Here is a 56,599-nt window from a genome sequence, read left to right as displayed (position 1 = left end):
GAATCCCGCGAGCCTCGCCCAGAAAGCCCACGACGCGGAAGGCGTGTTCCGCAAGACGGGCATCACGTTCGCCGTCTACGGCGATTCGGAGGCCGCCGAGCGGCTGATTCCGTTCGACATCGTCCCGCGCATCATCTCGGGCGCGGAATGGAGCCGGCTGTCGCTCGGCATCGAGCAGCGCGTGATGGCGCTCAATGCGTTCCTCGACGACATCTATCATCGCCAGGAAATCGTGCGCGCGGGCATCGTGCCGAAGCACCTGATCGCGCACAACGAAGCGTTCATCCCGGAGATGATCGACTTCCGGCCGCCCGGAAACGTTTACACGCACATCATCGGCGTCGACATCGTGCGCACCGGCGAGAACGAGTTCTACGTGCTGGAAGACAACGCACGGACGCCGTCCGGCGTGTCGTACATGCTGGAAAACCGCGAGACGATGATGCAGCTCTTCCCGGAGCTGTTCCAGCAGGTGAAGGTGCGCCCGGTCGAGACCTATCCGCAGATGCTGCGCCAGTCGCTCGCGGCCGTGTGCCCGCCGGGCGGCAATGCGGACAACCCGACCGTCGCCGTGCTGACGCCCGGCATCCACAATTCGGCGTACTACGAGCATTCGTTCCTTGCCGACCAGATGGGCGTGCACCTCGTCGAGGGCAGCGACCTGCAGGTGATCGACGGCCGCGTCGCGATGCGCACGACCGAGGGCTTCCAGCCGATCGACGTGCTGTACCGGCGCGTCGACGACGCGTTCCTCGATCCGCTCACGTTCCGCCCCGATTCGGTGCTCGGCGTCGCGGGGATCATGGACGTCTACCGCGCGGGCAACATCACGATCGCGAACGCGCCCGGCACGGGCATCGCCGACGACAAGGCGATCTACTCGTACATGCCGGAGATCGTCGAGTTCTACACGGGCCGCAAGGCGCTGCTGGAGAACGTGCCGACCTGGCGCTGCGGCGAGGCCGACAGCCTGAAGTACGTGCTCGAGCATCTCGACGAACTGGTCGTGAAGGAAGTGCACGGCTCGGGCGGCTACGGGATGCTGGTCGGGCCGTGCGCGTCGAAGGCCGAGATCGAGGCGTTCTCCGCGAAGCTGCGCGCGCGCCCGGCGAACTACATCGCGCAACCGACGCTCGCGCTGTCCACCACGCCGATCCTGACCGAGGCCGGCCTCGCCCCGCGCCACGTCGACCTGCGGCCGTTCGTGCTGGTGTCGGACCGGATCCGCATCACGCCGGGCGGGCTCACGCGGGTCGCGCTGAAAGAGGGCTCGCTCGTCGTCAACTCGAGCCAGGGCGGCGGCACCAAGGACACCTGGGTGCTGGCCGACTGAGCCGGACGCTATCGCACGCGCCGTATCCGGCGCGCGAACCGAACGAAGACGGAGTGGACACGAGATGCTTCTGGGACGTACTGCAAGCGGTCTCTACTGGATGTACCGCTATATCGAGCGCGCTGAGAATATCGCGCGCATCGTCGATGCCGGGCTGCGGATGGCGCTCACGCGCACGTCCGACGCGCCGGCCGAATGGTCGTCGGTGCTCGTCAGCTCGGGCACCGACGACGGCTATCGGGAGAAATACGACGCATATGCGTCCGATACCGTAACCGACTACCTGCTGCGCGACCGGGACAACCCGTCGAGCGTGCTGGCGTGCATCGAGGCGGCGCGCTCGAACGCGCGGATGGTGCGCACGGCGCTCACGCGCGAGGCCTGGGAAAGCGTGAACGGCGCGTGGCTCGCGCTGCGCCGCGCGCTCGCGCAGCCGGTGCAGGAAAGCGAGCTGCCGGGCGTGCTCGACCAGGTGAAGCGCGAAACCGCGCTGATCCTGGGCAGCTTCTACAGCACGATGCTGCGCAACGAGATCTTCGATTTCGCGCAGATCGGCGCATTCATCGAGCGCGCGGACAACACCGCGCGGATCATCGACGTCAAATACCATCTGCTGCTGCCGTCGGTGTCGCACGTCGGCACGATCCTCGACAGCTACCAGTGGGAGACGATCCTGCGCTGCGTGGCCGCGCATCGTTCGTACCGCTGGGTGTACGACGTGCAGTACAAGCCGCTGAACATCGCCGACTACCTGATCCTGAACGGCCGCATGCCGCGATCGCTGCGCTATTGCTACGGACGCGTCGTGTCGAGCCTGAACCTGCTCGCGAAGGATTATGGCGTGACACATCCGTGTCACGACACGGCCGCGAAGATCCTGCAGATGCTGTCCGACACCTCGGTCGAGCGGATCTTCAAGAGCGGCCTGCACGAGTTCCTGACCGACTTCATCGGCCGCAACAACAGCCTCGGGCTCGAAATCGCCCAGGCTTACAACTTCGACTGAGACTTGCCATGCGACTCGCCATCCGACACATCTCGCGTTATCAGTTCGACGATCAAGCCACCCATGCGCTGCAACGGCTGCGGCTGCGCCCGCAGTCGGGCCCCGGGCAGACGGTGCGCGCGTGGCAGGTGACGATCGACGGCGTCGAGCCGACGCTGTCGTACGCCGACGGGCTCGGCAACCGGATCGACCTGGTGCGGCACGACCGCGGCGCGAAGGCCGAGATCGTCGTCATTGCGGCCGGCGTCGTCGAGACGCAGGACCGCGCGGGCATAGTCGGCAATCCTGAAGGCTATGCGCCGCCGTGGATCTTCGAGCGCGAGACCGCGCTGACGAAAGCGGGCGACATCGTGCGCGCGCTCGCCGAGGCGCTGCCGATCGATCCGCGCGGTCTCGACGCGCTGCACTGGCTGATGACCGAGGTGCACGGCCGCATCGCATACGCGCCGAACCTGGCCGCCGACGCGCCCGTCGACGCCGAAACCGCGCTGGAAAGCGGCGAGGGCACGAGCCGCGACCACGCGCATGCGTTCATCGCGGCGGCACGCGCATTGAAGATTCCCGCGCGCTATATCTCCGGCTACGTGCTCGCCGACAGCGCGATGCAGCGCATCGCCGACGCGAAGCAGAACGCGGGCGACGAAGGCGAGGAGGAGGCGCTCGCGCTGCAGAGCGGCGAGGGGATGCAGCAGGCGCTCGGCGCGTCGCATGCCGCCCAGTCGCAGGGGCAGGCGCAGGCGGCGCTCGGCGGGCAGACGCAAGCCGCCGCGCTGATGCAGCAGCCGGCCGGCCATGCGTGGGCGGAGGCCTATGTCGAAGGGCTCGGCTGGGTCGGGTTCGATCCGTTCATGAACCGCTGCCCGGACGAGCGCTACGTGCGCATCGCGGTCGGCCTCGATTATCGCGACGCGCAGCCGGTGACGGGGCTCGGCGCGACCGCCGTCGGCATCGAGATCAGCGTCGTGCAGTCGCCGGAACTCGTCTGACCCGACGCGCGCTTTCGCCGAATCCGCCATGCCGGGCCGCCGCGTCGCACGCGACGCGGCGTGCGCGGCCGGCTCAACCCGAACCGAGCTCTCATGTCCATCCACGTCGCGCTGCACCACACCACCCGCTATCGCTACGACCAGCTCGTCAACCTCGGCCCGCAGGTCGTACGGCTGCGGCCCGCGCCGCATTGCCGGACGCCGATCCTCGCGTATTCGATGACGGTCGAACCCGCGCTGCACTTCATCAACTGGCAGCAGGACCCGTTCTCGAACTATCTCGCGCGGCTCGTGTTTCCCGAACGCACCGAGCACTTCGAGATCACGATCGACCTCGTCGCCGAGATGTCGGTGTACAACCCGTTCGACTTCTTTCTCGAAGCCAGCGCGGAGCAGTATCCGTTCAGCTATGACGACGCGCTGAAGACCGAGCTTGCGCCGTATCTCGCGCGCGATCCGCAGACGAGCGCGTCGCCGCTGTTCCGGACGTATCTCGACGGCGTCGACCGTACGCCGGCGGCCACGGTGGATTTCCTCGTCGCGCTGAACCAGCAGCTGCAGCGCGACATCGGCTATCTCGTGCGGATGGAGCCGGGCGTGCAGACGCCGGAGCAGACGCTCGAGCTCGCGTCGGGTTCGTGCCGCGACAGCGCGTGGCTGCTCGTGCAGCTGTGCCGCCATCTCGGCATCGCCGCGCGTTTCGTGTCGGGCTACCTGATCCAGCTCACGCCCGACGTGAAGTCGCTCGACGGCCCGAGCGGCACGTCGGTCGACTTCACCGACCTGCACGCGTGGTGCGAGGTCTACCTGCCGGGCGCGGGCTGGATCGGCTTCGATCCGACCTCGGGCCTGCTCGCCGGCGAAGGCCACATTCCGCTCGCCTGCACGCCGCAGCCAACCAGCGCCGCGCCGGTCGAGGGGCTGATCGACGAATGCGAAGTGGCGTTCGAGCACGAGATGTCCGTGACGCGCGTGTACGAATCGCCGCGCGTGACGAAGCCGTATACGGAATCGCAATGGGACGCGGTGCGCGCGCTCGGCACGCAGGTCGACGGCGCGTTGGCGGCCGGCGACGTGCGGCTCACGCAGGGCGGCGAGCCGACCTTCGTGTCGATCGACGATCGCGACGGCGCGGAGTGGAACACCGATGCGCTCGGCCCGACCAAGCGCGGCTACGCGACCGAACTCGTGCAGCGGCTGCGCGCCGAATACGGCGACGGCGGCTTCCTGCATTTCGGGCAGGGCAAGTGGTATCCGGGCGAGCAACTGCCGCGCTGGGCGCTGTCGATCTTCTGGCGCGCGGACGGCCAGCCCGTGTGGCACGACCCGTCGCTGTTCGCCGACGAGCGCGAGCCTTCCGCGTATACGACCGACGACGCGAAGCGCTTCATCGATGCGCTCGCCGCGCGGCTGCACCTGACCGACGAATTCATCCGGCCCGGCTACGAGGATGTCTGGTACTACCTGTGGCGCGAGCGCCGGCTGCCGGTCAACGTCGATCCGTTCGACTCGCGCCTCGACGACGAGCTCGAACGCGCGCGGCTGCGCAAGGTGTTCGAGCAGCACCTCGACAGCGTGGTCGGCTACGTGCTGCCGGTGAAGCGCACGGACGACGCGCCGGGCCTGGACGGGCCGCGCTGGCAGACAGGCCCGTGGTTCTTCCGCGACGAGCGCATGTACCTCGTGCCCGGCGATTCGCCGATGGGCTATCGGCTGCCGCTCGATTCGCTGCCGTGGGCCAGCCGCGCCGACTATCCGTACCTGGCCGAGCGCGACCCGTTCGCGCCGCGCACCGCGCTGCCGGACGCCGCCGCGATCCGCGCGCGCTATGCGGGCCCGGCCGACGCGCCGCGCTACCTGTCCGGCGTGCATCGCGAAGCGGCCGCGCAGACCGTGATGCAATGGCGGGACGACGGCGCGGCCGCGAGCAGGCGGGCCGCCTCGCACGACCCGCGGCGCCAGCCGGAGCGTTTCGAATCGGCCGCATGGATCACCCGCACCGCGCTGTGCGTCGAAGTGCGCAACGGCATCCTGTACCTGTTCATGCCGCCGCTCGCCGCGCTCGAGGATTATCTCGACCTGCTCGGCGCGATCGAGCTGACCGCGCACGCGCTCGGCGTGAAGCTCGTGCTCGAAGGCTATCCGCCGCCGCGCGACGCGCGGCTGAAGGTGCTGCAGGTGACGCCCGATCCGGGCGTGATCGAGGTGAACATCCATCCGGCCACGAACTTCGACGAACTCGTCGATCACACCGAATTCCTGTACGACGCCGCCTGGCAGTCGCGGCTGTGCAGCGAGAAGTTCATGGTCGACGGCCGCCACGTCGGCACGGGCGGCGGCAACCACTTCGTGCTCGGCGGCGCGACGCCGGCCGACAGCCCGTTCCTGCGCCGCCCGGACCTGCTGGCGAGCCTGGTGGCGTACTGGCACAACCATCCGTCGCTGTCCTACCTGTTCTCGGGGCTGTTCATCGGGCCGACGAGCCAGGCGCCGCGCGTCGACGAGGCGCGCAACGACCAGCTCTACGAACTCGACATCGCATTCGCGGAGATCCAGCGCAACAAGCTGCTGTTCGGGCAGGACATGCCGCCATGGCTCGTCGACCGCGTGCTGCGCAACCTGCTGGTCGACGTGACCGGCAACACGCACCGCAGCGAATTCTGCATCGACAAGCTGTATTCGCCCGATTCGTCCACCGGCCGGCTCGGCCTGCTCGAACTGCGCGCGTTCGAGATGCCGCCGCATGCGCGGATGAGCGTCGTGCAGCAACTGCTGCTGCGCGCGCTGGTCGCCCGCTTCTGGGCCGCCCCGTACACGACTCCGCTCACGCGCTGGGGCACCGCGCTGCACGACCGTTTCATGCTGCCCGCGTTTCTCCAGATGGATTTCGACGACGTGCTGGCCGAACTGCGCGATGCCGGGTTCGCGTTCGATCCGGCGTGGTTCGCGCCGCATTTCGAATTCCGCTTCCCGCTGTTCGGCCAGATCGCGGTGAACGGCATGCAGTTGTCGCTGCGCGGCGCGCTGGAGCCGTGGCACGTGATGGGCGAAGAGGGCGCGACCGGCGGCACGGTGCGCTACGTCGATTCGTCGGTCGAACGGCTCGAAGTGCGCGTGACGGGGCTGAACGACAACCGCCACGTGGTGACGGTCAACGGCCGCGCGCTGCCGCTGCAGCCGACCGGCACCGTCGGCGAGTACGTCGCCGGCGTGCGCTACAAGGCATGGTCGCCGCCGTCCGCGCTGCATCCGACCATCGGCGTGCATGCGCCGCTGACGTTCGACATCGTCGATACGTGGCTGCAGCGCTCGCTCGGCGGCTGCCGTTACCACGTCGCGCATCCGGGCGGTCGCAACTACGCGACGTTCCCGGTCAATGCGTACGAGGCCGAGAGCCGGCGGCTCGCGCGCTTCGTCGAGATGGGGCATACGCCGGGGCGGATGACGGTCGCGGCGGCCGCGCCGAGCCGCGAGTTCCCGTTCACGCTCGACCTGCGGCGGCCTTGAGCGGACGATGAAGGGACGAATGACGATGCACGGTGTGCGGTACCCGGGCGCGCCGGCTGCTGGCGGCCCCGCCGGAATGCTAGGATGCGGGCAGATTGCGGCCGCGCGCCGTGCGCCGCGGCTCGCCATCGGCGCGGCGGCGCGCGTGCGCGCCCGCCCCCTGACGACGGAACGACATCGTGCCGCCCATTGACTTAGATCATCTCGCCGCTCCCGACGCGATGCCCACGCTTTTCGATACCGGCACGCAGCCGGACGCCGCTGAACTGGCCGCCGCGCTTGCGGCGCCGGCGGCCGCCGGCCGTTACGACGAACTGCGCGGCAGCGCGGCGGGCCTGAACGCGCCCGCGCTCGCACCCGCGTGGCGCAGCTTTTTCACATCGATCGGCAGCGACGGCGTGGCCGACCTCGATCGCCGCGCCGATTCGCTGCACCGGCGCATGCGCGAGAACGGGCTGTTCTACCAGCTCCACGAGCAGCGCGCCGGCGACGGCGCGGTCGGCCCGTGGTCGCTCGACCTGCTGCCGCTGATCGTCACGCCCGAGGACTGGGTCGCGATCGAGCGCGGCGTGCTGCAGCGCGTGCGGCTGCTCAACGCGACGCTGGCCGACCTGTACGGGCCGCAGACGATCCTCGAACGCGGGCTGTTGCCGCCCGCGCTCGTCACCGGGCATCCCGGCTACCTGCGCGCGATGCGCGGCGCGTGCGTGCCGGGCGATACGTGGCTGCACGTCGTCGCGTTCGATCTCGCGCGCGGCCCGGACGGTCAGTGGCGGATCGTCGCGCAGCACACGCAGGGCGCGGCGGGGCTCGGCTACCTGCTGGAAAACCGGCTGATCGTGTCGCGGCTCTTTCCGCGCGGGTTTCGCGGGCTGCGCGTGCAGCGGCTCGCGTCCGCCTACCGCGCGCTGCTGCAGAGCATGCAGGCGCTCAGCCCGGCCGCGCGGAACTCGCGGATCGTGCTGCTGACGCCGGGGCCGCACAGCGCGACCTATTTCGAGCACGCGTATCTCGCCCGCTACCTCGGCCTCACGCTGGTCGAGGGCGGCGACCTGACCGCGCGCGACAACCGCGTGTTCCTGAAGACGCTGGGCGGGCTCGAACCCGTGCACGGGATCCTGCGGCGCGTCGACGACGCATGGCTCGATCCGCTCGAACTGCGGCCCGATTCGATGCTCGGCGTGCCGGGGCTGCTGCAGGCCGTGCGCGCGGGCAACGTGCTGCTCGCGAATGCGCCGGGCTCGAGCTTCCTCGAATCGCCGGCCATGCTCGGCTTCATGCCGCGCCTGGCGGAAGGGCTGCTCGGCGAAACGCTGACGCTGCCGGCCCTGCATTCGTGGTGGTGCGGCGAGACGGCCGCGTGCGAGGACGCGCTGCCGCAGCTCGCGCGCGGCATCGTGAAACCGACCTATCCGCCCGACGTGCAGGCCGGCGGCTCGTTCGAGCCGGTGATCGGCGCGCGGCTCACGCAGGCGCAGCTCGCCGAGTGGCGCGCGCGGATCCTCGCGAGGCCGGAACACTACACGGTGCAGGCCGATCTGCCGCTGTCGCAGGCGCCGACCTGGCCGCGCCAGGACGCACCCGACGGCAACGGCGTCAACGGCAGCGCGCGCATCGTGCCGAAGCCGCTGCTGCTGCGCGTCTTCGCGCTCGCCGACGGTGAGCAGCGCTGGCGGCTCCTGCCGGGCGGCCTGTCGCGGGTCGGTACGCGCGACACGCTGTTCAACGCGCCGATGCCGCGCGGCGGCAGCACCGTCGATACCTGGGTGATGACCGAAGGCATCGTCGATTCGACGACGCTGCTGCAGACACACCTCGGCCCCGACGATCTCGTCGAGCGGCCGCGCGCGATCGCGAGTCGCGCGGCCGAGAACCTGTTCTGGCTCGGCCGCTACACCGAACGCGCGACCAACCTGATGCGCCTCGCGCGCGCGGCGCTCGAACGGCTGCGCGGCGAGGACGACGTCGACAGCCCCGCGCACCTGGAACTGATCGACACGCTGTGCCGGGACACGGGGCTGGTCGCGGCCGATGCGCCGAATGCCGTCCATGCGCCGCGCGCGTTCCAGCACGCGCTCGCGACGTCGCTGACGCGCGGCGCCGATCGCACGTCGGGCATTGCATCGTGCCTGTTCGGGATGCGCGGCGCGGCAGCCGCGATCCGCGAGCGGCTGTCGAGCGACCAGTGGCGGTTGATCGACGACGCGACGCAACTGTTCGCGGACAGCGCCGACCATCCGGAAGCGGAAGAGCAGCTCGGCAACGAGGCGCTGCAGTTGCTCGGCCGCCTCGGCCTGTTGCTCGGCGCGATCACCGGCGCGCAGACCGACAACATGACGCGCGACGACGGCTGGCGGCTGCTGTCGATCGGCCGGCAGATCGACCGGCTGGATTTCCTCTGCAGCGTGCTGCGGTTCGCGTTCGAGGAGGGCGCCGTGCACCGGCAGGACGGTTTCGAGCTGGTGCTGGAGCTGTTCGACAGCTCGATTACGTTCCGCTCGCGCTTCCAGCGCGGTTTCGACGTCGCGCCGCTGCTGTCGCTCGTCGTGCTCGATACCGACAATCCGCACTCGCTCGGGTGGGTCGTGCAGGCCATGCGCAGCCGCCTGACGAAGGTGGAGCGCAGCGAAGGCTATGCGCTGTCCGAGCTGGCCGAGACGATCCCGGACGTGCCGGCGTGGTCGCTGCACGAGCTGTGCGAGACCGACGAAGGCGGCCGGCACGACCGGCTGCTCGACGCGCTCGATAAGACGACGAGGGCGGTCTGGGAGCTGTCGAACCGGATCGGCGAACGCTATTTCAGCCACGTGCGCGAGGCGGGCAGGACACTATGGTGACGACGAAAGGTGCGGCAAAAATGCCGTCCGGTGCGGCCAACGCGCGACCGGCATCGGCACCGGCACCGGCCGCGGCGGCCGTCGCCGCGCCCGCGCCGGGCCGGTTGCTGCGCGTGACGCACGATACCGAATACCGTTATGCGGCGCGCGTCGAATCGGCGCAGCACCAGGCTCGCCTGCAGCCGCTCGTGACGCCGCGCCAGCAGGTGCTGTCGTTCGCGCTCGACATCGAGCCCGCGCCGGAGTCGGTCTGCACCGAGATCGATGCGTTCGGCAACGCGCGCGCGTCGTTCGCGCTGAACCTGGCGCACGACGCGCTGCTCGTGCGCAGCCGCAGCACGGTGTGCGTGACGCCGCCCGTGTGGTCGCTCGGTGCGCGCGGCGAGCCGCCGCCCGCGATCGCGCGGCCGGACGCGGCGCATGCGACCGCGTGGGAAGCCGTGCGCGACCGCCTGCGGTTCCGCGCGGGGCAGCCTTACGATGCGGCGAGCGAATTCGTGTTCACGTCGCCGCATGTCGCGTGCGATCCCGAGCTCGCCGCGTATGCGGCCGCGAGCTTCACGCCGCAGCGGCCGCTCGTGCAGGCCGCATGGGACCTGATGCGGCGCGTGCACGCCGACTTTGCGTATACGCCGAACAGCACCGACATCACGACGTCGGCGCTCGACGCGCTGCGCTTGCGCAAGGGCGTCTGCCAGGATTTCGCGCACGTGATGATCGGCGCGCTGCGCTCGCTCGGGCTGGCCGCGCGTTACGTGAGCGGTTATCTGCTGACGCAGCCGCCGCCCGGGCAGCCGCGGCTGATCGGTGCGGATGCTTCTCATGCGTGGGTCGCGGTGTACGATCCGGCGTGGCCCGAGGACGACGGCTGGCTGCAGCTCGACCCGACCAACGACCGCGCGCCCGGCGACGACTACGTGATGCTGTCGATCGGCCGCGACTATGCGGACGTGACGCCGTTGCGCGGCGTGATTCGCGGCGGCGGCGCGGATCAGGAGCTGAAGGTCGGCGTGACGGTCGAGCCGCTCGATGCTGATTGAGGTTGCCTGACGCCGCGCGCCGGCGCCGGTTCGTCGACGCCGGATGCGGCATGCACGGTCGCGCTTGCCGCCGTGGCGGCCTCTTTAAGTCTTCGTTAATACTGCGGGCCTAGCATGGTGATGCCGGCGAGCGGATCGGACCCCGGTCCGGCGCCGGCGGCATGCGCGGGTGCGCCGGCGTCACGGCGGCGCGCTGTCGCGCATCGACATTCTCTGGCAACGGCGGCAGACCATGATCAAGCACTTCGACTACCGGCTCGGCAGCGACACGATTGCGCTTTGCGCGAGCTTCGGCGCGGGGCCGGCGCTGCGCCGCGTGCTCGTGAGCCGTGCGGATTCGATGGAGACGCTGGTGGTGCTCGACGCGCGCGGCCTGTCGGGCTTGCTGAAGGTGGCGACCGAAGCGCCGGAAGGGCTGCTCGACGACGCGATCCGCAAGGTCGGCGACGAGCAGCTCGTCGAGCGGGCGATTCGCGGCAGGACGATCGTCGAAGCCGCGTTGTGATGCCCGGCGAGCCGGATCGGGCCGTGCACCCGTGGCGTCGCTCGACCGTACGCCGCACGCGGTGCGGCATCCGGCGATCGCACGGCATCGTCGCGCGGGGGGCGGCACCCGCCGCGCGCGGTCCGTGCCGGGCCGATCACGACGCGAGAAAGTCGAGCAGGACGGCCGCAAGCTGTTCCGGCTGCTCCTCGGCGGGATAGTGGCCGGAATCGCGCAGCACGACCCCGCGCACGTTCGACGCGACCTGCTCCATGGTGGCTTTCGCCCCTTCGCCATAGCCGAATTCGCATCCGACGGCGAGGACGGGCATGTCGAGTTTCCTTTCTCCGAACGTCTTGTTGTCGTCGCGATCGACGAACAGCGTGCGGTAGTAGCTGAAGCTTGCGCGCAGCGCGCCGGGTTGGGCGAGCGCCTTCGCATAGACGTCGATGTCCGCTTCGGAGATGGACTCGGGATCGACGGTGCCTACCGTGTCGCGTCGGACGAAGTGGCGGACGAACAGGGCTTCGCGGCCGCTCACCAGCGCCTCGGAAATATCCCCAGCCATGTTGAAGCCGAAGTGCCAGCTGCCGCCGGTGGCCACGTTCATCGCCTTTTCCTGGCCGAAGCCGGGCAGGCCGCTTTCGATGAAGACGAACCGCTCCGCGAGTCGCGGATACTGTGCCGCGAACGCGTAGCCGACCTGGCCGCCCATGTCGTGTCCGACGATGCAGGCCGTGTCGATCTGCAGCGCATGCAGCAACGCGGCGATGTCGCTGGCGACGGTTTTCTTGTCATAGCCTGCCGCGGGCTTGCCGGAGTGGCCGAATCCGCGCAGATCGGGGGCAATGACGCGGCAGTGCGGCGCCAGCAACGGCATGAGCTTGCGCCACGCGTACGACGTCTGCGGCCAGCCGTGCAGCAGCACGACGGCCCGGCCGGCGCCGGCCACCCTCGCATGAATGCGCACGCCGTTCACGCGGACGGCCAGCGATCTGGCCGCGGCGGGGTCGAGTCTCTCGTCGTGGGGTTCTGTCAGGTTCAACGCCATGAATCCGCCTTCGTAATGGAAAGAGTGTTCGACGTGTGTGCCGTCCGACAAGACGCGGTCCCGCCCGGCGTCCCGCGCGCGGGACATCCGGCTGGCGTGATGGAGTGACGGCGGGAAGGCGCGAGCCGGATCGGCCGGCTCGCGAGCGACGCTGCGTGGCAGCGTGCTCTAGTTCGCGAACCGGTCGGTTGCCGCGACGAGCGCCTCGAGGATGCCCGGCTCGTTGTACGCGTGCCCGGCGCCCGGCACGATCTCGAAGGTCGCGTCCGGCCATGCCTTCGACAGATCCCATGCGGTACGCGCGGGCGTCGCGACGTCGTAGCGGCCCTGCACGATCGCGCCCGGGATGCCGGCGAGGCGATGCGCGTCGCGCAGCAACTGGCCTTCCTCGACGAAGCCGTCGTTCACGAAGTAGTGGTTCTCGATCCGCGCGAACGCCAGCGCGTAGTGGCCGTCCGCGAAGTGCGCGGCGAGCGCCGGATTGGGCAGCAGCGTGATCGTGCGGCCTTCCCAGATGCTCCACGCGCGCGCGGCTTCGAGCTTCGCGGCCTCGTCGTCGCCGGTCAGCCGGCGATGGTAGGCGGCGATCAGGTCGCCGCGCTCGGCTTCCGGAATCGGCGCAAGGAATGCTTCCCACAGATCGGGGAACAGCCACGACGCGCCTTCCTGGTAGTACCACAGCAGCTCCTCGCGGCGCATCGTGAAGATGCCGCGCACGACCAGCGCGCTCACGCGCTCGGGGTGCGTCTCCGCGTACGCGATCGACAGCGCGCTGCCCCACGAGCCGCCGAACACGAGCCATTTTTCCGCGCCGACCATCTCGCGCAGGCGCTCGATATCGGCAACCAGATGCCACGTCGTGTTGTTCTCGAGGCTCGCATGCGGCGTCGAGCGCCCGCAGCCGCGCTGATCGAACAGCAGGATGTCGTAGCGCGCGGGATCGAACAGGCGGCGATGATCGGGGCTGCAGCCGGCGCCGGGGCCGCCATGCAGGAACACGGCGGGCTTGCCGGCCGGATTGCCGCAGCGTTCCCAGTAAATGCGATGGCCGTCGCCGGTGTCGAGGTGGCCGTGGGCGTAAGGTTCGATCGGTGGGTACACAGTCAGGCTCCGGGTGAGGGGGCGACAGGAATAGGACGAAGCGCGGGCCGGTGTGCGGGCGCTTGCTGACGGGACTGCGGCGCCGCAAGAATCGTTGCGCAGGCATCGGACCGGCTGCCGCCGGACAAGGCTTGTCATTATGCCCATTTGCCGCCGCGCACGTCGGCTCGTGATCGCGTGTGCGGCCGGCGGCGTCGCCCCGGCATTTTTGAAGCAATTTCGTTCCGATATTTTTCGTCGAGAATCCCGGCGGCAGACCGGCGTGCCGACGCGGCGGCGCCGGTCTGCCGCCCCTCCACCGTGCCAGCGGAAACCAGCCGATGAACCATCGCGTCACGCAGTTGACCGGGTTGCGCGCCGTCGCGGTGTCGATGGTGGTGGTCGGGCACGCCGAACACGTGCTGCCCGGCGGCTATACGGGCCCGTACGCGCCGTTGCGGCTGATCGCCGACGGGCGGCTCGGCGTGCTGATCTTCTTCGTCCTCAGCGGCTTCCTGATCACCGGCGTGCTGCGCGCCGAGTTCGCGCGCACCGGCGGCATCGCGCTCGGGCCGTTCTACGTGCGCCGCGCGCTGAGGATCTGGCCGGCCTGCTACGTCTACCTCGCGGCGGTCGCGATCGCGGCCTGCGCGGGCGGGTTCGACGTCGACCGCCGGCAGTGGCTGTACGCCGCGCTGCACCTGTGGAATTACTCGGCGTGGTTCGGCCTGAGCGGCGACAACGCACTGCATCCGGACGGCGCGTGGTATCTCGGCCATTTCTGGTCGCTCGCGCTCGAAGAGCAGTTCTACTGGTTCTGGCCGCTGCTGTTCGTGTCCGGCATGCGCCGCGGCGGCACGCGCTGGCTGGCCGCGCTGATCCTGCTCGTGCCGCTGGTGCGCGCCGTCACGTATTTCGCCGCGCCGGCGCTGCGCGGGCAGCTCGGGATGATGCTCCACACGGGCGTCGATCCGATCCTGATCGGCTGTTATGCGTCGCTCAACCGCGAACGGCTCGAAGCGTGGATCGGCTCGTGGCGCGGCGAGGCGCGCATCGTGACGGCGATCGTCCTGCTCGTGCTGTTCGGCATGCCGCTCGCCGAGCATCGGCTCGGCGGTTTCTGGAATGCGACCTACGGCGTGACGCTCGAAGCCGCGCTGATCGCGATCGTGATCGTCGTGCTGAATTTCCGTGACGAATTCTGGTGCGCGCGCTGGCTGCGCGCGCGGCCGGTGGTGTTCGTCGGCACGATCTCGTTCAGCCTGTATCTGTGGCAGCAGCCGTTCGCGAACCCGGGCCTGCCGATCGCGCATGCGTTTCCGCTCGGCATCGTGTGGGCGTTGCTGGCCGCGACGGCCAGCTACTTCTTCGTCGAGAAGCCGTTCCTGCGGCTGAAGGACCGCCATGCGGCACGCGAGGCGCGGCGCGTGCGCGGCGACGCGCCGCGCATGCCGGCGCGGGGCGTCGCGACCGGGCCGAAGGTGTCGGAGCAGGTGGAGCAGGCGGGCGGCGCGGCCTTACTTGAAGCGCTTCAACGCGGCGGGCGAATACCAGAAGTTCCGGAACATATCGATCCCGTATGACTTGCCGTCGTAGCGGACGATCGTGCGCGCGGTGCGCGTGCCCGTATCCGAGTAGTTGCCGTCCTTGCGCTGCGTCTTCGTGACATGCGCCGTGATCGACAGGTCGGCGAAGCCGCGGGTCGAGGTTTTCTCGACGGCGATCGTCATGCGGGCCGCTTCGCTGCTCGCGTCGCCGACGCCCGGGCCGCAGGCTTCGCCCTCCACGCTGACCCACCCGGACAGGTTGGTGCCGAACACCGGACGGATGCGGGCGCCGTCGCGCACCCACAGTGTCAGTTCGTCACTGGCGTCCGCATCGGGGCAGCTCGCGCCGCGCGCGCTGCTCATGAACACCACGCCGAACGCGCGCACGTCGGGCGACAGCCGGTACGGCGCGGTATCGATGCGATAGCTGTGCTCGCCGATTTCCGTCGTCGCATCTTCTTCGATCACCTTCCGCTCGGCCGCCACGACCTTGCCGCCCTCGATCAGTGCGACCACCTGCAGCTTGTCGCTTTCGTCCGGGTTCCTGCCTTTCGGCAGCGAATCGAACGCGACGGCCGCGATCGTCGTTTCAGGCGCGTTCGGCATGACCTTGCATGCCGACGCAACGACGAGCCGGTCCGCATCGCGTGTCGCGATGCGTGCGCTCGCGATGCCGGCCCAGCGGGCGATGGCCGTGACGGTATCGTCGGGGCAAGGCTGGCTGTCGGCGGCATGAACCACAGGGGCGGCGGCGAGTGCCAGCAGCGGGGCAAAGCGAAGGACGTTCATGGTGACGATGGCTGGTTTTTTCTCGGATTGTCGTGGAAGGGGCTTGCGAACACGCGCGGACAACGGCGTACAGCGACCGTTGCCGCGTTCGACGTCGTACGGGCCGCGACCGGTTTCGGGCCCGCTTCACGAGGCTCGCGCGGCTCCCGTTTCGCCGGGCAACCGTGGACGGACGCGCGCGACACCCGCAGGCCAAGTGCAGTCGCGGCTGCGCACACCGGGCCTCACGTTCGCGCCCGCAGCCGGATCATAGCCGACCGAACACCAGGCTGGCATTGACGCCCCCGAAACCGAAGCCGTTGGAGATCGCGTATTCCGTCGAGATGCGGCGGGCCGATCCGCCGACGATGTCGATGCCTGCCGCCGCCGGATCGGGCTGCGTCAGGTTGAGCGTCGGGGGCGCGAGCTGATCGCGCAGCGCCAGGACGGTGAAGATCGCTTCCACGCCGCCGGCCGCGCCGAGCAAGTGCCCGGTCGACCCCTTGGTGGCCGATACGGCGGGGCCGCGGTCCGTGCCGAAAACCGCCTTGATGGCCGCCAGCTCGCTGATGTCGCCGACGGGCGTGGAGGTCGCATGAGCGTTCAGGTGCCCGATCAGCGCGGGGTCGAGATTTGCCTGCCGGATCGCCAGTTCCATCGCGCGTCGTCCGCCGCTTCCATCGTCGGGCGGAGACGTCATGTGGTACGCGTCGGCGCTCGTGCCATAGCCGAGCACTTCCGCAATCGGCGTGGCGCCGCGCTGCAGCGCGTGCTCCAGTGTTTCGATGACGAGCATGCCGGCGCCTTCTCCCATGACGAAGCCGTCGCGCGCGGCGTCGAACGGGCGCGATGCCTGCACGGGGTGCTCGTTGAATCCCGTCGACATGGTTCTTGCCGCGGCGAACGACCCGAGGCTGACCCGGTCGATGCAGGCCTCGGCGCCGCCGCACACGGCAATGTCGGCCTCGCCCGACCGGATCAGGCGCGCCGCGTCGCCAATGGCCTGCGCGCTGGCGGCGCAGGCGGTCACGGGCGCGCCCAGCGGGCCGCGAAAGCCGTGGCGGATGGAGATGTGGCCGGCCGCCATGTTGGCCAGGAAGCTGGGAACGGTAAACGGAGAAAGCCGCCTTGGCCCGCGGTTGTCGGTCACCCTGACCGCTTCCGCGATCGCACCGAACCCGCCGACGCCGGACGCCACGACGGTGGCCGTCCTCTCGCGCGCGCTTTCGGTTCCGGGTTGCCACCCGGCCTGATTCAGCGCCTCCTGCGCGGCGGCCAGCGCGAACAGGCTGAACCGGTCCATCTTCTTCTGGTCCTTCGGTTCCACCGCGACGGCAGGATCGAATCCCCACGGGCTGTCCGGCGTCAGCACGGGCACGGCGCCGCCGACCTTCGCGGCAATCCCTTCGGTGATGTCGTCGGGCAGGCCGATCAGGCCCGAATGGCCGCTCAGCAGGCGGCTCCATGCGGACTCGACGCCGCATCCCAACGGCGAAACCATACCCATGCCTGTCACGACGATGCGTCTCGTGTTCAAACCGTGCTCCTCTTTTGATGGACGAAGACAGGCCGCCGGAGATTGGCACAATGCGCCATCCGGCAACTGTCGGAAAGTTCATGAATCGCGGAATAGTCGAGCCAGTATAGGGATGTTGCCAGCCAGGAATTCGCACATCGCGCCAATCAATATGCAAAATGCGCCATAATGATTGGACCATGAATGCATCCCGGCAACGTCCTCTCACGGTGTCGTCGCACTTCCTGCACGGGATGCTGCGCGCCGTTCGCACCCGTCACGGGGAAGACGCGGCGGCGCACGTCCTCGCCGGCGCGGCCATCCCGCAATCCCTGCTCGATCAGCCCGATGCGCGGATCACGCGCCAGCAATACGTCGCGCTGTACAGGACCGTCGCCGCGACGCTCGATGACGAGATGCTGGGGCTCTGGTCCCGGCCGATCCGGGGCGGCACGTTGAAATACCTGATGCTCAGCCTGCTCGACGCGCCGACGGTACTGGTCGCGTTCAATCGTTTCGTCCGGTTCTGGAATTTGCTGTTGGACGACTACCGGCTGCAGATTTCGACGAAGAACGACCTGGTGCGGCTGATGCTGGCGGAGCGCCAGCCCGGCACGCAGGTCGCGCCGCTCGGGCACGAGTTGATGATGAAGCTCGCGCACGGGATGGCATCCTGGCTGCTGGGCCGGGAACTCGCCGTGCAGCGGGTCGAGTTCGGTTTCGCCAGGCCGAGGCACGTGGAGGACTATGCCTTCCTGTTCCCCGGCACCGTGCACTTCGATGCGGCGGCCACGAGCATCCAGTTCGCGTACCAGGATTGCGCCGAGGCGTTCAAGCGCGAAAAGCACGAACTATGGGCATTCCTGAAAGCGGCGCCCGGCGCCTGGACTTTCAGCGTGTTTCATCACGGTTCGATCGTGGCGCGCACGCGCGAGCATCTCGAACGCAATATTGCGCAGCCGCCGACGATACAGGCGCTCGCGCAGGCATTGCACACGTCGGTGCGCACGCTCAACCGCCGGTTCGCGGAAGAGGGCACGCATTTCCAGCAGGTGAAGGACGGATTGCGAAGGGATATCGCCGTCGATCGGCTGACGAACTCGAACACCAGCGTCGCGGTGCTGGCGTTCGACCTCGGGTTTTCCGACGCAACCGGTTTCTGTCGCGCCTTCAAGCACTGGACCGGCAGCAGTCCTACGGATTATCGCAAGGACATGCGCCGGGACGAGTGACGCGAAAGCGTCGCGCCCGAACATGAAAAAACCCCAAGGGCCGGAACGATGTCCGGCCCTTGGGGTTCATGCGTCGCGGCCCTTGCGTCGCCGAAGCGGCGCGTGCGGCTTACCGCGTCAGCGCCGTAAAGCCTTCCAGCAAACGGTCGACGTCGGCCGCCTGGATCGCGCCCATCGTCGAGATCCGGAACAGCTCCTTCGACAGCCCGCCTTGCCCCGCGTAGATCACGAAGCCGCGCGCCTTCAACCCGTCGTGCAGCGCTTCGTACGTCACGCCCTGCGGCAGCCGGTACGCGCGCAGCACGACCGATGACGCGCCTTCCGGCAGCACGAGCGGCATGCCGCGCGCGGCGAGGCCGGCCTGCGCTTGATCGGCGAGCGCCTTGTAATGCGCATGGCGCGCACGCCAGCCGCCGGCCTCGTCGAACTCGCGCAGCGCCTCGACGAGCGCATAGTACGCGTGCACGGAAGGCGTGAACGGCGTATTGCGCTGGTCCTGCAGCTTCGCGAGGCGGCCGAGGTCGAGGTAGTACGTGCGGCTCGCCGCTTTCGCGAGCGCGCTGCGGCGCACGATCACGAACGCCGCGCCCGGCACGCCGTGCAGGCACTTGTTCGCGGTTGCGGCCACCGCGTCGATGTCGCCGCCGGCGAAGTCGATCGCTTCCGCGCCGAAGCTGCTGACGCCGTCGACGAGCATTTTCACGCCGCGCGAGCGGCACACGTCGGCGATCGCGCCGAGATCGTTCAGGCGGCCGGTGGTCGTTTCGTGATGAATCACGGCGACGTGCGAATAGCCGCCCGCGTCGAGCCGCGCGGCGATCTGCGCGAGATCGGGCGCCTGCATCCATTCATGCTTCAGCACGTCGTGCGCGATGCCGTACTGCGTCGCGATCTGCGTGATCCGCTCGCCGTACACGCCGTTCTCGATCACCAGCAGCTTGCCGTCCTGCGGCACCAGCGCCGCGACCATGCTTTCGACGGCGGCCGTGCCCGAACCCGTCATCAGCACGGCCGTCCATTCGGCCGGATCGAGTTCGTAGGCGGCGACGAGGCGCGCGCGCGCTTCGTCCTGCAGGTCGAAGAATTCGCCTTCGCGATGGCACAGGTCGGGTTGCAGCAGGCTGCGGCGCACGCGTTCGGTCAGCGTTACCGGGCCGGGGTTCAGCAGCAGCATCAATGAGCTCCTTCAACGTGGGCTTCGGTCTGCGCGGCGCCGATGTGCCGCATCAGACGGGTCTTGACCTCGACCGGCGTGACGGTCGGGCGGGGCAGGCCGTCGGGTACGCCGGTGCGGATCGCGAGGCGCACGAACCGTACGCCGTCGTTCGGCCCGGCCAGCGCGGCATCGAGCACGTCGAGCGTGTCGCCTTCGACCGCCGACGCGTAGCCGCACGCGGCCGCGACGCCCGCGAACGACACGTGCTGCGACACCGTTGCCTGGCCGCCCGTCGATTCGTGCGCGCCGTTGTCGAGCAGCACGTGCGTGAGGTTGGCCGGCCCGTAGGCGCCGAGCGTCGCGAACGCGCCCATGCGCATCAGCGCGGCGCCGTCGCCATCGACGGCCACCACGCGCAGGTCGGGGCGCGCGAGCGCGAGGCCGAGCGCGAACGGCGTCACGCAGCCCATCGAGCCGACCATGTACAGCTGGTTCGGGCGGTCGTCGAGCGCGTAGAGTTCGCGGCCGCAGAAGCCGGTCGACGCGAGCACCACGGTCGAATCGACCGGCGTGTGCGCGATCACGCGCTGCAGCGCATCGTGGCGGGTCGGCCATGCATCGGCCGATGCGGCGCGCGACGACGTGTGCGCGGCGAGGTGCGCGCGCGGCGTCGCGGCCGGGTTGGCCTTCAGTTCATACGGTGCGACGCTGCCTTTCTGCATCACGAGCGCGTACGGGCGGCCGGTCGCGTCCATGTGCGCGATCGCGCGGTCGAGTGCCGGGCCGACCTGTTCGGGGTCGGTCGGGAACGTCTCCCACGGGATCTCCATCGTGTCGAGCATCGCGGGCGTGATCGGGCCCATCAGCGCGTGCTGCGGCTCGTCGGCGACACCGGGCTGGCCGCGCCACGTGACGATCAGCAGTTGCGGCAGGCGGAACGTCCAGGTCAGCGACGTGAGCGGGCTCACCGCGTTGCCGAGCCCCGAGTTCTGCATCATCGCGATGCCGCGTTTGCCGCCGAGCGTCGCGCCCGCGATCAGCGCGACCGCGTCGCCTTCGTTCGCGGCCGACACGTAATTCAGCGTCGGGTCCTGCAGCACGTAATTGATGAACGGCGTCAGGTACGAGCAGGGCACGCCCGCGTACCAGTCGAAACCGCGCTCGCGCGCGGCCTCGACGAACTGGGCCGCTTCGATCATTGCGCGCCCCCGTTGCCGGTGCCCGGTTCGGACAGCGGCGTCTGGCCGTGCGCGAAGTCGCCCGCGCGGCGGAAGTCATCGAGATCGTTCACACCGCGCCAGTGGCCGTGCACGTACTGCACCTCGATCTTCTCGCCGGCGGCGATCAGTTCGTTGAGGAGCGCGGGGATGTCGAGCGAGTCGAAATCGTCGCGCGCCTGCAGCGTCGCGAGCATCGCCTTCAGGCGGTCGACGCCCGCGCCGCGCACGTTCAGGAGGCCGATCCAGCGGCCGTGCGGCGTGCCTGCGGCGACGTCGCTCGATACGCGTTGCAGATAGGTCTTCTGGCCGAACAGGCCACGATCGTCCGCCGCCGAGCACAGCGCGAAATCGCGCACGCTCTGGTTGGTCGGCTCGGTCAGCGACGAATCGACCACCACGCTGAACTCGGCCTCGCTCTCCGCGAGGTCGCGCACGATGTAGCTGCGGAACAGCAGGTCGCCGTACGAGATCACGGTGTCGCCGGTCAGGCGTTCGGCCGCGCATGCGAGCGACGCGAGTTCGCCCGTCTGCGCATGGCGTTCGTTGACCACGAGCTTGATGCCCGACGTGTCGATCGCGTCGGCGCGATAGCCGCCGACCACGGTGATGTCGTTCACGCCGTGCGTCTTGAAGCCGTCGACGAGCCAGCGCAGCAGCGGCTTGCCGGCGACCGGCAGCATGACCTTGGGTTTATCCTCGGTTACGGCTTCGAGGCCCTTGCCGCGGCTCGCTGCGAGCACGATCGCGGCGTTCGACGCGCGCGACGACGACGACAGGTAGATGCGCTCGGCCGCCGAGTACTCGTCGGCGTCCTGCAGGCGGAAGATCTCGTTGACCGATGCCACGCGGTCCTCGACGTTGATCAGCGTTTCGCTTTCGTGGATCTCGCGTGCGGTCGCCTGCATCGCGGATGCCGACGCGCGGATCAGGTGGTTCGCCCAGATCACGGTGCTGATGCCGGCCTGGCGGAACACGTCGGTCGGCGTGCTGTAGTACTTGGTCGGCACGATCACGAGCGGCGCCTTGCCGCTCCATTCGCGCGCGAACTGCAGGATCTCGTCGGGGCGCGACAGCTTGCTGTGGATCAGGATCGCGTCGGCGCCGGCTTCCGCATACGCGTTCGCGCGGCGCAGTGCCTCGTCCATCCCCCAGCCTGCGATCAGCGCTTCGACACGCGCGACGATCGAGAAGTCGGGATCGGTCTGCGAATCCTTGCCGGCCTTGATCTTGCCGCAGAACTCGTCGATTTCCGCGAGCGGCTGGCGCTCGCCGCCGATGAAGCTGTTGGTCTTCGGGAACTGCTTGTCTTCGATGCAGACGCCCGCGATGCCGCGCTGCTCGAGCTTCTTCACGAGGCGGCGCACGTTGTTGAAGTTGCCGTAGCCGGTGTCGCCGTCGAGCAGGATCGGCAGGTCGCTCGCGTCCGCCATGAATTCGAGCACGTCGACGACCTGGGTCCAGCTCGCTTCGTTGTTGTCGCGCACGCCGAACTGCGCGGAGATCGCGAGGCCCGACGCCCAGATCCCCTTGAAGCCGGCTTCGCGGACGATGCGCGCGGACAGGCCGTTGTGCGCTTCCATCAGGAATTCGAGGTCGCTGCTGACGAGCATGCGGCGCAGGCGTGCGCTGCGCGATTCGGTGAAGTTGGGTTCGCGGGCGTTCATCGTGCGGCTCCTGCGGTAGTGCGTTGAATCAGGGGAAGGATGTCTTGTGTGGCGCGTGCGACGTCGTTCGGGAAGTCGATCTCGATCCACGGCGAGCCGGTGACGTCGGCGACGTCGAACGAATGGCCGCCTTCGAGCAGCAGGTCGCGCACGGCTTCCTCGTGCGGCATGTTCGCGCGGCCGCTGTCGACGTAGCCCGCGACGATCGTCGCGAGGCGGCGCGCGGTGTGCTCGGTGAAGCGGAAGAAGCCGACCGATTCGCCGATCGTGTCGTACTCGAGGTCGACCGCGAGCTGCTTGCGCAGCTCGACCGGCACGCCGTTCTTCAGGCACAGCTTCACGGGTTCGTCGCCGGCCTCGAAGTCGCGGTCGATCAGCAGGCGGTCGACCGCCCGGTCGGAATCGGCCACCAGCGCGTGCAGGATGTTCTCGTCGTACAGCACGTCCGCGTCCATCAGCAGCACGTCGCCGCCGCGCGTCATCGCGTCGGCGACGGTGTGCACGGTCAGCACGCTGCCGAGGTCGTAGCGTTCGTTGATCACGATCTCGGCCTGGCGGCCGAGGCGCTTCAGTTCCTGCTCGACCTTCTCGGACTGGAAGCCGAGCCCGAGCACGATCTCGTCGACGCCCGCGGCGTCGAGTACGCGCAGATGGCGCTCGAGCAGCGACAGGTCGTCGAAGCGCAGCAGGCACTTCGGGAATTGCGCCTCGGGCGGTTGTTGCAGGCGCAAGCCGAGGCCTGCCGCAAGAATGATGGCTCGCATGGGTTCTCCAACCAAAAAGCCGGCGATCTGAACGATCAGTCGGCGAGCGGCTGCGGCGCACGGCGCCGCTGCCAGTTTCTTTCACTGAAATGCAGATAGAGCAGGCCGGGCAGGCCGAGCGCGAGTTCGCGCGCGCGCTTCGCGAGCGACAGCGCGAGCGCCGCCTCGGGCGGCAGGCCGACCAGCGGGGCGAGCAGCAGATAGCCGCCTTCCTGCGCGCCGAGCGAGCCCGGAATCGCGAAGGCCGCGCCGCGAATGGCCTGGCCGACGCTTTCCAGCAGCAGCGCGTCGAGCCAGCTCACCGGGTGGCCGAGGAAGTGCAGCGCGAGCCACACTTCCGCGGTGCCGACGATCCAGCCGACGAGGCTCAGCGCGAACGTCTTCGCGACTTTCGCGCGGTCGCGGTACAGCATGCCCACCGCGTCGTCGATCGCGTCGGCGCGGGTGGCCAGCGACGACCAGTCGCGCGGGCCGAGGAACTTCGACGCGAGGCGCATGCCGCGGCCGAACAGCCCGCGCCGCTGCGCCGCGTAGAACAGCGCGGCGAGGGCGCCCAGCACGCCGGTGGCGATCAGCGCGGGCGTGCGCAGGTGCGCGACGGACTCGTGCGTGGCGTACAGGCTGAACGCGGCGATGCCGATCAGCGCGAACGCCATCTGCGCGAGCGCCTGCATCGTCGTGCTGACCGTGACGACCGCCGCCGCGTCGGCCATCCGCGTGCCGCGCTGCGCGAGGTGGCGCACCATCAGCACCGGGCCGCCGATCTGCCCGGCGGGCAGCAGGCTGTTCACCGATTCGCCGACCCAGCGCGCGCGCAGCGCGTTGCCGAGCTCGGCGCCCGGCTGGCCGCGGCGGAACATCACGGAGAGTGCGGTGGCGTCGATCACGAGCGGCACGACGTGGAACGCCGCGACGAGCGCGAGCCCCCAGCCGGCCGCGAGGAACGTGGACGCGACCGCGCCGACGCCCTGCCAGGCGAGGAGCGCGACGAAGAGTGCTGTTCCGAGGGACAGCAGGATCAGCCCGGCGCGTGTCATGACCCTGTCGTGCGTCGTGTGGCCAGTTGCTTGAACACCTGGCGGAAACCGAAATACGCGATCGCGTCCTTCATGTTCGAGATGAAGCGCTTCCACGGCCGCATGCCGGGGTTCGTCACGTATTCGAACGTCAGCGACACGCGCATCTCGTTCTGGCCGAGCGGCGTGATGCGGTGGCGCAGCTTGTCGCCGTCGAACAGCACGATGCCGCCGTCGGCGATCTGCACGGAGCCGGGTTCGTCGGCCACGTCCGGATTGCGCGTGTGCAGCTCGTAGTCGAGCCGGCACGACGATTCGTCGATCACGCCGATCAGCAGCGTGTAGCGGCGGCCGTCGTAGTACGACGTGTCGTAGTGCCAGCCGATGTGGTCGCCGGGTTTCGTGTAGTAATACAGCGCGTACGCGTGCGGATCGTCGTCCGGCGACAGCATCAGCTTGTCGCCCGTGATTTTCTCGAGGAACGCGATCAGCGCCTTCGACCGGTACAGCTCGGCGATATAGGGCGCCTGCTCGTCGATCGTATGGCGGCTCACGCTGCCGCCCTGCTTGTGGCCGGGCAGGTAATTGCGGTTCAGGCCGGCCTGCATCGCGCGGGCGGCCTGCGCGAGCTTCGCGTGGGCGTCGGCCGGCAGGAACGCGTCGAGGTACAGGAACGATCCCTGGCGCGTGTAGTCGCCGCGCAGGCGGTCGAGGTCGAGCGGGCCGACGCAGTCGGCCACCGTGCGATCGGGATCGGCCACGGCCGCGCGCGCAGGCGCGGGGCGTGCCGGGCTCAGCACGGAGTCGTCGCGCGTGCTAGGAGTCATTTGGAAGCCTGGATTTCGGTTGGATTTTGCGTCACGTTGCCGCGTCGGACGACGCGCCACCAGTCGATCACGACCCAGGCGGCGAACAGCGGGGCGCCGATCGACGCCGCGAGCAGGAACGGCTCGACGCCGTCGAACAGCGTGACGAGCGGCAGCAGGTACAGCACGTCTTCGGTCTCGAAGCCGCCGGCGAACGCCTGCTTGGTGCCGGCCTTGCCGGCGACCGATTCGATCCGCATGCGCAGGAAGAAGATCAGCGCGACGGCCGCGCCGGCCACCGCGCCGAGCAGCACCGGCGAGGCGGCCATCTGGCCGCCCTGGGCGACGATGCCGACGCCCATGCTGACGAACAGCGCGATCGTCACGAGCGCATCGGCCGCGAGGTCGTAAAAATGACCGATCTTGCTCGATTTGCCGCTGATGCGCGCAAGCTCGCCGTCGGTGTGGTCGACGAAGTTCGACAGGACGATCAGGAATGCGCCCGCGTTGCTCCAGCCGAAGCCGCCGTGCGCGAGGCACCAGGCGCCGGCGAGGCCGATCAGCAGACGGAGGGTGGTGAGGTGATTCGGGGTGACCGGCGTATCGACGAGCGGTCGGACAAGCGAGCGCGCGAGCCGCGCATCCCAGGTGCGTGGCAGGGGCGGCTCGGAGCGTGCGGCGGTTTTTCTTTGGTCCATCGGCGAAATATATACGGAATTGTAATTTGTTGCTTTTTATTCGATCAATGTCCTGACATGCGCGAGTGTTACCGCGTCTTGCGGTGGCTGGCCGGTCGACGGGCGTGCACACGGAAAGGGCACGCGGGCGGGGCGGCCGGCCCCTCATTCCAGTGTGGTTCGGGGCGCGCGTCCGTCAAGGGCGGACGGGCCGCGAGGGCCGGTGCGGCGGGGCTTTCCGGGGCGGCCGGCCGGCGGCGCGCGGCGCATGCGACCTTGATGCGCGTCAGGTCCGGGAAAAGCGCATCGGGCGACAATTGGCCGCGCCGGACGGGTATCGGCCATTGCCGGTCGTTCGTCGTGAAATCCGGTCGTGAATTCTTCGATTGATGCCATGGGGTTGTCAATAGCCGACCGGTCATCCGATGCATGCGTCGTCGTGCACTTTACCGGTGCATCCGGCGAGTGTGGCGCGCTTCTCACAGAACGACCGTTCGATACGCGGCAAATTCGGCAAGGATCTTTTTCATACAGCGGACATTTCGCGGCGATTGCCTCTGCGATACTCCGACCGTGCCTGTGGTGCCGGCCGCCTCTCGCGGCCCCAAGGGCTTCATGTCGCTCAGGAGACACCCCCCGCGACGTTAACGACAGACCAAAGCGTCAGAAACCAGCCATGTCTTCATCACGCATCCTCGCTCCCGCCCTGCGTTCGCTCGTCCGCACCGCCGACGAAGCCGCCGCGCTGATCCGTCCCGGCATGACCGTCGCCATGAGCGGCTTTACCGGGTCCGGCTATCCGAAGGCCGTGCCGGCCGCGCTGGCCGCCCATATCGACGCGGCGCATGCGCGCGGCGAGGACTTCCGCATCAACGTGCTGACCGGCGCCTCGACCGCGCCTGAGCTCGACGGCGCGCTTGCCCGCACCAACGGCATCTCGATGCGGCTGCCGTACCAGTCCGACCCGACGCTGCGCGACAAGATCAACAACGGCGAAGTCGATTACCAGGACGTCCACCTGAGCCACGTCGCGCAATATGCGTGGTTCGGGCTGTACGGCGACCTCGACGTCGCGATCGTCGAAGTCGCGGGCATCCGCGAGGACGGATTGCTGATTCCGTCGGCATCGATCGGCAACAACAAGACCTGGCTCGAACGCGCGAAGCACGTGATCCTCGAGGTCAACTCGCGCCAGCCGATCGGCCTCGACGGGATGCACGACGTCTACTACGGCACCGCGCTGCCGCCGCACCGCAAGCCGATCCCGCTGACGAAGAGCGACGACCGCATCGGCGAGCCTTACCTGCGCTGCCCGGCCGACAAGATCGTCGCGATCGTCGAGACCGATGCGCCGGATCGCAGCAATGCGTTCTCCGCGCCGGATGCGACGTCCAAGCAGATCGCGCATCAACTGATCGATTTCCTGCGCCACGAAGTGAAGCGCGGCCGCCTGCCTGAAAACCTGCTGCCGCTGCAGTCGGGCGTCGGCAACATCACGAACGCGGTGCTCGCGGAACTGAGCTCGGCCGGCTTCGCGAACCTGACCGCGTACACCGAGGTGATCCAGGACGGCATGCTCGACCTGCTCCAGGACGGCACGCTGAGCTTCGCGTCGGCCACCGCGCTGTCGCTGAGCCCGACCGCCGTGCAGCGCTTCGCCGACGAGATCGCGACGTTCCGCGAGAAGATCGTGCTGCGCCCGCAGGAGATCAGCAACCATCCCGAACTCGTGCGCCGCCTCGGCTGCATCGCGATGAACGGGATGATCGAGGCCGACATCTACGGCAACGTGAACTCGACCCACGTGATGGGCACGAAAATCCAGAACGGCATCGGCGGCTCGGGCGACTTCGCGCGCAACGGCTATCTGTCGTGCTTCATGTCGGCCAGCACCGCGAAGGGCGGGGCGATCTCGCGCATCGTGCCGATGGCGAGCCACGTCGACCATACCGAGCACGACGTCGGGGTGATCGTGACCGAGCAGGGCCTCGCGGACCTGCGCGGCCTGTCGCCGAAGCAGCGCGCGCGCAAGGTCATCGCGACCTGCGCGCATCCCGACTACCGGCCGATGCTCGAGGACTACTTCGAGCGCGCGTCGCACGAGAGCTTCGGCAAGCACACGCCGCACCTGCTCGCCGAGGCGCTGTCGTGGCACGAGCGCTACGTGCGCACCGGGACGATGAAGGCCTGACGAGGCGCAGCGCGCGCGGCGGGGGCGGGCGTCAGTCTATCGCCGCGTGCGCGACCTCGACGCTCGCCGCCTGTCGCGGCGGGCGGATCAGCAGCAACAGCGGGATCATCAGCAGCGTCGCGACGAACATCAGCTTGAAGTCGTTCAGGTACGCGATCATCGACGCCTGCTGGTTGATCGTGCGGTCGAGCAGCGCGATGTCGAGGCGGCTGCCGGCCATGGCCTGCACGGCCGGATCGAACGGCGTGACGTGGGCCGCGAGATCGGCGTGCGCGACCTGCGTGTTGCGCGTCATCAGCGTCTGCACGATCGAGATGCCGATGCTGCTGCCGATGTTGCGCATCAGGCTGTAGGTGGCCGTGCCGTCCGCGCGCAGCTCGGGCGGCAGCGTCGAGAACGACAGCGCGCTCAGCGGCACGAACACGAGCCCCAGCCCGAAACCCTGCACCACGCCGGGCCACACGATGTCCGCTTCGGACAGCACGACCGTGTACTGCATCATCTGCCAGAGCGCGAGCGCGGAAATCGACAGCCCCGCGAGCAGCAGCATCCGCGCATCCACGTATTTCAGCAGCCTGCCGACGAACAGCATCGCGATCATCGTGCCGGCGCCGCTCGGCGCGGTGACGAGGCCCGTCGTCGCGACCGGGTAGCCCATCAGGTTCTGCAGCATCGGCGGCAGCAGCGCGCGCGTCGCGTACAGCACCGCGCCGACCACGAAGATGAACAGCGTGCCCGTCGCGAAGTTCGGATCGCGCAGCAGTTCCGACTTGAAGAACGACGCCTTGCCGACGGTCGCCGTGTGCGCGAGGAAAAACGCGAAGCCGAGCGCCGCGAGGAGCGCCTCGATGCGGATCTCGTACGAGCCGAACCAGTCGAGCTGTTCGCCGCGGTCGAGCATCGCCTGGAAGGCGCCGATCGCGAGCGCGAGCGTCGCGAAGCCGAACGCGTCGAACTTCACGTGCGGGCGCGGCGCGCGTGCCGGCAGGAAGGTCATCACCCCGGCGAGCGCGAACGCGCCGATCGGCACGTTGATGAAGAACACCCAGCGCCAGTTGTAGCTGTCGGTGAGCCAGCCGCCGAGCGTCGGGCCGAGGATCGGGCCGACCATCACGCCCATCCCCCAGATCGCCATCGCCTGGCCTTGCTTTTCGCGCGGGTTGATGTCGAGCAGGATCGACTGCGACAGCGGCACCAGCGCCGCGCCGAATATGCCCTGCAGCAGACGCGCGCCGACGATCTGCACGAGTGTCTCGGACAGCCCGCATAGCGCCGAAGCGACGGTGAAGCCGGCGATCGACGCGATCAGCAGCCGCTTGACGCTGAGCCGGTCCGACAGCCAGCCGGTGAGCGGCGTCGCGATCGCCGCGGCGACGATATAGGAGGTCAGCACCCAGGTGATCTCGTCCTGCGACGCGGACAGCGTGCCCTGCATGTGCGGCAGCGCGACGTTCGCGATCGTGCTGTCGAGGGTCTGGATCAGCGTGGCGAGCATGATCGACAGGGTCAGCATCGGCCGGTTCAGGGCGGGCGAGGCGGGGGCGTCGGCGGCGGCGGCGGGATTCAAGCGGGTGTCTCCGTGGGGCGGTCGCCGTGGGCGGCGATCCGGTATGGCTCGAATGATAAGCACGCTTATTATATCTTCGCTTATCGACGGGTCGCGAGCCGAGGGCCGTTTCCGGCTTGACCCTATAATCGCCGCATGGACAAGACCTACGAGAACCGGATCGGCTACCTGATTTCCGACGTGGCCCGCCTGCACGGACGCCTGTACGACCGGCGCGCGAAGCGCATCGGCCTGACGCGCGCGCAGAGCCGCGTGCTCGCATACCTGACGTGGAAGGGCGAGATGAATCAGGCGCGGCTCGCGGAGTGGCTCGAGATCACGCCGATTTCGCTGACGCGGCTGCTCGACCGGATGGAGAGCTGCGGCTGGATCGAACGCATCGCGAACGACGACGACCGGCGCGCGTTCGTGATCCGGCTGACGGACAAGTCGCGCGAGATTTTTCCGCAGATGCTCGAGGTGGGTGATGCCGTTGCCGACGACGGACTGCGCGGCTTCACGCCGGACGAGCGCGAAACGCTGGTGCGGCTGCTCGGGCGCATGCGCCACAACCTGATCGACTGCGGCGGCGAGTAACGCGCGGCGCCCACCGGGCGCGCCGGGCGGCGGAGGCGATCTCCGCAGGCATGCCGGGCGTCATGGCGCCGGCGCGGCGCGTTGCCGGCGGCGGACGGCCGTTCCGGCGCTGCCCGGCGCTGCCCGGCGCTGCCCGGCGCGGTTCGCGTGAAGCCGCACGCTCAACGGGCCAGCGCCGCCAGCGCGGAGGCCGCCAGATACAGCCCGACCCCGTACGACAGATGCGTGACGAGACTGCGCCGGCGCGCGACGCCCGGATGCGGCGTGCGCGACGCCGCAATGCCGAAGCCGAATGCCGGCTGCATCACGAAGAATGGCGCGACCACGCTGGCGAGGCCGGCGACGAGCGCGGGGAGCGGCGTCGGCATGCCGATCCATGCCGTGCCCGCGATCGCGACGGGCAGCGCCGCGAAGGCGATGCCGATCGCGTAATGCGCGAGCCAGCCGAGCGCGCGTTCTCCCGCCACGGGCGGCGCGGCGGCGATCGACGCATGCCGGAACCGGCCGTGCATCATGTGGCCGATCCAGCGACCGACCAGCGCATAGTCGAGCGACGGCGTGCCGAACACGCGCCGCCGAAACGACGCCCACAGATCCATCATGAGCGTGGCGCCCGCGCCGATCGGCACCAGGCTGAGCAGCAGGTCGGGCAGTCTCATCGCGCGCCTCCACGGAGCAGCATAGCGGCGGCGGGGTGCGGCGGGTTGCATCGGGATTTCGGCGGTTTCATGGCGGTCCGGGCTTGTCTTTACGGAGTGGAGCGGCTATCTTGCAACTTCAAGTTCACTTGAGGTCAAGCATGAGCCTGCTGGACATTGCGGACGTCGCGCGACGCTCGGGATTGCCCGCGTCGACGTTGCGCTACTACGAGGAAAAAGGGCTGATCGCCCCGCACGGCCGCCACGGGCTGCGACGGCAATACGACGAGTCGGTGCTGGAGCGCCTCGCGCTGATCGCGCTCGGCCGCGAGGCCGGGTTCTCGCTCGACGACATCCTCGCGATGGTCGGCGCGGATGGCCGGCCGGAGATCGATCGGACGAAGCTCGACGACAAGGCCGACGAACTCGACCGCACGATCCGCCGTCTCGGCGCCGTGCGCGATGCGCTGCGGCATGCGGCCGTGTGCCCGGCCTCGAGCCATCTCGAATGCCCGTCGTTCCGGAAGCTGCTGCGCATCGCCGCGCATCGCAATCCTGCCCGCCGCACGAAGGCGGACGGCGCGTAGGCGGGGAACGCCCGCACCGGCGGGTTGCCGTGGCGCCGGCGGAGGCGCGCCGCGTCGCCGTGCCGGACATCGCAAACAGGAACGACGGGGTTGCCGCGTGTGGTTTTTACTTGTGCTTTATGTGCTTCCCGCCGCGTATGCGGCATCGAAGGTCGGGCCGCATTACGGGTTCTTCGCCGGTTGCGCGACCATGGCCGCCGTGCTGGCGGCGCAGACCGTGTTGCTGAACTGGGGGGCCGCCGCGCTAAGGCGGCGCACGGCTGACGGGCAGCCCGGCGGGGCAACCGCGCCGGGCGAGCCGGCCGCCAGCCCGGAAGACGAGCCGGCCGACGCGCCTGACGACACCCCCGACGACACGCCCGACGACACGCCCGATGTGCCGCTTCGATATGGCGAGCGGGCGAGATTCAAGCAACTGGTGCTGATTGCAGGCAGCCCGCGTGCCGAGGCCACGCGCCGTTTCTACGACAAGGCGAGGCAGACGGTCGAAGCGTTCGTCGAGGTCGAGGCGGGCCCCGACGGTTCGGGCGCGGCGATGGTGTCGGCGGCCGAACTGGCCGCGGCGGACGGCCTGCCGGCCGTGCCGCCGGGCGAGACGCTCACCGTGTTCGTATCGAACGACGGCGCGTGGTCGGGGTTCCGCGTCGGCGACGACAGCTTCCGGTTCCGCCACGGCGCGATCACGGGGCTGCAGCTCACGCTGGTGATACCGGTGCGCTGGACGGGCGGCTACTCGGTGACGTTCCGGTTCGACGTGCCGAAACGGGAGGGGACTGCCGGATACGTCTCGCACTCGACGTGGTTCGATCTCGGCATGGAGCACTCGGCCCGCCACTCGCGCGCGCTTACCCATGCATGTCGCGAGATCGCGTCGGTGCTCGACGTGCCGTTCGACGTCGACGAAACCTCCGACGACTGATTCACCCCGCGTAATACACGCGGCATTCCATCTCGCGCCCGCGCACGATGCGCTTGCCGACGAGCGCCCCGTGCGTTTCGGTGAAGACGGTGCGCTGGTGCTCGCACTGCACGGCGTCGTAGAAATAGAGCGAGACCCAGTCCGTCGGGCGGCAGGATTCCGGCGTGCGCATCGCCGCATGCAGGCACAGCGCCGTGAAATGCCACCCGCCCTTGGTCATGTGCATGACCGGCGGCGGCACGTACGCGTCCGCGTTCAGCCGCCGATGGGCGAGCGTGGGCAGCACGCCGGCCGCGGCCCTGTTGCGGTACAGGCGGTCGATGTAGAGCATCAGTTCGACGGGCGGCTCCGTGTCGGGGGCGGCGTCCTCCGCGTGGCCCTGCCAGCGGCGGCGGCGGCTCAGGACGTCGTCGAGCGCGGTGCGGATGCCGGCCGCGCGCCGCGGGCCGACGCCCGAGATCGTTTCGAGCTGGCCGTTGCGGGCCGCGCGTTCGAGTTCCTCGAGCGTATCGATGTGCAGCAGGTCGTGAATCCGCAGCGCGAGCGCGTGGCCGATGCCCGGCACGGCCTCGAACGCGGACGTGCGCACGGCGTCGCCGCACAGCCGGTCGAGCTGGCGCCAGCGCCCCGTCACCAGCAGCTCGGCAATCGCCTGCGCGACTCCCGTGCCGATCTCGGGCAGCGTGCCGAGCGCGTCGACGCCGCCGCGCTCGAACAGCGCGCGGACGTCGAGGTCGAGCGCATCGACCGTTGCCGCCGCCGCTCGGTACGCGGCGACCCGATACGGGTTCGCCCCCTGGTCGGCCAACCGCTGCGCCGCCTCGCGCAGGCAGGCCGCGATACGCCGGTTTTCCTCGTACGTTTGGCTGGCGGTCGTCTGCATGGCGAAGGACCTGGGGACGCGCAAACGGAATGGACGCGGCGAACGATGCGCCGGTCGGCTCTTACCATTGTCGTAACGCGCGATGAAGAAAACTTGATGCACGTCAATGGCAAACGTAGCACAGGTGCGAAGCGCACGGTCGTGCCGGAAGCGGGCACGACCGTGCGTTTCCCGACGCGATCACGCGTCGAGAAACGACTGCGCGTTCTCCGCCTCGGCGGCCGTGCGCAATGCGGCGAGCGCCCGTTTTTCGATCTGTCGCACGCGTTCGCGCGACATGCCGGCGTCCTGCGCGATCGCGTCGTAGGTATCGGGCTCGGCGCCGCCCAGGCCGAACCGCCGGCGCAGCACCTCCGCCTCGGCCGGCGTGACCGAGCGCAGCAGCGACCTGACGCATTCGCGCATGCGCGTGTCGGCCAGTTGCTCGAACGGGCTGGCCGACGCCCGGTCCTCGATCAGTTCCGCGAGGCCGGTATCCGCATCGGGCAGCGGCGTGTCCAGCGACACGGGCTCGGCGGGCAGCGCGAGCACCGCGCGCAGCCTGTCCTCGTCGAGGCCGGTTTCGGCCGCGAGTTCGGCCGGCGTCGCCCGGCGGCCGGTGCGCTGATGAAAACGCAGCGCATGCCGCTGCACGCGCTGGTACTGGTCGCCCACGTGCACCGGCACCCGGATCGTGCGTGCGCGATCCGCGACCGCGCGTGCGATCGCCTGGCGAATCCACCACGTCGCATAGGTCGAGAACTTGAATCCGCGCCGGTATTCGAATTTCTCGATCGCGCGCATCAGGCCGACGCAACCGTCCTGCACGAGATCGGGCAGGTCGACGCCGCGGTTCATGTACTTGCGCGCGATCGACAACACGAGCCGCAGGTTCGCCTCGAGCATCGCGCGGGTGGCGTCGCGCACCTTCTGCTGGCCTTCGCCGAGTGCGGCGGCCAGCGCCCGCCGCGCGACCGTGTCGAAGCGGGCCGCCTCGCCGGTTGCGGCGCCGTGCGGCGCGGCCGCGAGCGTGCGCACGACGCGGCTGGCCTCGTCGACGGCCGGCGCGTGCCACGCGATCGAACCGAGCAGGCCGGCCACGCGGTCGCGCGCGTCGCGGTATTCGGGCGAACGGACGCCGTGTGCGTGCAATGCGTCGCGCAAGGCCGCGACGGCTGCCTGCGGCGCATCGTAGCCGGCCGGTGCGGGCGTGTCGGCATCGTCGTCGGCCGCGCCGGCCGCAGCCGTTGCGCCGTGACTCGCCAGCAGCGCGTCGACCGCCGCCGGGCAGCCCGCGAGCGCGTGCAGGATCTGGTGGCGGCCGGTCTCGATCTCGCGGGCGAGTACGATCTCGCCTTCGCGCGTGAGCAGCGGCACCGCCTGCATGCGCCGCAGGTAGAGCGCGAGCGGGTCGGTGGACGCGCTCGTGCCCCGGGCGAGGTCGCCGAGCACGGCGCGGCCTTCGTCGAGCGCATCGCGATCGACGTCGACCGGCGTCGTGCCGGCGAACGGTGCGGGCGTGGCCGGCTCGTCGAGCACGGCGATGCCGATGTCGGCGAGCGCGGCGCGCACGACGTCGAGCGCGTCGGGGCTGTCGCTTTCGGGCGGCAGCGCGTCGACGAGGTCGGCGTGTGTCAGATAACCCTGTTCGCCGGCGAGCGCCAGCAACTGGATGATCGGATCGAGCGGCGTGTCCGCCCGGAGCGTGGGGCGTGGCGTAGTCATGGCGATGGCGGCGCGAGCCGCGTTCCTGTCTGGGCGGCCCGAAGTCCGCCGGTTCGGCCGCCGGTTGCTCGCGGACACCCGTCCGCGCCGGTCGGCCCGACATCGTTCAAGTTGAGGGCATTTGCGCGAACTTCAACGCGTACACGGCGGGCGATCGCGACCGTTCCTGTCTGGAAACAAAAAGTAACCGATCAAACCTGCGGAAATCTGCAGGGGACGTAAGCTAGAGTCAGGCGCGCGCCCGACGGCGACGCGCGGATTCTGCCGGAGCATGAGATGAACCCGATTCCTGCCGCGAGGCATGCGATATTCGCGTTGGCAACGCTGACCCTCGGCGGCTGCTATTACACGAGTCCTTATGGCTATACACCTTACTACGCGCCGGCACCGGCCACGCTGACGCAGCGCGAGACCCCCGTCGCACCGGCTGCGCCGGGTACCGTTGCCCCGGGCCCGGCTCCGGCGGCGAGCACCGCGCCGCCCGCGAGCTACGCGGCTCCCGCCTACGACGTCACGCCGGCCTATCCGCTGCCGTATCCCTATCCGTACCCGTATCCGTACTATGCGCCGGCGTATTACCCGGGCTGGTACGGCTGGGGCGCGCCGGCGATCTCGGTCGGCTTCTGGGGCGGCTGGGGCGGTTACTGGCACGGACGCGGCGGCTACTGGCGCCGCCCGTGGGGCGGCGGCTGGGGCGGCCATCGGCACTGACCGGCGCGCGGCGGCGCCGCGCGGGAGAGCATCATGAGGAACACGATTGTCCGAAGCCTGTGCGTCGTTCTGTTCGGCCTTGCGGCCGCGCCGGGCGTGGCCGATGCGCAGAGCACCGCCTACACGAATTCGCCGGCCGAACTGTATGCGGGGCCGGCGCCCGACTATCCGGTGGTCGCGCAGATCCCGCCCGACACGGCGCTGGACGTATTCGGCTGCCTGAGCGACTACTCGTGGTGCGACGTCGCGCTGCCTGGCGTGCGCGGCTGGATCGATGCGCAGTTGCTCGAGTATCCGTACCAGGGCAGCTACGTGCCGTTGTTCGACTACGGCGCGATCATCGGCGTGCCGATCACCGGATTCGCGATCGCCGCGTACTGGGATCGCTACTACCGCAACCGGCCGTGGTATCACGACCGCGACCGCTGGGCGCATCGTCCGGAGCCGCGGCCCGGCCCCGGCGGGATGCCGCCGGGACAGGGGCATCCGCCGCCGGGCGGGGCGATGCAGGCGGCACCGGGCGGCCCGCCGCCCGTGCATGACGCGCGGCCGTCGGCGGCGCGCGGCGGCTGGAACGGCGCGATTCGCACGCCGCCGCCGAACGTATTGCGTCCGCCGCCCGCGCAGGGCGGCGAGGCTCGCGCGATGCCGCCGGCGCGCCAGGGCGGCAATTCCGGCGCGCGGCCGCAAGGCGGCGGCAACGGCGGTGGAGGTCACGGCGAGGGCAGCGGCAACGGCAACGGCGGCGGGGGCCCCGACGAATTCCGTCACTGACGTTGTCGGCCCGGCCGGTTTCCCCCGGCGCCGGACGAAAAAAAGCCGCTCGTCAGAGCGGCTTCCGGATCGCGCGAGCGGGCGGTCGTACGGCCCGCGGGCCGGCCGGCTGCGCGTTGCCGGCAGCCGGCCGCACCGGCCCGGTCAGTCGTCGAGCAGAGACTGGTCGCGCACCGCGCCCTTGTCGGCGGACATGACCAGCTTCGCGTAGGCCTTCAGCGCCGCGGACACCTTGCGCGGACGCGGCAGCGCCGGCTTCCAGCCCTTCGCGTTCTGCGCTTCGAGGCGGCGCGCCAGTTCCTCGTCCGACACCAGCACGTCGATCGTGCGGTTCGGGATGTCGATGCGGATCTTGTCGCCGTTGCGCACGAGGCCGATCGCGCCGCCCGCCGCCGCTTCGGGCGAGCAGTGGCCGATCGACAGGCCCGACGTGCCGCCCGAGAAGCGGCCGTCCGTCAGCAGCGCGCACGATTTGCCGAGCCCCTTCGACTTGATGTAGCTGGTCGGGTAGAGCATTTCCTGCATGCCGGGGCCGCCCTTCGGGCCTTCGTAGCGCACGATCACCACGTCGCCGGCCTTGACCTTGTCGTTCAGGATGTTCTCGACCGCTTCGTCCTGCGATTCGGTCACGTGTGCGGTGCCCTCGAACACGAGGATGCTCTCGTCGACGCCGGCCGTCTTCACCACGCAGCCGTCTAGCGCGATGTTGCCGGTCAGCACGGCGAGGCCGCCTTCCTTCGAGAACGCATGCTCGTACGAGCGGATGCAGCCTTCCGCGCGGTCGAGGTCGAGGCTCGGCCAGCGCGTGTTCTGGCTGAACGCGACCTGCGTCGGGATGCCGGCCGGGCCGGCCAGGTAGAACGTGCGGACCGCCTCGTCCTGCGTGCGGACGATGTCCCACTGGTCGAGCGCGTCCTTCAGCGTCGGCGCGTGCACGGTCGGCACGTCGGTGTGCAGCTTGCCGGCGCGCTCGAGCTCGCCGAGGATCGCCATGATGCCGCCTGCGCGGTGCACGTCCTCGATGTGGTACTTGTTCGTGTTCGGCGCGACCTTGCACAGCTGCGGCACGGAGCGCGACAGACGGTCGATGTCCTTCATCGTGAAGTCGATGCCGGCTTCCCGCGCGATCGCCAGCAGGTGCAGGATCGTGTTGGTCGAGCCGCCCATCGCGATGTCGAGCGTCATCGCGTTCTCGAATGCCGCGAAGCCGACCGAGCGCGGCAGCACGCGTGTGTCGTCCTGCTCGTAGTGCTGGCGCGTCAGCTCGACGATGCGGCGGCCGGCGCGCTTGAACAGCTGTTCGCGATCGGCGTGCGTGGCCACCACCGTGCCGTTGCCGGGCAGCGACAGGCCGAGCGCTTCGGTCAGGCAGTTCATCGAGTTCGCGGTGAACATGCCGGAGCACGAGCCGCAGGTCGGGCAGGCCGAGCGTTCGACTTCGGCTACATCGGCGTCCGAGTACGACGCGTCGGCCGCGATCACCATCGCGTCGACGAGGTCGAGCTTCTTCAGTTCGACGGTCTTGGTGATCGGGTTCGCGAGGCGCGTCTTGCCGGCTTCCATCGGGCCGCCCGACACGAAGATCACCGGGATGTTCAGGCGCATCGCGGCCATCAGCATCCCCGGCGTGATCTTGTCGCAGTTCGAGATGCAGACCATCGCGTCCGCGCAGTGCGCGTTCACCATGTATTCGACCGAGTCGGCGATGATGTCGCGGCTCGGCAGCGAATAGAGCATGCCGTCGTGGCCCATCGCGATGCCGTCGTCGACCGCGATCGTGTTGAACTCCTTCGCGACGCCGCCGGCTGCCTCGATCTCGCGCGCGACGAGCTGGCCGAGATCCTTCAGGTGCACGTGCCCGGGCACGAACTGGGTGAACGAGTTGACGACCGCGATGATCGGCTTCGAGAAATCGTCGTCTTTCATGCCGGTGGCGCGCCACAGCGAGCGCGCGCCCGCCATGTTGCGGCCGGCGGTGGAGGTCTTGGAACGGTAAATGGGCATTGTGGTTGCTGAAGAAATATCGCGGGAAAAGGGTGGAGGCACGGGGAATAAAGGCCTCTCTCGCGCCCGTGCGAACAACCTCTTGAGCTGCGCCCTGGGCAAACCACGCGATTATCCCACAGCCGCCGCGGGCGTGGCGCCCGTGCGGCCGGCAACCGGCGTGGGCGGCGCCGCCCGGCCGCCCGCCCGTGGAAACCCTTGCGGCGCCGGCTTGCAAGGCGGCCCGGCGGGCTCCGGCGCCGCGGCCGTCAGTCGAGCAGCGCCAGGATCTCGTCGTACAGCGCCCGCGGAATCCGCACGCCGTTCGCGATGCTGCGCGCGCGGGCGTCGAAGCGCCGTTGCGACGGCAGCCGCGCGCCCTGCGCGACGATCGATTCGAACATCCGCTCGCCGCGCGCGAGCCCCGCGTCGAGGTCGTCGCCGAGGAACACGTGCGGGTCGAACGCGATCACGAGCTCGCCGTGGCACGGCGTCGCGCCGACGCCTTCGTCGAAGTCCATCGATTCCCGGCTGGTCATGTCGCCGATCAGCGCGCCGCCGAGCAGCTCGACCATCGCCGCGAGCGCCGAGCCCTTGTGACCGCCGAACGTGCGCATCGCGCCCCTCAGCGCGGCCTGCGGGTCGGTGGTCGGCTGGCCGTCCGCGTCGATCGCCCAGTGCGGCGGAATCGCCTTGCCTTGCTTCGCATGCAGCTCGATGTCGCCGCGTGCGATCGCGCTCGTCGCGAAATCGAACACGAACGGCTCGCCACCGGGGCGCGGCCACGCGAATGCGATCGGATTCGTGCCGAATACGGGCTCGCGGCCGCCTTCCGGCGCGACCCAGCTATGGCTCGGATTCATCGCGATGCCGGCCAGCCCTTCGGCCGCGAGCGCCTCGACCTCGGGCCACAGCGCGGAGAAGTGGTAGCAGCGGTTGATGACCATCGCCGCGATCCCGTGCTGTTTCGCCATCCCGACGAGCACGGGCAGCCCGGTTTCGAAGCCGAGCAGCGAGAAGCCGCGATGCGCGTCGACCGCGACGATCGACGACGACAGCCGGCGCAGCGTCGGCACGGCCTGCGGATCGACCTTGCCTTTCTTCAGCGACCGCACGCAGACGAGCAGCCGGTACACGCCATGCGAGTGGCATTCGTCGCGCTGGCCCTGCGTGATCACGCGGGCGATCGCGCGCGCATGCGCGTCCGACATCCCGTGGTGCGTCAGCACGCGCAGCGCGAGCGCATGGACTTCGTCGAGCGACAGGGTGACTTCGGCGCGGTGTTCAGACATGGTTCGCCTCCCGCGGCGCGGGGACGCCGTCGATGCGCCGCGGCACGTTCAGCGGATTGCCGTCGCGGAGCGCGTCCGGCAGCAGCGCGTCGGGCAGGTCCTGGTACGACACCGGGCGCAGGAAACGCTCGATCGCGCGCGCACCGACGGACGTCGTACGCGTGTCGGACGTGGCCGGGAACGGCCCGCCGTGCACCATCGCGTGGCCGACCTCGACGCCCGTGCCGAAGCCGTTGACGAGAATCCGGCCGGCCTTGCGTTCGAGCGTCGCGCGCAGCGCGGCGAACAGCGCGGCGTCGCCGTCGGCGAGATGCGCGGCGATCGTCAGTTGGCCGTCGAGCGACTTCAGCACGCGATGCAGCGTGTCGGCGTCCGGGCAGCGCACGATCAGAGACGCGGGGCCGAATACTTCGTCGCGCAGCTCGGGGGTGGCGACGAACGCGTCGGCCGACGTCGCGAACAGCGCCGCGCGGGCCTGATGGCGGCCGCCCTCGATGCCTTGCGCCAACGATTCGACCGACGCGTGATCGCGCAGCGCCGCGACGCCTTGCGCGTAGCTCGCGTGGATGTGCGGCGTCAGCATCGTCTGCGCGGCCGTCGCCCGCACGGCCTCGGCCGCCCGGGCCTCGAACGCGCGCAGCGCGGGGCCGTCGATCGCGAGCACGAGGCCCGGGTTCGTGCAGAACTGGCCGGCGCCGAGCGCGAGCGAGGCGACGAACTGCGGCGCGATCGTGTCGTGGCGCGCGTCGAGCGCGGCGGGAAGCAGCAGCACGGGGTTGATCGAGCTCATTTCCGCATAGACGGGGATCGGCTCGGCGCGCGCGGCCGCGACGTGCATCAGCGCGAGGCCGCCGCTGCGCGAGCCGGTGAAGCCGACGGCCTTGATGCGCGGATCGGCGACGAGCGTCCGGCCGATCTCGCGCGATACGTCGAACAGCAGCGAGAACACGCCGTCCGGCATGCCGCACTCCTGCGCGGCCTGCCGGATCGCGCGGCCGACCAGCTCCGACGTGCCGGGATGCGCGGAATGCGCCTTGACGATCACCGGGCAGCCGGCCGCGAGCGCCGACGCCGTGTCGCCGCCGGCGACCGAGAACGCGAGCGGGAAGTTCGACGCGCCGAATACGGCGACGGGCCCGAGCGCGACGTTGCGCAGGCGCAGGTCCACGCGCGGCAGCGGCTTGCGCTCGGGGCGGGCCGGATCGATCCGCGCGTCGAGAAAGCCGCCGTCGCGCACCAGCGACGCGAACAGCGCGAGCTGGCCGACCGTGCGGCCGCGTTCGCCTTCGATGCGCGCGCGCGGCAGGCCCGTCTCGGCGACGCAGCGCTCGATCAGGTCGTCGCCGAGCGCCATGATGTGGCGGCCGATCGCGTCGAGAAACGCGGCGCGGGCGTCGAGCCCCGTTTCGCGATACGTGTCGAACGCGTCGTCGGCGAGCGCGCAGGCCGTCTCCAGGTCGTTCAGGCTGGCGCCGCCGAAGGCGGGTTCGAGCGGTTCGCCGGTCGCGGCGGCGAGTGCATGGAGGGTGCCGTTCCGTCCGGTGACGACGGACTGGCCGATCAGGAGCTGGCCTGTGAGTTGCATGGTTTTCCTCGGAAAAAGCAGGGGCCGGACGCGGGATGCCCGGCCGGCGTGACGGTAAGAAAGGGGGCGGGCGCGTCAGTCCTCGTCGTCGTCGAGCTGCAGCTTGTCGGCGGGTACGCCGGTGGTGGCGCCCCAGTAGTAGATGACGAGCGCGACGGCCGCGACGACGAGCGTGTCGTACGGATGGGCCAGCCGGCCCGTGCCGCCGAAGCCGCCGAAATACGACAGCACGATCATCGCGGCATGGAACGCGATCAGCCATGCGGACGAACGCACCTGCTCGGCGAGGCTCAGGTGCGCGGTCGGCACCCAGCGGCGGCACGCGAGATAGACGACGAACATCGCGATCTGCAGGCCGAGCAGCCAGGACACGGTGCTCCAGCCCGACCAGTAGACGATCAGCGCGGCGATCACGAACGACGCCGGGCCGGTGACGCAGAAGGCGCTCGCGCGGAACGGCCGCGGCAGGCCGGGCGCGGTGCGGCGCAGCGCGGCGACCGACACGGGCGCCACCGCGTAGCTGAGCACCAGCGCGGCCGACACGATGTTGATCAGCGCCTCCCACGACGGGAACGGCAGCGTCCAGAAGATCGCGAGGCCGAACGTGAGCCACAGGCCCGCGCGCGGGATGCCCGACGCTTCGTCGACGCGCGTGAACACCTTGAAGAAGGTGCCCGTCTTCGCCCAGCCGTAGACGACGCGCGGCGTCGCGTTCATGTAGATGTTGCCGCAGCCGCTCGGCGAGATCATCGCGTCGGCGACAACCATCACGGCGAGCCAGCCGACGCCGAGCGCGAGCGCGATGTCGCGGTACGGCAGCGAGAACGCCTTGCTCACGTCGTGCCAGCCGGCGGCGAGCATGACCGTCGGGATGCTGCCGATGAACGCGAGTTGCAGCAGCACGTAGATCAGCGTCGACAGCAGGATCGACAGGATCAGCGCGATCGGGATCGTGCGCTGCGGGTTGCGCACCTCGCTCGCGACCGACACGATCGGCGTGAGCCCGAGGTACGCGAAGATGATGCCGCCCGCGGACACGGCCATCTCGATGCCCGGCATGCCGAACGGCGCGAAGCCGTGCACGGTCAGGTTCGCCGGCTTGAAGAACGAGAACAGCACGGCGATCACCGCCAGCGGCACGATGAACTTGAAGATGCTGATGATGTTGTTCGCCTTCGCGAACGTCTTCACGCTGGAATAGTTCAGATAAAAGAAGAAGCAGAGCAGCGCGGCCTGCACGAGCCAGCCGAGCGTGGTCGGGTCGCTCGATCCTTCGGCCGTCAGGCCCGGAAACCATGCGGCCGCGTACTGGCGCGCGGCGACCACTTCGATCGCGATCAGGCTCGAGAAGGCGATCAGCGTGATGAAGCCCATCAGGTAGCCGAGCAGCGGGCCGTGCGAGAACACCGGGTAGCGGACCACGCCGCCCGCGCGCGGCAGCGCGGCGCCGAGTTCGCAATAGACGATGCCGAGCAGCAGCACCGCGAAGCCGCCGAGCAGCCACGAGAAGATGCCGGCCGGCCCGGCGATCGTCGACACATGGCTCGCGGCGAACAGCCACCCCGAACCGAAAATCGCGCCGAGACCGATGAACGTGAGGTCGGTCAGCGACAGCTGTTTCTTGAACTTGCCGTGACCCGCGTCGGGGTGCGCGGAACCGGAAAGCGGGACGGACGGGTGTGCGTTGCCTTGGCCTGGCATGGGCTTGTCTCCTGGGGGAAGGGCGGCACAGGCGTGGGCCGCGCGCTCCGACGGAGCGGCGCGCACGCCTGCCGGCCGGCGTCGCCCGGTTCGAACGACCGGGGCGGGCCGCGGCCCGGTCACGCGCGGCGCGCGCCGGCGCCGGTGTGAGCGGGCCCGCAGGCCATGCCGGACCGGAGGCGGCGGCGCGCGAGGGGGAAGACCCGCGCGCCGCCGCCGGGGGAATCGGTCAGAGACCGACGTCGGGCAGCGCCGGACGCGTTTCGAGCGCCTTCGCGACGATCGCCTTCACTTCCGCGAGCGTGTCGCCCTGCAGCGCGAGGCGCGGCGGACGCGTGATCGCGCTGCCGCGGCCGACCAGTTCCTCGCACAGCTTGATGCACTGCACGAGGTCGGGGCGCGCGTCGAGGTGCAGCAGCGGCATGAACCAGCGGTACAGCGCGAGCGCTTCGTCGAACCGCTTCTGCTTCGCGAGGCGGAACAGCGTCTCGCCTTCCTTCGGGAACGCGTTCGACATGCCCGACACCCAGCCTTCGGCACCCACCGCGATGCTCTCGACCACGACGTCGTCGAGGCCCGCGAACAGCACGAAGCGATCGCCGACCGCGTTGCGCAGGTCGATGAAGCGGCGCGTATCGCCCGACGAATCCTTGAAGCAGACGATGTTCTCGCAATCCTGCAGCGCGATCAGCACATCGGGCGTCACGTCGTTCTTGTAGATCGGCGGGTTGTTGTAGACCATCACCGGCAGGTCGGTGCTCGTCGCGACCGCGCGGAAGTGCGCGGCGGTTTCGTGCGGCTTCGCCGAGTAGACGAGCGCGGGCATCACCATCACGCCGTCGACGCCGACGCGCTGGGCCTCGCGCACCGTGTTGCGCGCGAATTCGGTCGTGAATTCGGCGATGCCGGCGATCACCGGAACCTTGCCGCCGGCCGCGTCGCGCGCGGCCTCGATCACCTGGAGCTTCTCGCTCGTCGACAGCGACGTGTTCTCGCCGACCGTGCCGCAGACCACGAGGCCCGACACGCCGTCGTTCACCAGGTTCCTGACCACGCGGTGGGTGGCGTCGATGTCGAGGGAAAAATCCGGCTTGAACTGGGTGCTGACGGCCGGGAAAACCCCGGTCCACTGAATGGCTTTGCGGCTCACTGAAATCTCCTACGTTCGTATCGGTCGGCCGACAGGGGTGTCGGTGTGGCAACCAGTATCGCCGTGCAAACGCCGATCACGCTTGAGTCGTATCGCGGAGCAAAATGACGAAATCGGCACAGCGGCCGGACGGCGCGGGGAGGGGGCGCGACACTATGCCGATTTCGTCGTCGTCCTCATCGAAAAGCCACAAGCGGACGGACGCACGACGGAGGAAGCTATGCTCCTTTCCCCACTTCGGACGGCTCATGATGAAGCGCATCCAGATCATCGATTCGCACACGGGCGGCGAACCCACGCGGCTCGTCGTGTCCGGCTTTCCCTCGCTCGGCAACGGCACGATGGCCGAGCGCCGCGACGTGCTCGCACGCGAGCACGACCGCTATCGCACCGCCTGCATTCTCGAGCCGCGCGGCAGCGACGTGCTGGTCGGCGCGCTGCTGTGCGAGCCCGTGTCGCCGGAGGCGGCGGCAGGCGTGATCTTCTTCAACAATAGCGGCTATCTCGGGATGTGCGGGCACGGCACGATCGGCGTCGTGCGCACGCTGCATCACATGGGTCGCATCGAGCCCGGCGTGCACCGGATCGAAACGCCGGTCGGCACCGTCGAGGCGACGCTGCACGACGACCTGTCGGTCAGCGTGCGCAACGTGCCCGCGTATCGCCACGCACAGGGCGTCGCGCTCGACGTGCCGGGGTACGGCCCCGTGACGGGCGACATCGCGTGGGGCGGCAACTGGTTCTTCCTGATCAGCGACCACGGGCAGCGCGTCGCCGGCGACAACGTCGCGGCGCTCACCGCGTATGCGTCGGCCGTGCGCGAAGGGCTCGAACGCGCGGGCATCAGCGGCGCGAACGGCGGCGAGATCGACCACATCGAGCTGTTCGCCGACGATCCCGAGCACGACAGCCGCAGCTTCGTGCTGTGCCCGGGCCTCGCCTACGACCGTTCGCCGTGCGGCACCGGCACCAGCGCGAAGCTCGCCTGCCTCGCGGCCGACGGCAAGCTCGAGCCGGGCGCCGTGTGGCGGCAGGCCAGCGTGATCGGCAGCGTATTCCAGGCGAGCTACGAGCGAGCCGACGGCGGCATCGTGCCGACGATTCGGGGCAGCGCGCACCTGAGCGCGGAAGCGACGCTACTGATCGAGGAAGACGATCCGTTCGGCTGGGGCATCGGGTCGTGAGCGAAACGAAGACCGACGTCGTCGTGATCGGCGCCGGCATTGTCGGCGCGGCGTGCGCGCACGAGCTTGCACAGCGCGGGCTGCGCGTCGTCGTCGTCGACGACGCCAGCGGCGGCGCGACCGGCGCGGGGATGGGCCACCTCGTCGCGATGGACGACAACGCGGCCGAACTCGCGTTGAGCCATTACTCGATCGAACTCTGGCGTGCGTTGAGCGGCGAGATGCCGGCCGACTGCGCGTACCGCGCGTGCGGCACGCTGTGGCTCGCGGTCGATGCGCACGAAATGGATCTCGCGCGTGCGAAGCAGTCGACGCTTGCCGCCCACGGCGTGGCCGGCGAACTGATCGACGCGGCGGCGCTCGCGCAACTGGAGCCGATGCTGCGCGCTGGCCTCGGCGGCGCGCTGAAGATTCCGGGCGATGCGATTCTCTATGCGCCCGTCACCGCGAACTGGCTGTTGCAGCGCGCGCCGCGCATCACGTTGCGGCGCGACCGCGCGACCGCCGTCGACGGCGCGGGCGTGACGCTCGCGAGCGGCGCCACGCTGCGCGCGGAGCGCGTGGTCGTCGCGAACGGCGTCGCGGCGCGCATGCTGCTGCCCGAGTTGCCGCTGCGCCCGAAAAAAGGCCACCTGCTGATCACCGACCGCTATCCGGGCCACGTGTCGCACCAGCTCGTCGAGCTCGGCTATGCGGCGAGCGCGCATGCGAGCGACGGCACGTCGGTCGCGTTCAACGTGCAGCCGCGGCCTACCGGCCAGTTGCTGATCGGTTCGTCGCGCCAGTTCGACACCGAGGATCCGCAGGTCGAGCCGACCGTGCTCGCGCGCATGCTGCGCCGCGCGGTCGGCTACCTGCCGGATCTGGCGGACCTGAACGGCATCCGCGCGTGGACGGGGTTCCGTTGCGCGAGCCCCGACGGCCTGCCGCTGCTCGGCGAGCATCCGGCGCGGCCGGGCGTGTGGCTCGCGGTCGGGCACGAGGGGCTCGGCGTGACGACCGCGCCGGGCAGCGCGCGGCTCGTCGCCGCGCTGATGGCCGGCGAGCGGCCGCCCATCGATATCGAACCGTATTTGCCGGGACGCTTCCTGACCGCGTCCCCCGTAGCCGGAGCGCTGACATGATCATTCATCTGGACGGCCGCGCGCTGACCGTGGCCGATGGCGCGACCGTCGCGGCCGCCGTTGCGGCGAGCGGCGACGACACGACGCGCGTGTCGTGCACGGGTGCGGCGCGCGCGCCGTTTTGCGGAATGGGTATTTGCCAGGAGTGCAGGATGACGATCGACGGCCGCCGCAGGCTGGCTTGCCAGACGCTGTGCCGCGACGGCATGCGGGTGGAGCGCACGCGATGAAACAGGCAAGACTGAGCGTCGACGTCGCGATCGTCGGCGCGGGGCCGGCCGGGCTCTCGGCCGCACGGGCCGCCGCGCAGGGCGGAGCGACGGTCGCGGTCATCGACGACAACCCGCGCGCGGGCGGCCAGATCTGGCGGCAAGGCGCGGCGGCCGTGCCGCCCACCGTCGCCGCCGGCCGCCTCGCCGTGCTGCGGCAGCCGAACGTCACGCATCTCGCGGCGACGCGCATCGTCGCCGAAACGCAGCCGGGCACGCTGCTGCTCGAGGACGACGAGCGCGGGCAACTGCTCGATTTCCGGACGCTGATCCTCTGCTGCGGCGCCCGCGAGCTGCTGCTGCCGTTTCCGGGCTGGACGCTGCCGGGCGTGACCGGCGCGGGCGGCCTGCAGGCGCTGATCAAGTACGGCCTCGACGTACGCGGGCAGCGCACGGTGATTGCGGGCAGCGGGCCGCTGCTGCTGGCGAGCGCGGCGACGGCCCGTCAGGCCGGCGCGCGCGTGTCGCATGTGCTCGAACAGGCGCGCCGCGGCGACGTGGCCCGCTTCGGCGCGGGGCTGTGGCGCTGGCCGTCGAAGCTCGCGCAGGCCGCGAAGCTCGTCACGGCCGCCTATCGGCCCGACGCGTACGTCGTCGAGGCGTTCGGCGACCGGCGGCTCGAACGCGTGCGGATCAGTCACGGCGATCGCGAGTTCGAGGTTGACTGCGACCGGCTCGCATGCGGCTTCGGGCTCGTGCCGAACACCGTGCTGCCGAGCCACCTCGGCTGCCGGGTCGAGAACGGCGCGGTGGCGGTCGACGCGCACCAGCGCACGAATCGCGACGGGGTGTTCGCGGCCGGCGAGTGTACCGGCGTCGGCGGCAGCGAGCTGGCGATGGTCGAAGGCGAAATCGCCGGCTATGCGGCGACCGGGCAGACGGCGCAGCTGGCCGCTCGCCTTGCGCGGCGCGCGCACTGGCAGGCTTTCGCGGACGCCGTTCGCGAGTGCTTCGCGATTCGCGAGCCGATCCGTCGGCTCGCGCGGCCCGATACGCTGCTGTGCCGGTGCGAGGACGTGCGTTTCGACGCAGTCGCGCAGGCGCCGGGATGGACGGCGGCAAAGCTGCAGTCGCGCTGCGGGATGGGGGCGTGCCAGGGCCGCGTGTGCGGCGCGGCCGCGCAGACGCTGTTCGGCTGGACGCCGCCCGCGCCGCGCACGCCGCTCGTGCCCGCGCGGGTCGGCACACTGATGCTGGACGGCACGGCATCCCGCGACGGCGCGTGACCCGCCGCGGCCGGGCGGCCCGGTGTGCGCCGGGCCGCGCCGGTCATTCCGTCGTCGTCTTCTCCCAGCCGCCCACCTGCGGCGCGGCGCACGCGCGCAGGCACTCGATCGTCGCGGCCACGGCCGCGCGATTCGCGCTGTCGGGGTGCCAGTACATCGACACCGCGCCCTGGCCCTCGAGCGCCATCGGCAGGATCCGGATCGCGTTCAGTTGCGCGAAGCGTCGCGCGGCACGATGCGATGCGACGCCTAGCAGGTCGGTGTTGTTCAGCAGCGTGAGGTTCAGGATCGACGAGTTCGACTCGACGCAGTGCGGCGGCTGTACGCGGCCGGCGGCCGTCAGCGCGGCCTCCAGCGCGTTGTGTACCGGCGTGCCCGACGGCCAGACGATCCACGGGTAGGCGAGCACGTCGTCCCAGCCCACCGACGTCGCGCCGGCGAGTGCGTGGCCGGGCCGCGCGACGAACACGACCGGATCGACGTACAGCGCTTCGGCGTGCAGCAGCGGATCGACGGAGGTCGAGCCCGAACGGCCCACGACGATGTCCAGTTCGCTGTGCGCGAGCTGCGGCATCAGCAGGTTCATCGTGCTCTCGGTCATCCGCACCTGCGCGCGCGGCATCCGCTTCAGCAGTTGCGACACGGCGAGCGGCACCGTGTCGGCCGCCGCGACGCCCGAGGTGCCGATCGTCACGAGGCCGCTGCCGCCTTCGCGCAGCGCGGCCATGTCGTCGCGCGCGACGTCGAGCTGTGCCGCGACGCGGCGCGCGTGCTCGATCAGCGCTTCGCCGTAGTGCGTCGGCCGCAGGCCGCGCGCATGCCGCTCGAACAGCGGCAGCCCGACATCCTCCTCCAGTTCCTTCAGCCATTTCGACAGCGCGGGCTGCGTGGTCGCGAGCGCCATCGCCGACTGGCTCAGGTTGCCGGTGCCGGCAAGGCTCAACAGTACCTGCAGATGCCGCAGCCGCAGCCGGTGGGTCCAGTCCATCGCATGCCTCGTCGCCAGTAGATATATCCAAAACAATATGGATCAGATGATTTGACCATTTTACCGGGTATGGCTGCGTCGAATATAAAACCACTCATGTGCCGCGGTACGGCCCCCGACCCGAGAGACACAGCGCCGACGCCGATCGGCCGACTTCAAGGAGACATCATGACGACCTGTCCGGACGCGTCGCGCGCCGCCTATTACGCCCGGATCGCCGGGCAACGCCTGGCGCCGCTGTGGGAATCGCTGCACAACCTCGTGCCGAAAACCCCGCAGCCGGCCGCGCAGGCGGCGATCTGGAAATACGCGCAGGTGCGCGATCTCGTGATGCAGGCCGGCAGCGTGATCAGCGCGGAAGAGGCCGTGCGCCGCGTGCTGGTGCTGGAGAACCCCGGGCTGCCCGGCAAGTCGAGCATGACGCCGAGCCTGTATGCGGGGCTGCAGCTGATCCTGCCGGGCGAGATTGCGCCGAGTCATCGGCATACGCAATCGGCGCTGCGCTTCATCGTGGAAGGGCGCGGTGCGTGGACGGCCGTCAACGGCGAGCGCACCACGATGCACCCGGGCGATTTCATCATCACGCCGTCGTGGGCGTGGCACGACCACGGCAATCCGCCGGCGGAGGCGGGCGGCGAGCCGGTCGTGTGGCTCGACGGGCTCGACATTCCGCTCGTCGCGAGCCTCGACGCCGGCTTCGCGGAGAACTATCCGGAAGCCATGCAGCCGGTGCATCGCCCCGAAGGCGACAGCTTCGCGCGTTTCGGTCACAACATGGTGCCGGTGCGGCATCGCGCGAGCGACCCGACGTCGCCGGTGTTCAGCTATCCGTATGCGCGCAGCCGCGAAGCGCTCGACGCGCTGTACCGGAACGGCGAACTCGATGCGTGGGACGGCGTGAAGCTGCGTTACGTCAACCCCGCGACGGGCGGCTGGCCGATGCCGACGATCGCGACCTTCATGCAGTTCCTGCCTGCCGGCTTCGACGGCCGCCCGTACCGCAGCACCGACGCGACGATCTACTGCGTCGTCGAGGGCGGCGGCACCGCGCACATCGGCGCAAACGCGTTCGAATTCGCGCCGCACGACATTTTCGTCGCACCGTCGTGGGCGCCCGTGCGGCTGTCGGCGTCGTCCGACAGCGTGCTGTTCAGCTATTCCGACCGGCCCGTGCTCGCCGCGCTGAACCTGCTGCGCGAAGCGCGCGACTGACGCCGGCCGCTTTCGACGATCCGTGTTCCGTGCGCCGCCGCGGCGGCGCGCGACTTTTCATGCATCCCCATGCTGGAGCCGTTCATGACTTTCGTTTTCCCGCCTGAAGCCCCCGTGGCGCTTTCCGTCGCCGGCAGCGACGCCCGGTTCGCGGTGCGCCGCGTCTACTGCGTCGGCCGCAACTATGCGGCTCATGCGCGCGAAATGGGCTTCGATCCCGATCGCGAACCGCCGTTCTTCTTCTGCAAGCCGGCCGATTCGATCGTGCCGGTCGCGTACGGCGAAACGCTCGACCTCGCGTATCCGTCGCAGACGCAGAACTATCACTACGAGGCCGAACTCGTCGCGGTGATCGGCAAGGGCGGCGCCGACATCCCGCTCGAGCGCGCGCTCGAACACGTGTGGGGCTATGCGGTCGGCCTCGACATGACGCGCCGCGACCTGCAGATGAAGATGCGCGAGATGGGCCGGCCGTGGGAGATCGGCAAGGCGTTCGACCGTTCGGCGCCGATCGGGCCCGTGCATCCCGCCGGCGAGGTCGGCCATTTCGTGCAGGGCGGCCTGTGGCTGACGGTCAACGGCGCGACGAAGCAGCAGAGCGACGTGTCGCACCTGATCTGGTCGGTCGCGGAGACGGTCGCGGACCTGTCGAAGTTCTTCCGCCTGGAGCCGGGCGACGTGATTTTCACGGGCACGCCAGAAGGCGTCGGCGCGGTGGTCGCGGGCGACGTGATGAAGGTCGGCGTCGAGCGGCTCGGCGAACTGACCGTGCGCGTGGTCTGACGCACTTCGGTGAAAGGTGACATCGTGCAACTGCATGGCTTCTTCAATAGTTCGACATCCTATCGGGTGAGAATCGCGCTCGCGCTGAAAGGGCTGGCGTACGACGCGCTGCCCGTGAACATCCGCACGGGCGAGCATCGCGACGCCGATTACGTCGCGCGGGTGAACCCGTCGGCACTGGTGCCGGCGCTGGCCGACGGCGAATTCCGTCTCGGCCAGTCGCTCGCGATCCTCGACTATCTCGACCAGATCCATCCGGAACCGCGGCTGATCCCGCTCGAACCGCGGCGCCGGGCGCGCGTGCTGGAGCTGGCGACGCTGATTGCCTGCGACATCCATCCCGTCAACAACCTGCGCGTGCTGCGCTATCTCGACAACGAGCTGAACGTCACGCCGCAGCAGAAGGCCGCGTGGTACCGGCACTGGATCGCGGAAGGGATGGCCGGTGTCGAGCGGCTGCTCGTGCGCGCGGACACGGGCCCGTGGTGCTTCGGCGACACGCCGACACTCGCCGACGTCTGCCTCGTGCCGCAGATGGCGAACGCATTGCGGATGGATTGCGACCTGAGCGCGTACCCGCGCAGCCTCGCGGTGTATGAACACGCACGGCGCGCGCCGGCCTTCGAGGCCGCGCAACCGCAGCGGCAACCGGATTACGTTGCGTAACACGAAGCAGGAGACAGACATGAGCGAGACAAACAGCAACGGCCGGCGCGTACTCGTGATCGGCGGCGGTATCGGCGGACTCGCGGCGGCGCTGGCGCTCGCGCGCCAGGGCATTCGCGTGACGCTGCTCGAACAGGCGGCGCAGATCGGCGAGATCGGCGCGGGGATCCAGCTTGCCGCGAACGCATTCAACGCGCTCGATGCGCTGGGCGTCGGCGCGGCCGCGCGTAGCCGCGCGGTGTTCACCGACCGGCTGCAACTGATGGATGCGCTCGATGCGCGCGCGGTCGCCTGCATCGATACGGGCGCCGCGTATCGCGAGCGCTTCGGCAATCCGTATGCGGTGATCCATCGCGCGGACATTCACCTGTCGATCTACGAGGCCGTCAAGGATCACCCGTCGATCGAGTTCCGGACGAGCACGCAGGTGTGCGGCTTCGAGCAGGACGGCAACGGCGTGACCGTGATCGACCAGCACGGCGAACGCTATCGGGCCGACGCGGTGATCGGCTGCGACGGCGTGAAATCCGCGATCCGTCACGCGCTGATCGGCGACGCGCATCGCGTGACCGGCCACGTCGTGTATCGCGCGGTGGTCGACGTCGACGACATGCCGCAGGATCTGCGGATCAACGCGCCCGTCGTATGGGCCGGCCCGCATTGCCACCTCGTTCACTACCCGCTGCGCGGCGGGCGGCAATACAACCTCGTCGTCACGTTCCACAGCCGCGAGCAGGAGACCTGGGGCGTGCGCGACGGCAGCAAGGACGAAGTGCTGTCGTACTTCGACGGCATCCATCCGCTGCCGAAACAGATGCTCGACCGGCCGACGTCGTGGAAGCGCTGGGCGACCGCCGACCGCGATCCGGTCGAATACTGGAGCGCGGGCCGCGCGACGGTGCTCGGCGACGCCGCGCATCCGATGACGCAATACATCGCGCAGGGCGCGTGCCAGGCGCTCGAGGACGCGGTGACGCTCGGCGCGGCCGTCGCCCGGACCGACGGCGATTTCGAGGCCGCGTTCGCGCTGTACGAGCGCGTGCGGATTCCGCGCACCGCGCGCGTGCTGTATTCGGCGCGCGAGATGGGGCGGATCTATCACGCGAAGGGCGTCGAGCGGCAGGTCCGCAACGGGCTCTGGGTCGGCCGCACGCAGACGCAGTTCTACGACGCGCTCGACTGGCTGCATGGCTGGCGTGCGGAAGATTGCCTGACGCCCGCCGCGTGACGCGGCAAGGCGGCCCGATTCCGGCGGCGCGCAGGTCAACGCCATGACGCGCGACCGCCTGCCTGGAGGAGACACCATCATGGCCGATACGCTGTCCATCGACGTCAGCGAATGGATCGACCGGCATCGCGTTGCGCCGTTTCAGGCCGCGATTGTCGCGCTGTGCTTTCTGATCGTCGCGATCGACGGGTTCGATACCGCGTCGATCGGTTTCATCGCCCCCGTCATCCGCGCGGAATGGGGCCTGTCGCCCGCGCGGCTCGCACCGGTGTTCGGCGCGGGGCTCGCCGGGCTGATGGCCGGCGCGCTCGTGTTCGGGCCGTTCGGCGACCGGTTCGGCCGCAAGCGCCTGCTGCTCGCGTGCGTGGCGTGCTTCGGCATCGCGAGCGCCGCGTCGGCGAGCGCCGGCGGCCTGACGGAGCTGATCGCATGGCGTTTCGTGACCGGGCTCGGGCTCGGCGGCGCGATGCCGAATGCGATCACGCTGACCTCCGAATACTGTCCGGCGCGACGCCGTTCGCTGCTCGTGACGACGATGTTCTGCGGCTTCACGATCGGCTCCGCGCTCGGCGGGCTCGCGGCCGCGTCGCTGATCGAGCACCACGGCTGGCGGGCGGTGCTCGTCGTCGGCGGCGCCGCGCCGCTGCTGCTCCTGCCGGTGCTCGCGTGGCGGCTGCCGGAATCGGTGCGCTATCTCGTCGGCACGGGGGCGGCCCGCGGGCGGATCGCGGCGATGCTCGCGCGCATCGCGCCCGATCCGCATCTTTCGCGCGCGTCGTTCGTCGCGCCCGCCGGCAAGCCGGCGGGGTCGCCGCTCGGCCGCCTGTTCGGCGCCGACCTGCTGCGCGGCACGCTGCTGCTGTGGCTCACGTTCTTCATGAGCCTGCTCGTCATCTACTTGCTGTCGAGCTGGCTGCCGACGCTGCTGCGCACGACCGGCGCGACGTTGCAGACGGCCGCGCGCGTGACCGCGATGTTCCAGGTCGGCGGCACGCTCGGCGCGATCGTGCTCGGCGCGCTGATGGACCGCTTCGATCCGCATCGCGTGCTGGCCTGCAGCTATGCGGCGGCCGGCCTGTTCGTCGCGGCGATCGGCGTACTGGCCGCCTCGCCGTGGGGCGCCGCGCTCGCCGTGTTCGCGGCGGGCTTCTGCGTGTCGGGTTCGCAGGTCGGCGCGAACGCGCTGTCGGCCGGGTTCTATCCGACCGAGTGCCGGACCACCGGCGTGAGCTGGGCGAACGGCATCGGCCGCGGCGGCTCGGTCGTCGGATCGATGGCGGGCGGCGCGATGCTGGCCGCGGGCATGCCGCTGCCGGCCGCGTTTGCCGCGGTCGCGGTGCCGTGTGCGATGGCGGCGCTCGCGGTGCTGGCACTGGGCGTGGTTCGCGCCGATGCGATGCGCGGGGCGGCCGGCGATGCGATCGCGGGCGAGCAGGCCTGAGCGGCGACGGGGGATAACGTGGCGAACGGCCACCGGACGAACTCAACAATATATAAAATGATAAAATATTGAATTCGTAAATATATTCCTGCACCAATGCACGACGATCTTCCCGCCGGGCTGCCCGAACCGGACACGATGCGCGCGATCGCCGAATCGGCTTGCGTGTTCCTCGAGGTGCTGTCGAATCCCGACCGGCTGCTGTTGCGCCGCGAGCTGTCGCGGGGCGAGCGCTGTGTCGGCGACATCGAAACGCGGCTGGACATCCGCCAGCCGACGCTGTCGCAGCCACTCGGCGTGTGGCGCGACCACGCGCTGGTCCGTACGCGCCGCGAGGGCAAGAACATCCACCATTCGCTCGACAGTCCGGCCGCGATCGCGGTGATGGGCGTACTGTACGAACAGTTCCGCGGCCCGGCCGCGCAGGAGACCCGCGATGCACGTTGATGCGCTTCATTTCACGCCGTGGCCGTCGCTGGCCGGCGGCGTGCTGATCGGGCTGGCTGTCGCCTGGCTTGTCGCGTTCAACGGCCGCATCGCCGGTATCAGCGGCATCGTCGGCGGGCTGCTCACGGCGGCCGTCGGCGAGCGCGGCTGGCGCGCCGCGTTCGTCGCCGGGCTGATCGTCGCGCCGCTGGCGATGCGCGTCGCCGGGGCCGGGCCGATGCCGCAGGTTGATGCCGGCTGGCCCGACGTGCTGGCCGCGGGGCTGCTGGTCGGGATCGGCACGCGGTACGCGGGCGGATGCACGAGCGGCCACGGCGTGTGCGGGATGTCGCGCGGTGCGTTGCGCTCGGTGGTCGCGACGGCGATCTTCATGGTTGCGGGTTTCGTGACCGTATTCGTGCGGCGGCACGTGCTGGGGGGCTGACCGATGCAGGCAGGATTCGCGTTTCTGGCGGGGCTGCTGTTCGGCGTCGGCCTCGTCGTGTCGGGCATGGCCAATCCGCAGAAGGTGCTCGGCTTTCTCGACCTGGCGGGCCGCTGGGATCCGTCGCTCGCGTTCGTGATGGCCGGCGCGACAGGTGTGGCCGTGCTCGCGTTCGCATGGGCGAAACGCCGGACGCGGTCGTGGCTCGGCCTGCCGATGCAGTTGCCGGCGCGGCGGGCGATCACTGTGCGGCTGGTGGCCGGCAGTGCGGCGTTCGGCATCGGCTGGGGCATCGCCGGGTTCTGCCCCGGGCCCGCGATCGTGTCGATCGGCTTCGGAGTGAGCAAGGGGATCGGGTTCGTCGCCGCGATGCTGGTGGGGATGGCGATATTCGAGTGGGCCGAGCGTCGGCGGCGCGCGCGCTGAGGCGACGGCCGAGCGGACCGGGGAGGGAGCGGCGGTGGAGCCGGACGATCCGCAACGGCACCGTCGGACCGGTTCGCACCGGCGTTGCGCCGGACGAGGCGACGTCAGGCTGACGTGACCGGCGGAGAGCCGCCAGTCGTACGATCAGGAAGGTTCGTGCGCACGGTGGCCGCCGCGCACCCGCCCGGAGAGGCGGCCCAGGATCGCGCGCCACGCCGCGAGCACGCCGGGCCGGCTGCCCGGCTCGACGACCGCCGTGCTGACCGCACCGGCGCCGCCGGCCGACAGCATCGCGTGGCCGGCCGTTTCGAACGTCAGGCACTCGCCTTCGTCGAGCAGGCGGCGAACGGACTGCGGCGCATCGGGCAGCCAGTCGAGCCCGCCGTGACGCAACGTGACCGCGAGCGCGCCGTCCAGCACGATCACCCGGCTGCCCTTGTCGAACCACGCGAAGTGGCTTTGTCCGGCGTCGAGCCGGACGTGTCGTGTCTGCATGGCGATTCCCTTTCCCGGTTGTGCGGCCCCGCGACGGCGAGGCGACGGCGTGCAATCAGGTTAGGGAAACGGCCGCCGGCTCGACAGATTCAGGGGACGGGAATCTGTTCCGGTGCAGGCGACGAATTTGCGCTGCTGTATCGGCGGGTTTCCCCGGAATCTGTATCTGGCGTGCCTTCGGCCACGCGGGCACGATCGCCTGCATGACGTCTTTTACCGACCCGTGCCGGCCGCCGTTGCCGATGGACGGCGAACCGCTGTACGAGCGGCTCGCCGAGCACTACCGCCGCATCATTGCGGCCGGCACGCTGTCGCCCGGCGACCGGATGCCGTCGGTGCGCGCGTTCATGGCACGGCACGGCGTGAGCCTGTCGACCGCGATCCAGGCGTTTCGGCGGCTCGAGGATACGGGCTGGTGCGAGGCGAAGCCGCGTTCCGGCTACTTCGTGCGGCGCCGCGCGGCGGCCGTGCTCGACACATTGCCGGAAAGCGAGGTGCCGCCGCTGAGCGTCGAGCCGCCGTTTGCGGGCCTGCACGAGCGTGTGTCCCGCGTGATCGATCGCGCGAACGCGGCGACCGATGCGTTGAATCTCGGTGGCGCGTCCGCGCTGGCCTCGCTGTATCCGGCCGAGCGCCTGCAGGCGCTGGCGATCCGGCTGCTGCGACGCAAGCCGACGCTGCTGACGGATGCAGGGCCCGTCGGCGGCTCCCCCGAATTCCGGCAGGCGATGGCCA

At 69.8% G+C, this 56,599-nt stretch carries 49 protein-coding genes and 1 pseudogene (2 of these 50 running past the window's edge); 28 read left to right on the top strand and 22 right to left on the bottom strand.

Features of this window, described 5'->3' with window-relative positions; translation table 11 throughout:
- The 7 genes from GQ57_RS01195 to GQ57_RS01165 all read left to right on the top strand — a co-directional run.
- On the top strand, nt 1-1,333 hold the 3' portion of the coding sequence (locus GQ57_RS01195; RefSeq protein ID WP_031401437.1) for a circularly permuted type 2 ATP-grasp protein. 83 nt of this gene lie to the left of the window's left edge; the window shows 1,333 of its 1,416 coding nt (coding positions 84-1,416); its start codon lies beyond the left edge, outside the window; its stop codon occupies nt 1,331-1,333.
- Nucleotides 1,334-1,397: 64 nt separating this feature from the next.
- Nucleotides 1,398-2,339 carry an alpha-E domain-containing protein gene (locus tag GQ57_RS01190; RefSeq protein ID WP_031401436.1) on the top strand — a complete coding sequence of 314 codons (942 nt, stop codon included), beginning with the start codon at nt 1,398-1,400 and terminating at the stop codon, nt 2,337-2,339.
- Between the two features lie 8 nt (nt 2,340-2,347).
- Nucleotides 2,348-3,325 (top strand): transglutaminase family protein, encoded by a 978-nt coding sequence (locus tag GQ57_RS01185; protein ID WP_031401435.1) that lies wholly within the window; start codon nt 2,348-2,350, stop codon nt 3,323-3,325.
- 93 nt (nt 3,326-3,418) lie between these two features.
- Complete coding sequence (locus tag GQ57_RS01180) at nt 3,419-6,832, top strand: transglutaminase family protein (RefSeq protein ID WP_031401434.1); 3,414 nt, start codon at nt 3,419-3,421, stop codon at nt 6,830-6,832.
- 221 nt (nt 6,833-7,053) lie between these two features.
- Complete coding sequence (locus tag GQ57_RS01175) at nt 7,054-9,669, top strand: circularly permuted type 2 ATP-grasp protein (RefSeq protein WP_034196813.1); 2,616 nt, start codon at nt 7,054-7,056, stop codon at nt 9,667-9,669.
- Nucleotides 9,663-10,709: a transglutaminase family protein gene (locus tag GQ57_RS01170; protein ID WP_034196812.1), complete on the top strand. Its 1,047-nt coding sequence runs from the start codon at nt 9,663-9,665 to the stop codon at nt 10,707-10,709. The genes GQ57_RS01175 and GQ57_RS01170 overlap by 7 nt, the downstream gene beginning before the upstream one ends.
- 232 nt (nt 10,710-10,941) lie before the next feature.
- Nucleotides 10,942-11,214 carry a hypothetical protein gene (locus GQ57_RS01165; protein ID WP_031401431.1) on the top strand — a complete coding sequence of 91 codons (273 nt, stop codon included), beginning with the start codon at nt 10,942-10,944 and terminating at the stop codon, nt 11,212-11,214.
- A 136-nt stretch (nt 11,215-11,350) separates the two neighbouring features.
- Here GQ57_RS01165 and GQ57_RS01160 read toward each other — a convergent pair whose 3' ends face one another.
- Nucleotides 11,351-12,238, bottom strand: a complete 888-nt coding sequence (locus GQ57_RS01160; protein ID WP_200880648.1) for an alpha/beta fold hydrolase — start codon at nt 12,236-12,238, stop codon at nt 11,351-11,353.
- Nucleotides 12,239-12,412: 174 nt separating this feature from the next.
- Nucleotides 12,413-13,345 (bottom strand): prolyl aminopeptidase, encoded by a 933-nt coding sequence (gene pip / locus GQ57_RS01155; RefSeq protein WP_031401429.1) that lies wholly within the window; start codon nt 13,343-13,345, stop codon nt 12,413-12,415.
- Between the two features lie 320 nt (nt 13,346-13,665).
- Here pip and GQ57_RS01150 point away from each other — a divergent pair.
- Nucleotides 13,666-14,814, top strand: a pseudogene (locus GQ57_RS01150) (acyltransferase family protein); the annotation flags it as partial.
- A gap of 27 nt (nt 14,815-14,841) precedes the next feature.
- Here the strand turns inward: GQ57_RS01150 and GQ57_RS01145 are convergent.
- A complete protein-coding gene (locus tag GQ57_RS01145) occupies nt 14,842-15,660 on the bottom strand; it encodes a hypothetical protein (protein WP_034196811.1) in 819 nt (272 codons plus the stop codon).
- Nucleotides 15,661-15,907: 247 nt separating this feature from the next.
- Nucleotides 15,908-17,176 (bottom strand): beta-ketoacyl-ACP synthase II, encoded by a 1,269-nt coding sequence (fabF, locus tag GQ57_RS01140; RefSeq protein ID WP_034196810.1) that lies wholly within the window; start codon nt 17,174-17,176, stop codon nt 15,908-15,910.
- A gap of 179 nt (nt 17,177-17,355) precedes the next feature.
- Between fabF and GQ57_RS01135 the strand changes: the two genes are divergently transcribed.
- Nucleotides 17,356-18,387 (top strand): AraC family transcriptional regulator, encoded by a 1,032-nt coding sequence (locus tag GQ57_RS01135; RefSeq protein WP_052000975.1) that lies wholly within the window; start codon nt 17,356-17,358, stop codon nt 18,385-18,387.
- 109 nt (nt 18,388-18,496) lie between these two features.
- Here the strand turns inward: GQ57_RS01135 and GQ57_RS01130 are convergent, their stop codons facing one another.
- From GQ57_RS01130 to GQ57_RS01100, 7 genes are read right to left on the bottom strand one after another with little or no spacing between them, the layout of a single operon-like run.
- Entirely contained in the window at nt 18,497-19,561 is a 1,065-nt protein-coding gene (locus GQ57_RS01130; RefSeq protein ID WP_031401424.1) for a 2-aminoethylphosphonate aminotransferase, read from the bottom strand.
- A complete protein-coding gene (aepY, locus tag GQ57_RS01125) occupies nt 19,561-20,742 on the bottom strand; it encodes a phosphonopyruvate decarboxylase (RefSeq protein ID WP_031401423.1) in 1,182 nt (393 codons plus the stop codon). Before aepY ends, GQ57_RS01130 begins: the two co-directional genes overlap by 1 nt.
- Nucleotides 20,739-22,427 (bottom strand): phosphoenolpyruvate mutase, encoded by a 1,689-nt coding sequence (gene aepX / locus GQ57_RS01120; RefSeq protein WP_031401422.1) that lies wholly within the window; start codon nt 22,425-22,427, stop codon nt 20,739-20,741. The genes aepY and aepX overlap by 4 nt, the downstream gene beginning before the upstream one ends.
- A complete protein-coding gene (locus GQ57_RS01115) occupies nt 22,424-23,191 on the bottom strand; it encodes a phosphocholine cytidylyltransferase family protein (protein WP_031401421.1) in 768 nt (255 codons plus the stop codon). Before GQ57_RS01115 ends, aepX begins: the two co-directional genes overlap by 4 nt.
- A 35-nt stretch (nt 23,192-23,226) precedes the next feature.
- Complete coding sequence (locus GQ57_RS01110) at nt 23,227-24,228, bottom strand: HpnL family protein (RefSeq protein WP_031401420.1); 1,002 nt, start codon at nt 24,226-24,228, stop codon at nt 23,227-23,229.
- Complete coding sequence (locus GQ57_RS01105) at nt 24,225-25,034, bottom strand: HalD/BesD family halogenase (protein WP_034196809.1); 810 nt, start codon at nt 25,032-25,034, stop codon at nt 24,225-24,227. Before GQ57_RS01105 ends, GQ57_RS01110 begins: the two co-directional genes overlap by 4 nt.
- On the bottom strand, nt 25,031-25,711 hold the full coding sequence (locus tag GQ57_RS01100; RefSeq protein WP_031401418.1) for a CDP-alcohol phosphatidyltransferase family protein: 681 nt from the start codon (nt 25,709-25,711) through the stop codon (nt 25,031-25,033). Before GQ57_RS01100 ends, GQ57_RS01105 begins: the two co-directional genes overlap by 4 nt.
- Before the next feature lie 655 nt (nt 25,712-26,366).
- On the opposite strand from GQ57_RS01100, the gene GQ57_RS01095 reads away from it, so the two are divergent.
- Complete coding sequence (locus GQ57_RS01095) at nt 26,367-27,881, top strand: acetyl-CoA hydrolase/transferase family protein (protein WP_031401417.1); 1,515 nt, start codon at nt 26,367-26,369, stop codon at nt 27,879-27,881.
- A gap of 31 nt (nt 27,882-27,912) precedes the next feature.
- Here the strand turns inward: GQ57_RS01095 and GQ57_RS01090 are convergent, their stop codons facing one another.
- Nucleotides 27,913-29,448 (bottom strand): DHA2 family efflux MFS transporter permease subunit, encoded by a 1,536-nt coding sequence (locus GQ57_RS01090; protein WP_034196808.1) that lies wholly within the window; start codon nt 29,446-29,448, stop codon nt 27,913-27,915.
- A 135-nt stretch (nt 29,449-29,583) separates the two neighbouring features.
- Between GQ57_RS01090 and GQ57_RS01085 the strand changes: the two genes are divergently transcribed.
- Complete coding sequence (locus GQ57_RS01085; RefSeq protein WP_031396944.1) at nt 29,584-30,024, top strand: MarR family winged helix-turn-helix transcriptional regulator; 441 nt, start codon at nt 29,584-29,586, stop codon at nt 30,022-30,024.
- Between the two features lie 161 nt (nt 30,025-30,185).
- Here the strand turns inward: GQ57_RS01085 and GQ57_RS01080 are convergent, their stop codons facing one another.
- Nucleotides 30,186-30,683, bottom strand: coding sequence for a DUF2938 domain-containing protein (locus GQ57_RS01080; protein WP_034196807.1), 498 nt, complete (start codon nt 30,681-30,683; stop codon nt 30,186-30,188).
- 140 nt (nt 30,684-30,823) lie between these two features.
- Between GQ57_RS01080 and GQ57_RS01075 the strand changes: the two genes are divergently transcribed.
- Nucleotides 30,824-31,249 carry a helix-turn-helix domain-containing protein gene (locus GQ57_RS01075; protein ID WP_034196806.1) on the top strand — a complete coding sequence of 142 codons (426 nt, stop codon included), beginning with the start codon at nt 30,824-30,826 and terminating at the stop codon, nt 31,247-31,249.
- Between the two features lie 97 nt (nt 31,250-31,346).
- Nucleotides 31,347-32,168 (top strand): hypothetical protein, encoded by an 822-nt coding sequence (locus tag GQ57_RS01070; RefSeq protein ID WP_152603157.1) that lies wholly within the window; start codon nt 31,347-31,349, stop codon nt 32,166-32,168.
- Nucleotide 32,169: 1 nt separating this feature from the next.
- Here GQ57_RS01070 and GQ57_RS01065 read toward each other — a convergent pair whose 3' ends face one another.
- Nucleotides 32,170-33,051 (bottom strand): helix-hairpin-helix domain-containing protein, encoded by an 882-nt coding sequence (locus GQ57_RS01065; protein ID WP_031396940.1) that lies wholly within the window; start codon nt 33,049-33,051, stop codon nt 32,170-32,172.
- A 180-nt stretch (nt 33,052-33,231) separates the two neighbouring features.
- Nucleotides 33,232-34,755, bottom strand: coding sequence for a sigma-70 family RNA polymerase sigma factor (locus GQ57_RS01060; protein ID WP_034196804.1), 1,524 nt, complete (start codon nt 34,753-34,755; stop codon nt 33,232-33,234).
- A gap of 276 nt (nt 34,756-35,031) precedes the next feature.
- Here GQ57_RS01060 and GQ57_RS01055 point away from each other — a divergent pair, with 276 nt between their 5' ends.
- Both GQ57_RS01055 and GQ57_RS01050 read left to right on the top strand, forming a co-directional pair.
- Entirely contained in the window at nt 35,032-35,466 is a 435-nt protein-coding gene (locus GQ57_RS01055; RefSeq protein WP_031396938.1) for a hypothetical protein, read from the top strand.
- Nucleotides 35,467-35,499: 33 nt separating this feature from the next.
- The gene (locus tag GQ57_RS01050) at nt 35,500-36,240 is read left to right on the top strand and encodes an SH3 domain-containing protein (protein ID WP_034196803.1); all 741 of its coding nucleotides are present in this window, start codon (nt 35,500-35,502) and stop codon (nt 36,238-36,240) included.
- A gap of 144 nt (nt 36,241-36,384) precedes the next feature.
- On the opposite strand, the gene ilvD is transcribed toward GQ57_RS01050, so the two are convergent.
- The 5 genes from ilvD to GQ57_RS01025 all read right to left on the bottom strand — a co-directional run bounded on the left by ilvD (nt 36,385) and on the right by GQ57_RS01025 (nt 43,951).
- Entirely contained in the window at nt 36,385-38,244 is a 1,860-nt protein-coding gene (ilvD, locus tag GQ57_RS01045; RefSeq protein WP_034196802.1) for a dihydroxy-acid dehydratase, read from the bottom strand.
- A 248-nt stretch (nt 38,245-38,492) separates the two neighbouring features.
- A complete protein-coding gene (locus tag GQ57_RS01040) occupies nt 38,493-39,515 on the bottom strand; it encodes an Ldh family oxidoreductase (protein ID WP_034196801.1) in 1,023 nt (340 codons plus the stop codon).
- On the bottom strand, nt 39,508-41,100 hold the full coding sequence (locus tag GQ57_RS01035) for an aldehyde dehydrogenase (NADP(+)) (protein ID WP_034196800.1): 1,593 nt from the start codon (nt 41,098-41,100) through the stop codon (nt 39,508-39,510). The genes GQ57_RS01040 and GQ57_RS01035 overlap by 8 nt, the downstream gene beginning before the upstream one ends.
- Nucleotides 41,101-41,175: 75 nt before the next feature.
- The gene (locus tag GQ57_RS01030; RefSeq protein WP_034196799.1) at nt 41,176-42,801 is read right to left on the bottom strand and encodes an APC family permease; all 1,626 of its coding nucleotides are present in this window, start codon (nt 42,799-42,801) and stop codon (nt 41,176-41,178) included.
- 229 nt (nt 42,802-43,030) lie between these two features.
- The gene (locus GQ57_RS01025; RefSeq protein ID WP_031396932.1) at nt 43,031-43,951 is read right to left on the bottom strand and encodes a dihydrodipicolinate synthase family protein; all 921 of its coding nucleotides are present in this window, start codon (nt 43,949-43,951) and stop codon (nt 43,031-43,033) included.
- 251 nt (nt 43,952-44,202) lie between these two features.
- Here GQ57_RS01025 and GQ57_RS01015 point away from each other — a divergent pair, with 251 nt between their 5' ends.
- From GQ57_RS01015 to GQ57_RS01000, 4 genes are read left to right on the top strand one after another with little or no spacing between them, the layout of a single operon-like run.
- Nucleotides 44,203-45,135, top strand: coding sequence for a 4-hydroxyproline epimerase (locus tag GQ57_RS01015; RefSeq protein WP_152603163.1), 933 nt, complete (start codon nt 44,203-44,205; stop codon nt 45,133-45,135).
- Nucleotides 45,132-46,259: an NAD(P)/FAD-dependent oxidoreductase gene (locus GQ57_RS01010; protein ID WP_034196797.1), complete on the top strand. Its 1,128-nt coding sequence runs from the start codon at nt 45,132-45,134 to the stop codon at nt 46,257-46,259. The genes GQ57_RS01015 and GQ57_RS01010 overlap by 4 nt, the downstream gene beginning before the upstream one ends.
- The gene (locus tag GQ57_RS01005) at nt 46,256-46,489 is read left to right on the top strand and encodes a 2Fe-2S iron-sulfur cluster-binding protein (RefSeq protein ID WP_011658575.1); all 234 of its coding nucleotides are present in this window, start codon (nt 46,256-46,258) and stop codon (nt 46,487-46,489) included. Before GQ57_RS01010 ends, GQ57_RS01005 begins: the two co-directional genes overlap by 4 nt.
- On the top strand, nt 46,486-47,754 hold the full coding sequence (locus GQ57_RS01000) for an NAD(P)/FAD-dependent oxidoreductase (protein ID WP_034196796.1): 1,269 nt from the start codon (nt 46,486-46,488) through the stop codon (nt 47,752-47,754). The genes GQ57_RS01005 and GQ57_RS01000 overlap by 4 nt, the downstream gene beginning before the upstream one ends.
- Before the next feature lie 43 nt (nt 47,755-47,797).
- Here the strand turns inward: GQ57_RS01000 and GQ57_RS00995 are convergent, their stop codons facing one another.
- Nucleotides 47,798-48,742: a LysR substrate-binding domain-containing protein gene (locus tag GQ57_RS00995; RefSeq protein ID WP_031396928.1), complete on the bottom strand. Its 945-nt coding sequence runs from the start codon at nt 48,740-48,742 to the stop codon at nt 47,798-47,800.
- A gap of 168 nt (nt 48,743-48,910) precedes the next feature.
- Here GQ57_RS00995 and gtdA point away from each other — a divergent pair, with 168 nt between their 5' ends.
- The 8 genes from gtdA (at nt 48,911) to GQ57_RS00955 (ending at nt 55,369) form a co-directional block, all read left to right on the top strand.
- Nucleotides 48,911-49,954, top strand: a complete 1,044-nt coding sequence (gtdA, locus tag GQ57_RS00990; protein ID WP_034196795.1) for a gentisate 1,2-dioxygenase — start codon at nt 48,911-48,913, stop codon at nt 49,952-49,954.
- Between the two features lie 84 nt (nt 49,955-50,038).
- Complete coding sequence (locus tag GQ57_RS00985) at nt 50,039-50,737, top strand: fumarylacetoacetate hydrolase family protein (RefSeq protein ID WP_034196854.1); 699 nt, start codon at nt 50,039-50,041, stop codon at nt 50,735-50,737.
- A gap of 24 nt (nt 50,738-50,761) precedes the next feature.
- Nucleotides 50,762-51,403, top strand: coding sequence for a maleylacetoacetate isomerase (gene maiA / locus GQ57_RS00980; protein ID WP_034196794.1), 642 nt, complete (start codon nt 50,762-50,764; stop codon nt 51,401-51,403).
- A 19-nt stretch (nt 51,404-51,422) separates the two neighbouring features.
- On the top strand, nt 51,423-52,631 hold the full coding sequence (locus GQ57_RS00975) for a 3-hydroxybenzoate 6-monooxygenase (RefSeq protein WP_034196793.1): 1,209 nt from the start codon (nt 51,423-51,425) through the stop codon (nt 52,629-52,631).
- A 79-nt stretch (nt 52,632-52,710) separates the two neighbouring features.
- Nucleotides 52,711-54,072, top strand: coding sequence for an MFS transporter (locus GQ57_RS00970; RefSeq protein WP_034196792.1), 1,362 nt, complete (start codon nt 52,711-52,713; stop codon nt 54,070-54,072).
- 96 nt (nt 54,073-54,168) lie between these two features.
- Entirely contained in the window at nt 54,169-54,519 is a 351-nt protein-coding gene (locus tag GQ57_RS00965) for an ArsR/SmtB family transcription factor (RefSeq protein ID WP_034196791.1), read from the top strand.
- A complete protein-coding gene (locus GQ57_RS00960) occupies nt 54,509-54,943 on the top strand; it encodes a YeeE/YedE family protein (RefSeq protein ID WP_031396921.1) in 435 nt (144 codons plus the stop codon). Before GQ57_RS00965 ends, GQ57_RS00960 begins: the two co-directional genes overlap by 11 nt.
- 3 nt (nt 54,944-54,946) lie before the next feature.
- Nucleotides 54,947-55,369 (top strand): DUF6691 family protein, encoded by a 423-nt coding sequence (locus tag GQ57_RS00955; protein WP_031396920.1) that lies wholly within the window; start codon nt 54,947-54,949, stop codon nt 55,367-55,369.
- A 144-nt stretch (nt 55,370-55,513) separates the two neighbouring features.
- On the opposite strand, the gene GQ57_RS00950 is transcribed toward GQ57_RS00955, so the two are convergent.
- Complete coding sequence (locus tag GQ57_RS00950; protein WP_031396919.1) at nt 55,514-55,864, bottom strand: hypothetical protein; 351 nt, start codon at nt 55,862-55,864, stop codon at nt 55,514-55,516.
- Between the two features lie 203 nt (nt 55,865-56,067).
- Here GQ57_RS00950 and GQ57_RS00945 point away from each other — a divergent pair, with 203 nt between their 5' ends.
- Nucleotides 56,068-56,599, top strand: partial view of an aminotransferase-like domain-containing protein gene (locus GQ57_RS00945; protein WP_034196790.1) — the start only. The gene runs 953 nt beyond the window's last position; the window shows 532 of its 1,485 coding nt (coding positions 1-532); the start codon lies at nt 56,068-56,070; the stop codon falls past the right edge of the window.

The sequence above is a fragment of the Burkholderia sp. MSh2 genome, from assembly GCF_000731655.1.
GTDB classification, from domain to species: Bacteria; Pseudomonadota; Gammaproteobacteria; order Burkholderiales; family Burkholderiaceae; genus Burkholderia; species Burkholderia paludis.
The sequence above is the reverse complement of the archived record's forward strand: the minus strand, read 5'-3'. Positions and strand labels throughout refer to the sequence as shown.

Bases quoted from the DNA above. Each gene is read 5' to 3' on its own strand.
- GQ57_RS01190 (WP_031401436.1), top strand. From the start codon at position 1,398: ATGCTTCTGGGACGTACTGCAAGCGGTCTCTACTGGATGTACCGCTAT.
- GQ57_RS01185 (WP_031401435.1), top strand. From the start codon at position 2,348: ATGCGACTCGCCATCCGACACATCTCGCGTTATCAGTTCGACGATCAA.
- GQ57_RS01180 (WP_031401434.1), top strand. From the start codon at position 3,419: ATGTCCATCCACGTCGCGCTGCACCACACCACCCGCTATCGCTACGAC.
- GQ57_RS01175 (WP_034196813.1), top strand. From the start codon at position 7,054: ATGCCCACGCTTTTCGATACCGGCACGCAGCCGGACGCCGCTGAACTG.
- GQ57_RS01170 (WP_034196812.1), top strand. From the start codon at position 9,663: ATGGTGACGACGAAAGGTGCGGCAAAAATGCCGTCCGGTGCGGCCAAC.
- GQ57_RS01165 (WP_031401431.1), top strand. From the start codon at position 10,942: ATGATCAAGCACTTCGACTACCGGCTCGGCAGCGACACGATTGCGCTT.
- GQ57_RS01145 (WP_034196811.1), bottom strand. From the start codon at position 15,660: ATGAACGTCCTTCGCTTTGCCCCGCTGCTGGCACTCGCCGCCGCCCCT.
- GQ57_RS01135 (WP_052000975.1), top strand. From the start codon at position 17,356: ATGAATGCATCCCGGCAACGTCCTCTCACGGTGTCGTCGCACTTCCTG.
- GQ57_RS01130 (WP_031401424.1), bottom strand. From the start codon at position 19,561: ATGCTGCTGCTGAACCCCGGCCCGGTAACGCTGACCGAACGCGTGCGC.
- aepY (WP_031401423.1), bottom strand. From the start codon at position 20,742: ATGATCGAAGCGGCCCAGTTCGTCGAGGCCGCGCGCGAGCGCGGTTTC.
- aepX (WP_031401422.1), bottom strand. From the start codon at position 22,427: ATGAACGCCCGCGAACCCAACTTCACCGAATCGCGCAGCGCACGCCTG.
- GQ57_RS01115 (WP_031401421.1), bottom strand. From the start codon at position 23,191: ATGCGAGCCATCATTCTTGCGGCAGGCCTCGGCTTGCGCCTGCAACAA.
- GQ57_RS01110 (WP_031401420.1), bottom strand. From the start codon at position 24,228: ATGACACGCGCCGGGCTGATCCTGCTGTCCCTCGGAACAGCACTCTTC.
- GQ57_RS01105 (WP_034196809.1), bottom strand. From the start codon at position 25,034: ATGACTCCTAGCACGCGCGACGACTCCGTGCTGAGCCCGGCACGCCCC.
- GQ57_RS01100 (WP_031401418.1), bottom strand. From the start codon at position 25,711: ATGGACCAAAGAAAAACCGCCGCACGCTCCGAGCCGCCCCTGCCACGC.
- GQ57_RS01095 (WP_031401417.1), top strand. From the start codon at position 26,367: ATGTCTTCATCACGCATCCTCGCTCCCGCCCTGCGTTCGCTCGTCCGC.
- GQ57_RS01085 (WP_031396944.1), top strand. From the start codon at position 29,584: ATGGACAAGACCTACGAGAACCGGATCGGCTACCTGATTTCCGACGTG.
- GQ57_RS01080 (WP_034196807.1), bottom strand. From the start codon at position 30,683: ATGAGACTGCCCGACCTGCTGCTCAGCCTGGTGCCGATCGGCGCGGGC.
- GQ57_RS01075 (WP_034196806.1), top strand. From the start codon at position 30,824: ATGAGCCTGCTGGACATTGCGGACGTCGCGCGACGCTCGGGATTGCCC.
- GQ57_RS01065 (WP_031396940.1), bottom strand. From the start codon at position 33,051: ATGCAGACGACCGCCAGCCAAACGTACGAGGAAAACCGGCGTATCGCG.
- GQ57_RS01060 (WP_034196804.1), bottom strand. From the start codon at position 34,755: ATGACTACGCCACGCCCCACGCTCCGGGCGGACACGCCGCTCGATCCG.
- GQ57_RS01055 (WP_031396938.1), top strand. From the start codon at position 35,032: ATGAACCCGATTCCTGCCGCGAGGCATGCGATATTCGCGTTGGCAACG.
- GQ57_RS01050 (WP_034196803.1), top strand. From the start codon at position 35,500: ATGAGGAACACGATTGTCCGAAGCCTGTGCGTCGTTCTGTTCGGCCTT.
- ilvD (WP_034196802.1), bottom strand. From the start codon at position 38,244: ATGCCCATTTACCGTTCCAAGACCTCCACCGCCGGCCGCAACATGGCG.
- GQ57_RS01040 (WP_034196801.1), bottom strand. From the start codon at position 39,515: ATGTCTGAACACCGCGCCGAAGTCACCCTGTCGCTCGACGAAGTCCAT.
- GQ57_RS01035 (WP_034196800.1), bottom strand. From the start codon at position 41,100: ATGCAACTCACAGGCCAGCTCCTGATCGGCCAGTCCGTCGTCACCGGA.
- GQ57_RS01030 (WP_034196799.1), bottom strand. From the start codon at position 42,801: ATGCCAGGCCAAGGCAACGCACACCCGTCCGTCCCGCTTTCCGGTTCC.
- GQ57_RS01015 (WP_152603163.1), top strand. From the start codon at position 44,203: ATGAAGCGCATCCAGATCATCGATTCGCACACGGGCGGCGAACCCACG.
- GQ57_RS01005 (WP_011658575.1), top strand. From the start codon at position 46,256: ATGATCATTCATCTGGACGGCCGCGCGCTGACCGTGGCCGATGGCGCG.
- GQ57_RS01000 (WP_034196796.1), top strand. From the start codon at position 46,486: ATGAAACAGGCAAGACTGAGCGTCGACGTCGCGATCGTCGGCGCGGGG.
- GQ57_RS00995 (WP_031396928.1), bottom strand. From the start codon at position 48,742: ATGGACTGGACCCACCGGCTGCGGCTGCGGCATCTGCAGGTACTGTTG.
- gtdA (WP_034196795.1), top strand. From the start codon at position 48,911: ATGACGACCTGTCCGGACGCGTCGCGCGCCGCCTATTACGCCCGGATC.
- GQ57_RS00985 (WP_034196854.1), top strand. From the start codon at position 50,039: ATGACTTTCGTTTTCCCGCCTGAAGCCCCCGTGGCGCTTTCCGTCGCC.
- GQ57_RS00975 (WP_034196793.1), top strand. From the start codon at position 51,423: ATGAGCGAGACAAACAGCAACGGCCGGCGCGTACTCGTGATCGGCGGC.
- GQ57_RS00970 (WP_034196792.1), top strand. From the start codon at position 52,711: ATGGCCGATACGCTGTCCATCGACGTCAGCGAATGGATCGACCGGCAT.
- GQ57_RS00965 (WP_034196791.1), top strand. From the start codon at position 54,169: ATGCACGACGATCTTCCCGCCGGGCTGCCCGAACCGGACACGATGCGC.
- GQ57_RS00960 (WP_031396921.1), top strand. From the start codon at position 54,509: ATGCACGTTGATGCGCTTCATTTCACGCCGTGGCCGTCGCTGGCCGGC.
- GQ57_RS00955 (WP_031396920.1), top strand. From the start codon at position 54,947: ATGCAGGCAGGATTCGCGTTTCTGGCGGGGCTGCTGTTCGGCGTCGGC.
- GQ57_RS00950 (WP_031396919.1), bottom strand. From the start codon at position 55,864: ATGCAGACACGACACGTCCGGCTCGACGCCGGACAAAGCCACTTCGCG.